We start from the raw sequence: 55815 nt of genomic DNA on the forward strand, positions 1-55815 counted from the left end.
CGTCAGGCGCAAGCAGCGCGCCGTTGCCGGTGCCCTCGATCACCCATTGCGCGCCTTCTTTGCGAATCCTGGCGCCCATCGCCTGCATCGCCCGGCCGGTATTGATCACGTCCTCACCTTCGAGCAGGCCGGTGATCCGGGTTTCGCCGGAAGCAAGCCCGCCGAACATGAAGGAACGATGCGAGATCGATTTGTCGCCCGGAATACGGACGCTGCCCGTAAGACCGGCGGATTTGCGGGCGGTGGCGGGCTTTGACGCGGAGCCGTTCAGCATGACGCAATCCTTTGCAAACGCAGTCTATTTTCGCCGCAAGACGGGCTTGGCCGGGCGCAATTCCCGTCCGCTTCTGCAGCTGTTGCGGCTCGTTAACATAAACGCACCGGGCGGTCATCTGTCGGCTTGCCAAAAACCCCGCGCTCCGATCGCAAAGTTTGGCTTTGACATGGGAAGCCACAGCGATTAAGGGGACCGGCTTATAAATTCCGATGGAACGCCGGCTTGGTCGGCATTTGCCGAATCTCGCATTCGGTCATTCACACGAGGCTTATAGTGGCGAAAGCGGAACTTGGAACCAAGCGTACCGATCCGGAAACCGGCAAGAAGTTTTATGATCTGAACCGGGATCCGATCGTCTCTCCTTATACCGGCAAGTCCTACCCTCTGTCCTTCTTCGAAGAAACCTCGGCGATCGCCGAAGTTGCCGAGGAAGACGAGGTCGCGGAAGTCGATACTGAAAACACCGAAGTCGAACTGGTTTCGCTGGAAGATGCCGATGACGCCGCCGGCGGCGACGACATCCCCGATATCGGCGATGACGATGTCGAAATCGAAGGCGATGACGACGACGATACCTTCCTCACACCCGACGAAGATGACGATGATGACGACATGAGCGATATCATCGGCGTGACCGGCGACGAAGACGAAGTCTGAGACCGCATTTCGGCCCGGCGAGGAAAAAATTCTCCGGGCCGCATTTTTTTAGGCTTGCTATCTCCGGAATCCGGAAGTAATAAGCCGCCACTCCGCAGGGCACGCCTTGAGGAACATCCCAGGACCGGCCCCGAGCCGGACCACCTTGATGGGGCTATAGCTCAGCTGGGAGAGCGCTTGCATGGCATGCAAGAGGTCAGCGGTTCGATCCCGCTTAGCTCCACCAGCCTACGCTCTTCGAGCTTCGGCTCGGCAAGCCGGCAGGCTTGACGGGACGAGGAGAGAAGGAAGCGGAGGCTGCCGCGCCGAAGTTGCGAAGCAACGTAGGCGGGCTATGATCCTTCCATGAAGTACGTCTACATTCTCCAGAGTATTGAATTTCCGGATCGCTATTATGTTGGCGTGACGAGTGACCTGAAGTTGCGCGTGGCAAAACACAACGCCGGCGAGGTGTCTCACACCTCGAAATACCTGCCATGGTCGCTCAAGACTTATCTTGCTTTCTCCGATGAAGCGCAGGCCTTTGCTTTGAGAAATATCTGAAGTCTGCTTCGGGCAGAGCATTCGCAAAGAAAAGACTCTAACCACCCCACCTCAACTCCGGCAGGCTGCCCACAGCCCGCCGGCGCCTTGCACCTCAGATCTCGACGACTTCTGCTGACCGGCGATTTCATCTCCTTCATGACAGGCAACACGACGCGGCCGCACTGGCCTTGAGTGGAATGATTGGGAGAAGTCAAAAAGAGGCGAGGACTATCAAGGCCTGCTCGGTGGATCGGACAGCGAATTGGTCAAAAACTTGGACGAGATCGGCAAGGACTATTCATCGCGCGTCGCAAAAAACAGCCGAACGCAAGGGCTGGAACCGCGATGAATGAGGGCCCGCACGAGGCATCCGCGCGCCAGCCGCTTGGCGATGGAAAGATGCATCGCTGAAAGCCTCAAGTGAGAATTCACCGGCAAGAAGAAAATATCGAAGGCGGCTGTTTCGGGCAAACAGCCAAAATTAGAATATTTTGTCTATTGATTTGATAGATTATAGCGTTCCATAGCCCTGTCGATTTCAACAATGAGATTTTCGAACGCCCGGCGGATGCGTCGTTGGGCGCATGTGACTTGCCGTCTTCTTCCAAGATCAGCCAGGAGATATCCATGAGCAATCCAGTTCTCGTCAATCAGATCATTCCCGAGTCCGATGTCGTGCCGCTGACCGGCCGCGTCGGAGCCGAAATCAGGGGTATTCGCCTCGGCGGAGACCTTTCGGACGCGACGGTCGCAGCCATCAACCAGCTTCTCCTGAAACACAAGGTCATCTTCTTCCGCGACCAGGACCATCTTGACGATCCAGAACAGGAATCCTTCGCACGCCGCCTGGGCGGCCTTGTGCCTCATCCAACCCAAGGCCCGGTGGCCGGCACGGCTTCCATCCTCAATCTCGATTCCAGCCGCGGCGGCGGCAGGGCGGACCAGTGGCACACCGATGTCACCTTCGTGGATGCCTATCCAAAATTCTCGGTCCTTCGCGGTGTCGTCATTCCGGCGGCCGGAGGTGATACGATCTGGTCCAACACCCATGCCGCATACGAAAGTCTGCCAGCATCGCTCAAACTGCTGGCAGACAATTTGTGGGCCATTCACAGCAATGCCTATGACTACGCAGCGGTGCGCCCTCGCGCCACCGCTGAAGAGAGGAAGCATTTCGAGGAAGTTTTCACGTCGACCATCTACGAGACCGAGCATCCAGTCGTGCGTGTCCATCCCGAAACCGGCGAAAGATCGCTGCTGCTCGGCAATTTCGTTCAGCGCCTTGTCGGCTTGTCGAAGAGTGACTCCGCAAAACTCTACGAGGTGTTCCAGTCCTACGTTACCGCCCCGGAAAATACCGTGCGTTGGCACTGGAGAGCCGGCGACGTCGCGATCTGGGATAATCGCGCGACCCAGCACTACGCTGTCAACGACTACGGCGACCAGCACCGGGTCGTGCGCCGCGCCACCGTTGACGGCGACGTCCCCATCAGCGTCGACGGCCGCCGCAGCGTAACCCACGTCAAGGCCGCCAAGCCGAAAGCAAAGGCCGCGTGAGCGCGGCCGGACTAGGAACAACCATAAAGCTTGATATAGCGCGGCGCTTTCCGCGCTACTCGATCGGCGAACGCGCGTCAGAGAGGGCGAACTGAGCGCGGTCACATTTCCAGGCATGCTGGTTGTGAACAGACGCCCGCGACACGGCGACAAGGGGGTGCACCGGTACGGCCCAGATGGCGAGCGCTCGGTTTGCTTGAAGCAAATTCCTGATACACCAAGGAAAAGTCCGAAGGGAGCACACCCATGGCTAGTCAACCCGTTACCACCCGCATCGTCCTTGCATCGCGCCCATCCGGAAAGCCGGTGGCTGCGAATTTCCGGCTCGAGCGGGAGACGGTTCGGGATCTCGCCGAGGGCGAGGTTCTTCTCAAGACGCTTTATCTTTCCCTTGACCCCTACATGCGGGGCCGCATGGACGACGCCAAGTCCTATGCCAAGCCGGTCGAAATCGGCGGTGTGATGGAAGGGGGCACGGTTGCGCAGGTCGCGCGCAGCCGCAACACGGCGTTCGAGGCGGGGGATATCGTCCTCTCGCATTCCGGCTGGCAGAGCTATGCGATTTCCGATGGTACGGGCTTGCAGAAGCTCGATCCGGAAACCGCACCGATCACGACAGCGCTCGGCATTCTTGGAATGCCCGGCTTCACGGCTTATGCCGGACTTCGCAATATCGGCAAACCCAAAGCCGGCGAAACACTTGTGGTCGCTGCAGCGAGCGGCGCGGTTGGCTCGGCAGTTGGGCAGATGGCAAAGATTTACGGTGCGCGTGTTGTCGGAATCGCAGGCGGGTCCAAGAAATGTGACCACTTACGCCAAGAGCTCGGCTTCGATGTCGCGATAGACCATTATGCGAGCGATTTTCCGGCACAACTCGCAGCCGCTTGTCCGAACGGAATCGATGTCTACTTCGAGAATGTTGGTGGCCAAGTCTGGAGCGCGGTGTTTCCATTGCTGAACGACTTCGCACGCATACCGGTCTGTGGTCTCATCGCGCATTACAACGAAACCTCCTCTGTCTCGAGCGGACGTGATCGGCTTCCTGCTGTGATGCGTGCCATCCTGCGGAAAAGCCTCACCATACGAGGCTTCATACAGCGCGAATTTGCCGACCAGCGTCCCGACTTCTCCCATCAGGCCGGAGCGTGGATCTCCGAAGGGCGGCTCAAGTACAAGGAAGATATCGTTGACGGACTTGAAAACGCTCCCGAGGCTTTCCTTGGCCTTCTGGAAGGGAAAAATTTCGGAAAGCTGATCGTGCGCGTCGCGCCCTGAACACAGCCTTGGCGTTATCGATTTCCCGGCGCAGTTCTTTTTGCTCACGGTCGGAGCAGAACAAAAAAGCGAATCCCGAAGAAGCGGACGCCGGAGCACGTATATTCTATGAAAAATATAGAGACGCTTTAATTTGGTCTCGTCTTATTCCGGAGGGTATGATGAAGATCACAAGGCGAGCTTTTACTGCAGTGGTGGCAGGTGCCATCGCGACACCTTTGACCCATGTTCGGCTGGCCGGCGCCGCTGACAAGGTCGTGCGTATCGGCTACCAGAAATATGGAACGCTGGTGCTTCTCAAGGGCAAAGGCACGCTGGAGAAGAAACTGGAACCCATCGGCTATACCGTTGAATGGACCGAGTTTCCGGGAGGTCCCCAGCTGCTCGAGGCCCTGAACGCCGGCGCTGTCGATTTCGGATCGACCGGCGAAACGCCGCCGATCTTCGCCCAGGCCGCAAATGCTCCGCTTGTCTATATCGCACACGAGCCGCCCGCCCCGCGCGGCGAAGCTATACTTGTCCCGAAGGACAGCCCCATAAAGTCCGTCGTGGAGCTGAAAGGCAAGAAGGTCGCCTTCAACAAGGGCTCGAACGTGCATTACCTGCTCGTCAAGGCGCTCGAAGAAGCCGGCTTGACCTATGAGGACGTCGAATCATCCTTCCTCGCTCCGGCCGACGGCCGCGCAGCCTTCGAAAAGGGCGCGGTGGATGCTTGGGTCATCTGGGATCCCTTCCAGGCCGCGGCGGAAGTCGCGGTCGAAGCGCGAGAACTCAGAAACGGCGAAGGCATCGTTCCCAATCATCAGTTCTATCTCGGCACCAAGTCGCTGGTCGACGGTCACGCCGAGGCGATCGATGTCTTGATCGACGCCATTTCCGAGATCGACGAATGGACCAAGTCCGACACCGCGGCTGCGGCTGCGGAGCTCTCACCATCGGTCGGCATCCCCGAACCTGTCCTCGTCAAGGCGCTCGAGCGCCAGTCCTATGGGGTCAAGAGCCTGGACGACACCGTCGTCGCGCAGCAGCAGAATATCGCCGACACCTTTTTCAAACTCAAGCTCATTCCCAAGGAGGTGACGATTGCCGACGTTGTCCGCAAGGGCAAGGCGTAGTGCTCCTCTCCCCACCTACGTCTGCATGCCGGGATGTCGCGACGTCCGCCTGCAGAAGGAAGCTAGCATGACGGTTCCACTGGTCAGCTTGAGCAATCTGTCGACGGAGCCGTCCCCCTCGCCTCAGGTCGCCGCGATATGGGAGGCTCTTTGCGCGGAGGCTGTCAATGCTTCGGCCAAGGATGCAGCGCTCACACGCGCCATGAATTCCGCAGTGCTTTATCATGCGAGTTTCGCCCAAGCGCTCGCTCAGCGGGTCGCGATCAAACTGGCCAATCACGACCTCGACCATGAAGAGCTACTGGCGGTGATTGCCCAGGCGTTCGTCGGTAATCGCAATATTGTCGCCGATGCCGCCGCCGACCTGACCGCGATCAAGGAACGCGATCCATCCAACACGGAAATCCTGACGCCATTCCTGTATTTCAAAGGCTTTGTGGCGTTGCAGGGACAACGGGTCGCCCACTGGCTTTGGCATCATGACCGCCTCCATTTGGCGCGCCACATCCAGAGCCGAATTTCTGAAGTTTTCGGCGTCGACATTCATCCCGCCGCAAGGATGGGCAGGAGCATCATGCTCGATCATGGAAGCGGCCTGGTCATCGGCGAGACTGCGGTCGTCGAAGACGACGTCTCCATCCTCCAGAATGTTACATTGGGAGGGACGGGCAAGGATACCGGCGACCGGCACCCTAAGGTACGGCGCGGCGCTCTTATCGGAGCGGGGGCAAAGATTCTCGGCAATATCGAAATTGGCGTCGGCGCCAAGGTGGGTGCAGGCAGCGTGGTCATCAATACTGTTGCAGCCTACACATCGGTCGCCGGCATTCCGGCGAGGCAGGTGGGCAAGCGCCACTTCAACCTCCCGGGCATCACGATGGACCAGACCTTGTCTGAACCGGAGTATACGATCTAAGGCCTGGGGTAGGCTTGTCTGGGCAAGGTTGGCGTGACGAGTGACTTGAAATCGCGTCGCCCTAAATCAACTCCGGCAGGCCGCTCTCACAGCCCACCGGTGCCGAGCACCTCACATCTCGACGATAATAGCCGTCACCCGCTTTACCACCGGCAGCATCAATAGCAGGACGGGAAAGGCGATCGCCCAGGAGAGCGCCCATGCGGAGGGCCACATGGCAAGGGCAGGGGCGGTCAGGCCCTGTGCTCTCAGAATGCTGATCGCTGAGACGACTGATGTCATCAACAGCGAGAGGATGAGCGGCATGACGATTGTATTGTAACGTTTGGGGAGTTTGCCTTTGGGCATTTTGATCTCCGTAAGGTGCCGATCAGACAATTGCGCAGCGCCGATCGGCGGGTTGCGCGTTGATTGACGTAAACGCTTACGGAGCTTCGATCTGAAGCAACGCCGTTTCTATGGCCGAAAATGTGTTGCCGTTCAAGTCCGCTCCCATCCGCTTCCGATCGCCTTTGCCAATTCCTCAATGAGAGCATGTATGTTGGTTGCCGCAACCTCAGCGATTCGGCTCCAGGACCCTCAGCCAATGACCAGAACAAGACGCCGCCGCATCATCCGGACCCGACGAACCTTAACCGGGCTCGCCCTGGTCGGCTCGATCTCGTTTCTGGCCGGTATGACTGATGCCACCGGTCTTCTGCTGACCGGCGACTTTGTCTCCTTCATGACGGGGAACACGACGCGTGCCGCACTGGCCTTGAGTGAGGGCAATCTTTATCACGCGGCGGTCCTGATCTCCGCCATCGTCGTTTTCGTGCTCGGCAATGCGGCTGGCGTCGTGATCTCCCATGTCTCCGAGCGCCGGATCTTTGTGGTGCTCGGCTGCGTCGGGCTGGTTCTGGCGCTCGCCTCGATGATGACGGTGCAGAACATGCTGTTCGCGCGGTTCTACATGATCGTTTTTTCCATGGGCATGGTGAACGCTGCCGTCGAGCATATCGAAGGCCTGCCGATCGGGCTGACCTACGTGACCGGCGCCCTGTCGCGCTTCGGCCGCGGCATCGGCCGCTGGATCATCGGCGATCGTCGTGTCGAATGGACGATCCAGATCGTGCCCTGGGGCGGCATGGTGCTCGGCGCGATCGCCGGCGCCGTCCTGACACGGCTGACAGGTGCGCACGCGCTGTGGCTGGTCTCCCTCTTCGCCATGGTGCTTGCACTTGCCGCCATGCTCATCCCGCGGCCGCTTCAGCGCCGCTTCAATCAGAAGGTCGCACCGAGCGGATCGGCCATCACGCGCGCGAAATAAAACCGTCGCATTCCTGTCACCGTCGAATCGGATAGGAAGGATCGCCGCCAATCCTCAAGGAGTGGGTCTTGTTCCTGATTTCGAAGCTTGTCTGGATTTTCGCTCAGCCGCTGTCGCTGGCATTCTTCCTCGTCTTCTTGGCCCTCATTGCCGGCCTTCTGCGCTGGCGTATCTTAAGTATCCTCGGCGCAATGGGTTCAGCCCTTATCCTCTTCGTCACGCTCTACACCACGGCCGGCAACCAGCTGATGCAAGGTCTCGAGCAGCGCTTCGCAAAGCCCGCCGCCGATCCAGATAGCCTGCAATGCATGATCGTGCTCGGCGGCGCCTTCGAAAACGAGGTGAACACGGCGCGCCACGGCATAGAATTCAATAGTGGAGCTGATCGCTTCGTCGAAGCCCTGCGGCTTGCGCAGAAATTTCCGCAGTCGCGCATTCTGGTGTCGGGCGGCGACGGCTCCATTTCGGGCATCTACGAAGGTGATGCGGCGGCGTCCGAGCGTTTCTTCCCGCTCTTCGGCGTTGGCAGGGATCGACTGATCGAGGAGAGGCAATCGCGCACGACCTTCGAAAACGCCGTCAACACCAAGGAATTCCTGGCAAGCCAGGGGCTTTCCAATTGCCTGCTGATCACATCGGGTTTTCACATGCCGCGCTCCGTCGGCATCTTCCGCAAACTCGGCATCGATATCGTGCCCTGGCCGACCGACTATCGCACCGACGGCCAGGTGAGGCTCGGGCTCGATTTCACTCAGCCGAACCTCAATGCGCAAAACCTGGCGACGGCAATCCGCGAATGGTACGGCCTGGTGGGATATTATCTCGCCGGCCGCACGTCGGAGCTTTATCCGCAATAGAGCAATTCCAGGAAAAGTGCGAAGCGGTTTTCCCAGGCAACGCGCGAAGCGCTTTTGCCGGGAATTGCGTCAAAACAAAAGGCTAGAGCGGTTCCGCGCTTCCAGGAAGGAACGGCTCTAAGATTTACTTCTTCGAGATGGTGACGAATTTCGTGCCGCGGACACGCGCCGTCACGATGCAGGGATCACCTTCGGTGCGGTCGCAGAAACGCGGATGCATCTTCATCGCCAGCACCATGTTGCCGAAGCGCTGGACGAAATCGTAGCCATAGATCTGTGCCGTCGCGATCATGAAATAACCGCCTTCGGCAACCTGCAGGTAGAAATTATAGGTACAGCCGTCGTCATTGCATTGCGGCCCCTTCTGCCCGTCGCAGGTCAGCTGGCCCTCGTTGACCACGGCGTCGATCAGGCCATCATTGTTGATGTCCTGCCGGATGATGAAGCCGTCGGCAAATTCAGCCGTCTTGCACTGCTCCTGGAAATGTTTCTTCTCGTAGATCTCAGGATCGGAGATCAGCGATTGCTGACTGAGGGCGACAGCCGGCATGGCAAGCAGCAGGACGATATTCAGAACGGCGAGCACCAGCGTTTTCACGGCTTTCCTCTTTGGATAAGGGCTCCTAATGCATGTCGCCCAAAACTGTGCAGCGGTTTTGGGACAACGACATGCATTAAATCGAAGACTTCAGCTTTATGGCCGCGCCGCCTTGCGCCGCCCTTGCCGCCGTGATTGATTCCGCAAAACTTCTGCCGGTTCCGGGGTTCGCATGTCTCTGCTCGTCTATCTCGATTATGCCGGCATTGCGCTGTTTGCCGCGACAGGCGCGCTCGCCGCCTCGCGCAAGCAGCTGGACCTGATCGGTTTTTTGTTTTTCGCCATGGTGACGGGAACGGGCGGCGGCACCGTGCGCGATATCGTGCTCGGCCGCGTGCCGGTCTTCTGGGTGCTGAACCCCGCCTATATCCTCGTCTGCTGCATCATGGGCGTCATCGTCTTCTTCACCGCCCATCTGCTGGAATCGCGCTATCGCCTGCTGATCTGGCTGGATGCGATCGGCCTTGCCGCCTATTGCGTGATCGGCGCCGCCAAGGGCCTCGCCGCCACCGGTTCGCCGACCATCGCGATCGTCACCGGCACGCTGACGGCGACCTTCGGCGGTATATTGCGCGATCTGATGGCAAACGAGCCTTCGGTGTTGTTGAGGCCGGAAATCTACGTGACCGCAGCCCTCATCGGCGCCGGCGTGTTCACGCTCGCCAATGCGCTCGGAATGCAGCTCTATCTGGCGTCTGCCTGCGGCGTCGTGGCGGCCTTTGCGGTGCGCGGTGGAGCCCTGTGGTTCGGCTGGACCTTCCCGACTTACCGGCACAAGCCCGGCCGGCATCCCGACGATGTCATGTGAAGCCTAATGCATGTCGCCCAAAAGTGCGCAGCGCGACGCGCTTTAGAAGCGTCGTCAGCCCTGCTTCGCTCGCAGGCGGATCACCACGTCGACATGGGCGATCTCCATGCCTTCAGGCGGTTCCGGCAGATTGGCGATCGTCAGGTTGCTGACGGGAATGTCGAGCACCTCGTTTTCGCCTTCGACGAAGAAATGGTGATGGTCGGAAATATTGGTGTCGAAATAGGTCTTGGCGCTCTCGACGGCGAGAACGCGGATGAGACCGGCTTCGGTGAATTGGTGCAGCGTGTTGTAGACGGTTGCCAAGGAGACTGGCACGCCGGCGGCAACCGCCTCCTCATGCAGTTCCTCGACGGTCAAATGCCGATCGCCCTTGGCAAACAGGAGGTCGCCGAGCGCGACACGCTGGCGGGTGGGGCGCAGGCCTGCACCGCGCAGCCTTACCTCTATTGCGATCGGGAGTGCACCCGTCATCAAAACCAACTCCGGTTATTCTGGCATAAAGCAATCATGTTTCTTTAAGGGGTATAACTTTTGCATCGGAGCCTTTCAATAGTTCAATGGGGACAGGAGCCTGATAAACGCGGCAAAAACGGGCTTTTGACGCAAATAGGTCTGGTCCCGGCCCTAGCCTTCCTGTATGCGACCACCAAATAATGGCGCAAGCCTGGTCCGGGGAGATGAATGAAGCTGCCTTGCTTGTGCTTCATTTTCTGAAGAACTTGGACTACACGTTCACATCCATCGGCTTGATGCGGGAGGAAAAGAAACTTTATGACGACCAGACAGTCCAGCTTCTCGTATGAAGAACTCATCGCTTGCGCACATGGCGAGCTGTTCGGCCCCGGCAATGCGCAGTTGCCCTTGCCGCCCATGCTGATGGTTCACCGCATCACGGACATTTCCGAAACGGGCGGCACCTTCGATAAGGGCTACCTCCGGGCCGAATACGACGTACGCCCCGACGACTGGTATTTCCCGTGCCATTTCGAAGGCAATCCGATCATGCCGGGCTGCCTCGGTCTCGACGGAATGTGGCAGCTGACCGGTTTCTTTCTGGGTTGGCTCGGCGAGCAAGGCCGCGGCATGGCGCTTTCAACCGGCGAAGTGAAATTCAAGGGCATGGTCCGGCCGCAGACGAAGCTGATCGAATATGGCATCGACTTCAAGCGTGTCATGCGCGGCCGTCTGGTCCTCGGCACCGCCGACGGCTGGCTAAAGGCGGACGGCGAGACCATATATCAGGCGGCCGACCTTCGCGTCGGTCTATCGAAAGACAAGGCGGCCTGAAACCGCATTTCGAGCGGCTGACGAAAACAACAAAGGTTTGATCAGATGAGACGGGTAGTTGTCACGGGCCTGGGTGTCGTGTCCTCGATCGGAAACGACGCGGCCGAAGTCACCGAATCCTTGCGGCAGGCAAAGTCGGGTATCTCCTTTTCGAGCGATTTCGCCGAACATGGGTTCAAGTGCCAGGTCTGGGGCAGTCCGAAGCTCGGTTCGGCGGAACTTGCCGAACTGGTCGACCGCCGCGCCATGCGCTTTCTGTCGCAGGGCGGCGCCTGGAACCATGTCGCCATGAAACAGGCACTAGCCGATTCCGGCCTGGAAGAGAAAGACTACGCTCAGAACGAGCGTACCGGCATCATCATGGGCTCCGGCGGTCCGTCCACCCGCACCCTGATCGAAGCTGCCGAGATCACCATAAAAAATAACAGCCCGAAGCGCATCGGCCCCTTCGCCGTGCCGAAGGCGATGTCCTCGACCGCGTCGGCCACGCTCGCCACCTGGTTCAAGATCCACGGCGTCAATTATTCGATCTCGTCGGCTTGCTCGACCTCGGCGCATTGCATCGGCAACGCCGCCGAGATGATCCAGTGGGGCAAGCAGGACGTGATGTTCGCCGGCGGCCACGAGGATCTCGACTGGACGATGTCCAACCTCTTCGACGCCATGGGCGCCATGTCCTCCAAATATAACGACACGCCGGACAGCGCCTCGCGCGCCTATGATGTCAACCGCGACGGTTTCGTCATCGCCGGCGGCGCCGGCGTGCTGGTGCTTGAGGAGCTGGAGCGCGCTAAGGCCCGCGGTGCCAAGATCTACGCAGAAATCGTCGGCTATGGCGCAACCTCGGACGGCTACGACATGGTCGCCCCCTCGGGCGAAGGCGCTATCCGCTGCATGCGCCAGGCGCTCGCCACCGTCAAAGGCGACGTCGACTACGTCAACACCCACGGCACATCGACGCCGGTCGGCGACAGCAAGGAAATCGGCGCCATCCGCGAAGTGTTCGGCTCGAAGATCCCGCATATCCAGTCGACCAAGTCGCTGACCGGCCATTCGCTTGGCGCTGCCGGGGTGCAGGAATCGATCTATTCCCTGCTGATGATGCAGCGCGGCTTCATCGGCGAAAGCGCTCATATCACCGAGCTCGATCCCGAATTCGAAGGTGTCCCGATCGTGCGCAAGCGCATCGACGACGCCAAGATCGACATTGCCCTCTCCAATTCCTTCGGCTTCGGTGGCACCAACGCCACGCTCGTCTTCCAGCGTTATAACGGATAATAATATGACGGGATTCATGCAGGGTAAGCGCGGGCTCGTTATGGGCGTCGCCAATAACCACTCGATCGCCTGGGGGATTTCAAAAGCTCTCGCCGCACAGGGTGCGGAACTCGCCTTCACCTATCAGGGCGATGCGCTCGGCAAGCGCGTCAAGCCGCTTGCTGCCGAGGTCAACTCGGATTTCGTGCTGCCCTGCGACGTCGAGGACGTCGCCTCGGTCGATGCCGTGGTCGACGCGATCAAGGAGCGCTGGGGCAAGCTCGATTTCATCGTCCATGCCATCGGCTTTTCCGACAAGAACGAGCTGAAAGGTCTCTACGCCGATACGACGCGTGAGAATTTCAGCCGCACCATGGTCATTTCCTGTTTCTCCTTCACCGAGATCGCCAAGCGCTGCGCTCCGTTGATGGAAGATGGTGGTGCGATGCTGACGCTGACCTATAATGGCTCGACGCGCGTCATCCCGAACTACAACGTCATGGGGGTTGCCAAGGCAGCGCTCGAGGCTTCGGTGCGTTATCTCGCCGCCGACTACGGCCCGCGAGGCATCCGCGTCAATGCCATTTCCGCCGGCCCGATCCGCACGCTTGCCGGCGCCGGCATCTCCGATGCGCGCGCGATCCTCTCCTGGAACCAGCGCAATGCGCCGCTGCGCAAGACCGTGACCATCGATCAGGTCGGCAACTCGGCTCTCTACCTGCTCTCCGACCTTTCCTCCGGCGTCACCGGTGAAATCCACTTCGTCGACGCCGGCTTCAACGTCACCTCCATGCCGACGTTGGAAACGCTGAGCAAAGCGGACGTCGAGTAAACGGCTACCCCATTTGAAACTCAAAGGCCGTGCGCAGATGATGCGCACGGCCTTTTTGTTGTTCGATGATAGGATCAGCGTCGAAGCCGCGTAGGCTTATTTCTTCGCCCACAGCACCTTGAACCGGGCGTTGCGGCAGGTTTCGCCGCTTTCCCTGAAATTCGCCGCCAGAACCGGCTCGTAAGGCAGGCCGCGATTGGCGACGAGCAGCAGGCGGCCGCCGCCGCGAAGGGCGGATGCGGCCGTCTTGATCATTGCCTGGCCGAGCGCCGGATCGGCCGCGTGTCCCTCATGGAAGGGCGGGTTCATGATGACGAGATCGTATTTGTCTTTGACCGGCTCACCCGCCAGATCGTGCCAGAAGAAGCGTGCAGGCGCGTTCGGGCAATTCTTAGCCAGATTATCCCTGGCAGCCTCCAAAGCCGCGTGATCGGCCTCGTAGAGGTCGAGACGCGTCAGTCCACGCGACTTCCGCCCCATCTCGACGGAGAGATAGCCCCATCCGGCACCGAAATCCGCAACGTCGCCGGTGAAATCCTCAGGCAGGCGCGAGGCCAGCAGCTCCGATCCTGCATCGATGCGGTCATGCGAGAACATGCCTGGAGTCGCTTGGAAACGACCATCGACGCGCACCGGCGCCTTTGCCAGCTTGGAGATAATCTCGTCTGCATCCGCCGGCCGGCCGAACCAGAAGGCGACGCCGTGATATTTCGGCATATAATCGACGGCAATATTGAAACCTTCCATCCGCTTGCGTAGCGGCTGGATGCCGTCTTCCTTGGCTCCGGCAACGACGATCAGGCCGCCGAGCCGCGTGCGGGTGATCGCAGCGGCGAGATTGGCCTCGTTCTCGCCCTTGTGCTTGGTGCAGAGCACCAGAGCCGCATCGTAGTCTTCGCCGTCGATCTCCGGCTTCGCTTCGATCCGCTGGGCCAGCAGCTGCCGATAGAGCGGCCGGAAGCCCTGCACGGCGATGAGCGAGGCGGCAAAGCCTTCCGGCAGCGCAAAGCCTGCCTCGGCGCCGAGGAAGAGCACGCGCTCGCCCTCGCCGGGCGCCGCGACTGTGCCGCTGGCAAAGGGATGGAACAGGGTCTTCAGCGTCTCGCTGCTCATGGTCTCGTCTCGTCTTCTCATACAAAAAGGGCGCGGAAGCATTCCCGCGCCCGATATCAAATTTGGAAGGCGGCTTATTCGGCCGCTTCTTCCTTCTTCTTCTCGTTCGGGATTTCCTGGCCGGTGGCCTGGTCGACGACCTTCATCGACAGGCGAACCTTGCCGCGTTCGTCGAAGCCGAGCAGCTTGACCCAGACCTTGTCGCCTTCCTTGACGACGTCCTGCGTCTTGGCAACACGCTCGGAAGCAAGCTGCGAGATGTGGACGAGGCCGTCGCGGGCGCCGAAGAAGTTGACGAAGGCGCCGAAGTCGGCGGTCTTGACGACAGTGCCTTCGTAGACTTGGCCGATCTCAGGCTCGGCGACGATCGAGTGGATCCACTTACGGGCCGCTTCGATCTCCTTGCCGGAGGAGGAGGCGATCTTGACGGTGCCGTCATCCTCGATGTTGATCTTCGCGCCGGTCTTTTCGACGATTTCGCGAATAACCTTGCCGCCGGAGCCGATGACTTCACGGATCTTGTCGACCGGGATGTTCATGACTTCGATGCGCGGAGCGAATTCGCCGAGTTGGCCGCGGCTTTCGGTGATGGCCTTGGACATTTCGCCGAGGATGTGGACGCGACCGCCTTGGGCTTGGCCAAGGGCGACCTTCATGATCTCTTCGGTGATACCGGTGATCTTGATGTCCATCTGCAGCGAAGTGATGCCGTCGGCGGTACCGGCGACCTTGAAGTCCATATCGCCGAGGTGGTCTTCGTCACCGAGAATATCGGAGAGGACAGCGAAGCGATCGCCTTCCAGGATCAGACCCATGGCGATACCGGCAACCGGCTTTGCCAGCGGAACGCCGGCGTCCATCAGAGCGAGTGAGGTACCGCAGACGGTCGCCATCGAGGACGAGCCATTCGACTCGGTGATCTCGGAGACGACGCGCAGCGTGTAGGGGAACTGCTCAGGCGTCGGCAGCATCGGACGGATCGCGCGCCATGCGAGCTTGCCGTGGCCGATTTCGCGGCGACCCGGGGAGCCCATGCGGCCGGTCTCGCCAACCGAGTAGGGAGGGAAGTTGTAATGGAGCAGGAAGCGCTCCTTGTACATGCCCGTCAGGCTGTCGACATACTGCTCGTCTTCGCCGGTGCCGAGGGTGGCAACGACGATTGCTTGCGTTTCGCCGCGGGTGAACAGCGCCGAACCGTGGGTGCGCGGCAGAAGACCGACTTCCGAAACGATCGGACGGACGGTTTCGAGGTTGCGGCCGTCGATGCGGCTCTTGGTGTCGAGGATGTTCCAGCGGACGATCTTTGCCTGCAGATGCTTGAAGATCGCGCCGACTTCTTCGGCCGTGTACCGGGCTTCGCCTTCCTCGGGGAGGAAGTGCGCCTTCACCTTCGCCTTGACGGCGTCGACGGCGGCGTAGCGGTCGGCCTTCTGGGTGATCTTGTAGGCTTCGCGAAGTTCACCTTCGGCAAGGCCGAGCATCTCGGTTTCGAGAGCGGAGTAGTCTGCCGGCTGGAAGTCGCGCGGCTCCTTGGCGGCCACTTCGGCGAGCTTGATGATCGCGTCGAGAACCGGCTGGAAGCCCTTGTGGCCGAACATGACGGCGCCGAGCATGACGTCTTCGTTAAGTTCCTTGGCTTCGGATTCCACCATCAGCACGGCGTCATAGGTGCCGGCGACGACCAGGTCGAGGCTCGATTCGTCCATCTCGTCGAGATGCGGGTTGAGAACGTATTCGCCGTTGATGTAGCCGACGCGCGCACCGCCGACCGGGCCCATGAAGGGAATGCCGGACAGCGTCAGCGCAGCCGAGGTGGCAACCATCGACAGCACATCGGGATCGTTTTCGAGGTCATGCTGGATAACGGTAACGACAACCTGCGTGTCGTTCTTGTAGCCCTCAGGGAAGAGCGGGCGGATCGGGCGGTCGATCAGGCGGGAAACCAGGGTTTCCTTTTCGCTCGGACGGCCTTCGCGCTTGAAATAGCCGCCGGGGATCTTGCCGGCCGCATAGGTCTTTTCCTGGTAGTTGACGGTGAGCGGAAAGAAGTCCTGGCCGGCCTTCGGCGCCTTGGCCGAAACGACGGTGGCGAGAACGACGGTTTCGCCGTAGGTGGCGAGAACGGCGCCGTCGGCCTGACGGGCGATCTTGCCGGTTTCGAGCTTCAGCGGGCGGCCGGCCCACTCGATTTCCACTGTGTGTGTATCAAACATGTCTTGTCCTTCAATGCGGGAGCACGCGCCATCGCCGGTATCAAGGCGCAGCGCACAGTCGACCGCAATCAATGTGACGTATCACGGGCAAGACAACGGGAGGCTTTTCATCCTCGGTTTCCTCAGGCGTTCCTGAGAAACCGGGCCAAAGCTCATTGACAAGCCTTGGCCGAAAGCATCCGGCAATCCTGCCCCATGACAGGTCAACGGTTGGTTTGGCAGAACCGGCCCATCCGGGTCTGCCGGTCTTTCCACCGCGTAAAAGATAGGGCGCGGCTGGAACATTTCATCGGGAACCGTGTCCCGAAACACATCCGGCGGGCGCTCGGAAAGCGCCCGCCGGACAATCTTAGCGGCGGATACCCAGGCTGGTGATCAGCTTGGAATAGCGGCCTTCATCCTTCTTCTTGAGATAATCAAGAAGCGAGCGGCGGCTCGAAACCATCGTCAGCAGGCCACGGCGGGAATGGTTATCCTTCTTGTGGTCCTTGAAGTGTTCGGTCAGGTTGTTGATGCGTTCGGTCAGGATCGCGACCTGGACTTCCGGAGAACCGGTATCGCCTTCAACGGTCGCATATTCCTTGATCAGCGCAGACTTGCGCTCAGCAGTGATCGACATCGGGTTATCCTTTCTAAGAGGAGGAGATAAAGTCGCCAAAAGCCGGGATGTCGTCCAGCTTTGGCCGTGAATGCGAGCAGGCAAACCTGACGCTGGCGCTGCCTATAAACCAAATAAGCCGCGATGGAAAGAGGGGAGCGCCCGCAGCGGTTTTCAGCGGCCCGCCATGGCGTCCCGGATCATCGCATCGTAACCCGTGGGATCCTGCAGCATGGCGAAATGGCTGGCATTTTTCAGGATGACGAGCTTTGCGCCCGGAATGTCTTTCGCCATCATCTCCGTATGATCGAGCTTCACCGCCTCATCATGGTCGCCGATGGCGAGCGTGATCGGCACCGCGATCTTTCCAAGATCCGCTGCCGTCCAGGCCGGCTGGGTCGCCCACATCTCGGAAATCTGGGTGACGAAGGCGTCGTATTCGTTCGGCGTCGGCGACAGCTTCCTGTAATAGTCGCCGGCGACGTTGATGTAGTCGTTGAAGGTCTTGTTGTTCATCACGTCAGCCTTGACGCCGTCGGTCGTGACGTTGGCTGCCTGGGCAATGACGCGCGTCAGCTTTTCCGGATGTTTCATCGCCATGTCGATGCCGATGATGCCGCCATCCGACCATCCCACAAGTGTCACCTTGTCGATCTTCAGATAGTCAAGAAGGGCGACATAGTCAGATGTCATCAGATCATAACCGAAGGGCTGCTGGCTGCGCGTCGAGCGCCCATGTCCGCGGCTATCGGCAACGATGACCAGATGATCCTTGGCAAAATCGGCGACCTGGTGACCCCAGACCTCGGCATTTCCAAGACCGCCATGAATGAACAGGATGGGGTCGCCTTTGCCGTATTCGGCGTAATACATCTTGATGTCGTTCACCTCGGCCATGCCGCTCGTCTTTGCCACCGGCATCGAAGGAAAGGCCGGAAGCTCGGCCCAGCGCTCGGCGGATTGAGCGCCGGTGACGGCAAGCAACATCGAAAAGAACGTCAGGATTCCGATAGCAGTTCCACGCATAGTCTTTCCCTCTGTCAGGCCCCCATGGCCCCTCGGGCCGCTATGGCTGCCCGACAGGGAAGATATCGCATCGCGACCGGCTGACAATCGCTGTCTTGTCGGAAAGCCAGATAGGCTCAGGCGAAAACCCGCTTCGGGCGAAACTCGCCCTGGCCGATCTCGCCGATCGCGATCAGCTTGCCGCGGGCCGTCGCATAGGCTTCGCTTTCGGCAACCGGCGCATCGCGGCCACGCACCAGGATCGGGTTGCCCATCTTCAGCCGGTGCGCCTGGTCGTCATTGATGACCAGATGGGGCAGGGAGGATAGCGCTTCGCAGGTGTTGATCAGCAGCGCGTCGAGGGCCGCCAGGCGCTCGTCCATATCCTCGATCGCCTCCAGCGCCACGAGATCCGCGAGCGGCACCATGGCCTCTTCCGCGAAAGGCGCGACGAAGGTGCGCCGCAGCCCGGACACATGGCCGTAGCAGCCGAGCTCGCGCCCGAAATCGCGCGCCAGCGCCCTGACATAAGTACCCTTGCCGCATTCCACTTCGAAATGCGCGCGATTGGCGTCCGGGCAGGCGAGCAAGGTCAGCCGGAAGATATCGACCTCACGCGAGGGGATTTCGACGGTTTCGCCTTCGCGCGCCAGATCATAGGCGCGTTCACCTGCGATCTTGATAGCGGAAAACTGCGGCGGCACCTGGCTGATGGTGCCGATATATCCAGGCAGGATGTCGCGGATCTGCTGTTCGCTCGGGCGTTTGTCCGAACTCTCCGTCACTTCGCCCTCGAGATCGTCGGTCGCCCGCTCCTCGCCCCAGCTCACCGTGAATTCATAGATCTTGCGGCCGTCCATCACGTAGGGGACGGTCTTCGTCGCGTCGCCAAGCGCGATCGGCAGCATGCCGGAGGCGAGCGGATCGAGCGTGCCGGCATGACCGGCCTTCTCAGCCTTATAGAGCCACTTGATCTTGGAGACGGCTTCCGTCGAGCCGAAATCCACCGGCTTGTCGAGGATCAGCCAGCCGGAAATCGGCCGGCCTTTGGGTTTGCGTGGTTTGGACATGCGTCTCTTCTGTTTATTGTTCGTCATTATCGCCGTCGAGGTCGCGGCTCACCTCGGGCGAACGCAGCAGCTCGTCGATCTTCTTGTAGTTGTCGAAGCTGGTATCGTCGCGGAAGCGTACCTCCGGCATGTATTTCATCTGCCGAAGCTGCGGCCCGAGCCGGCCACGGATGAACCTTGCATGACGGTTCAACGCCTGGATGACAATGCTGTGGTCTGAAACGCCGAGCGGCGTCACATAGGCGGTGGCGATCTTGAGGTCCGTCGACATGCGCACTTCCGAGATCGAGATCACGGTCGCCTCGATGATTTCGTCACGCACTTCGCCGCGCTGCAGCACCTGGGTGAGAGCGGCGCGAACCTGTTCGCCAATGCGCAGCATGCGCTGCGAAGGCGCGGAAGAAGTTGGTCTGGTCATTGTTATCTCTATTTGCCGATGCGGCTGGGAATCGAACCCGTCAAAGGAGAGCGTCCATGACTCTTTTGGTCCAAAAGGTCAAGTCAGCAGATGCCCGAAAGCCATCCGCCGGCTGGCGGATGGCTTTCGGAAAAGTTCAGGCGCAGCAGCTTAGAGCGTGCGCGTGATATGCTCGACGCGGAAGCACTCGATGACGTCGCCGGCGCGCATGTCCTCGTAGTTTTCGAAGGCCATGCCGCATTCCTGACCCATCGGCACTTCGGACACTTCGTCCTTGAAGCGCTTGAGCGTCTTGAGCTTGCCTTCGTGCACGACGACGTCGTTGCGGATGAGGCGGACGCCCGCACCACGTTCGACCTTGCCTTCGACGACACGGCAGCCTGCGACCTTGCCGACCTTGGTGATGTTGAACACCTCGAGGATCTCGGCATTGCCGATGAAGGTTTCGCGCCGCTCCGGAGACAAGAGGCCCGACATCGCTGCCTTCACATCATCCACGAGGTCGTAGATGATGTTGTAGTAGCGGATTTCGATGCCTTCGCGTTCGGCGAACTGGCGTGCCTGCGTATTTGCACGGACGTTGAAGCCGATGATGGCCGCGTTCGAGGCTTCGGCGAGCGAGATATCCGACTCGGTGATGCCGCCGGCGCCCGAATGGACGATGCGGGCGCGCACTTCGTCGGTGCCAAGCTTCTCCAGCGCACCGGCAATCGCTTCGATCGAGCCCTGCACGTCACCCTTGATGACCAGCGGGAACTCCTTGATGCCGACGCTCTGGCGCTGCATCATCATCTGTTCCAGCGAACCGCGCTGTCCCGACTGGCGGGCAGCCGCCTTGTCGCGGGCCAGACGCTGACGATATTCCGAGATTTCGCGGGCGCGGCTTTCGCTTTCGACGACGGCGAACTTGTCGCCCGCCTGCGGCGTGCCGGAAAGACCGAGAACCTCGACCGGCGTTGCCGGACCGGCTTCCTTCACATGGTCGCCCTTGTCGGTGACGAGAGCGCGCACGCGGCCCCAGACGTCGCCGGCGACGATGATCTGGCCCGGACGCAGCGTACCCTTCTGGACGAGCACGGTCGCGACCGAACCGCGGCCACGATCGAGCTGGGCTTCGATGACAGTGCCTTCCGCGGTCCGGTTCGCATTGGCCTTCAAATCGAGAATTTCCGCCTGCAGCAGGATCGCCTCAAGCAGCTTGTCGAGGTTCTTGCCGGTCTTGGCCGAAACCTCGACGTCAAGCACTTCACCGCCCATGGATTCCACGAAGACTTCGTGCTGCAGCAGCTGGTTGCGGACCTTCTGCGGATCAGCCTCGTGCTTGTCGACCTTGTTGATCGCCACGATGATCGGAACACCGGCCGCCTTGGCGTGGTTGATCGATTCGATCGTCTGCGGCATCACGCTGTCGTCGGCTGCGACGACCAGGATCGCGATGTCGGTCGCCTGCGCACCGCGGGCACGCATTGCCGTGAAGGCGGCGTGGCCGGGCGTATCGATGAAGGTGATCTTCTGACCGTTCTGCTCCACCTGATAGGCGCCGATATGCTGCGTGATGCCACCGGCTTCGCCGGAGACCACGTTGGCATCACGGATGGCGTCGAGCAGCGAGGTCTTGCCGTGGTCGACATGGCCCATGATGGTAACGACGGGCGGGCGCGAAACCAGTTCGCCATCGTCGTCGGACACGTTGAAGATGCCGAGTTCGACGTCGGATTCCGACACGCGCCTGACCGTATGGCCGAATTCGCCGGCGATGATTTCGGCAAGGTCGGCGTCGATAACGTCGCCCGGCTTCATCATCTGGCCTTCCTTCATCAGGTACTTGATGACGTCGACGGCGCGTTCGGACATGCGCTGCGACAGTTCCTGAATGGTGATGGTCTCGGGCAGAACCACTTCGCGGGAGATCTTCTCGCGGGTTTCCTGCATCTGACCGCGGCGGAACTTCTCCTGCCGGCGACGCATCGCCGAGAGCGAACGACCGCGGGCATTGTCCTCGCCGTCGACGTTGGCGGTGGTGATCGTCAACTTGCCGCGACGGCGCTCTTCATCCGTCTTCGGACGAGTCGTGACCGGTTTTGCGGGTTCCGGGCGAACGACGCGGCCACGGACCGGGCCGCCACGCGCTGCGCCACGATCGTCTTCTTCCTTTTCGTCGCGGCGACCGCGAACGGCCCCAGGGACGGCAGCGCCGGGTGCCGGACGGGCAGCAGGTGCTCCAGCCGCATCGGGCCGGCGTGCGGCCGGTGCCGACGATGCGGGCTGCTGCGGCCGTGCGGCGTCGGTGCGTGCTTCGGCCGGAGCCGGTTCTGCGGCTGCGGGTTCAGCAACAGCGGGTGCCTCAGCCTGCCGGATAGCCTCCTCAGCGGCCCGGCGGGCAGCTTCTTCCGCTTCGGCTGCCTTGCGGATAACCTCTTCGGCGGCACGGACTTTTTCTTCCTCGGCGCGGCGAATCGCATCCTGGGCGTCACGCGCCTGGGAGTCGGCAAGCGCGCGGCGGCGGGCGTCCATCTCTTCCGGCGACAGATGGTTCAGCACCACCGGGCGCGGACGATCGTTCTGGCGCGGCGGCTGGTGAGACTGCTGCGACGGACGCTGGTTCGTCTGGTTGTTGTTGCCCTGCTGAACCCGCGGTGCCGGCGTCGGCTGCTGCGGACGCGCCTGCACCGGTGCGGGCGCCGGTTCGGCTGCGCGCACGGGGGCCGCCGGAGTGACGGGCGTGATCGGCTTTTCGTCTTCTGGGCGCATCGGGCGCCGCTTACGGGTCTCGACGACGACCGCCTTGGTGCGACCTCGACCCATATCCTGGCGAACGGTACCCTGGCTCATCCCCGATGGTTTCAGGGTGAGTGTCTTTTTGCCCGCTACGCTGATTGTCTTGTCGTCGTTACTATCGGTCATTCGTTCCCGTTCCTTCGGACAGGGAGCGATGACTAGATCAGACCCTGTCGTTCAATACTGTCGATCAATGAGCATGGGACCGGCCGATGCCGGTGACCGCCTCATTGTTTTAGCCGGCCAGCGCCGCCCGCTGCCCGGGACTGACCGCCAATACGGTACTGTTCGAGCATCTTTGCGCGCTTCACTACACCTTCACCCGCCTGCCCTGCAAGCACTGCGGCATGGATAAAAGCATTCTGGCCCATCAGGCCTTCCATTTCGCTCTCCGAGAAGAGACGGAAGGAAGGTATCTCCTCCTCGGTCTCCATTCCGAGGTGCCAGGCCTTGCGGGCCTGGTCGATTTTCCGGACGCCGTCGTCCGCTGCACCAGTCGCGTGGAACACCGCAAGGGCTGCTCCGCTTCTGACCGCGGCATCCACTTTCGAGGAGCCGCTGACGAACTGGCCGGCTTTCCGCGCCATGTTCATCATCTGCATCAATTGCGCCGCGAGCAGCCGATCGACACTCGCGCCGAGATCGTCCGCCGCCTTTACATCCGTCTTCAGCGCGCGGGCGAAGAGCTTCTTCGCCACCGCCCTGTCGACCAGCGATCGGTCGACCTTCACCCAGCATCCGCGTCCCGGAAGCTCGCGCTTCAGATCGGCGACAACTGTTCCATCGGGAGCGGCGACGAAGCGGATCAGCTCTTCCGGCGATCCGCTTTCGCGCGTCACGATGCACATACGTCCGTTCACGTCATAACCTGCAAGATCGTCGTCCTCGAGAGGAGCGTCCGGTTCATGCGCGGTCATCATGCTTCTTGTTCGGCTTCGGTGACCTCTTCTTCGGTCCCCTTCGCCAGGTCCTCTTGCGTGATCCAGCCAGCCGAAAGGCGGGCCTGGACGATCATCTGTTCTGCTTCGACGCGCGAGACGTCGAACTTCGAGAACAGGCCCTCGAACTTCTTCGTTTCGCCGTTCTTGCGTTCCGACCAGCCGACGAGATCGTCGGCAGCGCAGCCGGCAAAGTCCTCGATCGACTTGATGCCGTCTTCGCCGAGCGCCACCATCATCTGGGCGGTCATGCCGTTGATTTCACGCAGTTCGTCCTGGACACCGAGAGCTTTGCGCTTCTCGTCCATCTCAGCTTCGAGACGCTCGAGGAATTCGCGGGCACGCTGCTGGATTTCCTGCGCCGTCTCCTCGTCGAAACCGTCGATCGAAGAGATTTCGTCGAGATCGACATAAGCCAGTTCTTCAACCGCGGCAAAACCTTCCGAAGCCAGAACCTGGCCGACCATCTCGTCGACATCGAGCGAATCCATGAACAGGTTGGTGCGCTCGTTGAATTCCTTCTGGCGGCGCTCCGATTCCTCGGCTTCCGTCATGATGTCGATATCCCAGCCGGTCAGCTGCGAGGCGAGGCGGACGTTCTGGCCGCGGCGGCCGATCGCAAGCGACAGCTGCTCGTCGGGAACGACGACTTCGATGCGCTCGGCATCCTCATCGAGAACGACCTTGGCGACTTCGGCCGGCTGCAGGGCGTTAACGACGAAGGTCGCCGGGTCTTGGCTCCACGGGATGATGTCGATCTTTTCGCCCTGAAGCTCGCCGACGACGGCCTGAACGCGTGAGCCGCGCATACCGACGCAGGCACCGACCGGATCGATCGAACTGTCGTTCGAGATCACCGCGATCTTGGCGCGCGAACCCGGGTCGCGGGCGACCGACTTCACCTGGATGATACCGTCGTAGATCTCCGGCACTTCCATGGTGAAAAGCTTCACCATGAATTGCGGATGCGTGCGCGACAGGAAGATCTGCGGGCCGCGCTGCTCGCGACGGACATCATAGACATAGGCACGGACGCGATCGCCATAGCGGACGTTTTCGCGCGGGATCATTTCGTCGCGGCGGATGATGCCTTCGCCACGGCCGAGATCGACGATGACGTTGCCGTATTCGACGCGCTTGACGGTACCGTTGACGATTTCGCCGACGCGATCCTTGAATTCGTCGAACTGGCGGTCGCGCTCGGCTTCACGCACCTTCTGGACGATCACCTGCTTGGCCGACTGTGCGGCGATGCGGCCGAAATCCATCGGCGGCAGCGGATCGGCGATGAAATCGCCGAGTGCGGCGTCCGGGTTGCGGTCGCGGGCCAGCTCCAGCGGGATCTGCGTCGAATAATCCTCGGCCTTCTCGACGACTTCGAGCAAGCGCTGCAGGCGGATTTCGCCGGTCTTCGGATTGATGTCGGCCCGGATGTTGGACTCGGTGCCGTAACGGGAGCGTGCCGCCTTCTGGATGGCATCGGCCATTGCGGCCAGCACGATCTCGCGGTCGATGACTTTTTCGCGCGCCACTGCATCTGCGATCTGCAGAAGTTCGAGCCGGTTCGCACTGACTGCCATTGTCTTGTTTCTCCGTCTTTACTCCAGGGTTCCCGTCCCTGGAGCGGTCTGTTGATCGGTTATTCTTCGTCGTCCGCTTCGTTCTGGTTGGCGGCCTGGGCTTTCGCCAGCTTGTCGGCGCGCAACGCATCGCGGATCAGGTCGTCGGTCAGAATGAGCTTCGCATCGCTAAGCGCCGTGAAGGGAATGGTGACCTTCTGCTCTTCCCCATAGGCGATCTGGTCACGCTCGAGCGTGAAACCATCTGTGCCTGCTTCGACGATCTTGCCGCGGAAGCGCTTGCGATTGTCGATCAAGATCGACGTCTCGCATTTCACAAGGTGGCCCTGCCAGCGGACGAAATCGGATTTCCGCACCATCGGACGGTCGATGCCGGGCGAAGACACTTCCAGATGATACTCTTTATCGACCGGATCTTCCACATCGAGGACGGGAGAAATCGCCATCGAGACTTCTTCGCAATCCTGGACCGTCATCGTGCCGTCGTTGCGTTCGGCCATGACCTGCATCGTCGCGCCGTTCTGGTTCATCATGCGGACGCGGATAAGCCGGAAGCCCAGGTCGACGAGAACGGGTTCGATGATATCAGCAAGACGCTGGTCGAGCCCGGTTTCGGTAATCAGCCGCGGCTCACGTTCGTTGTCTGCGTTTGTCAGATCCGACAAGCGGTGCGCTCCTCGCAATTTCATGCTGTTTCTGCGATCACGCTAATAAAAAAGAGCGGGTCCTTGCGGCCCACTCTTCATCAAGCGATCAAGAATTTGAGAGGCATATAGTCGGGTTTTTCCGAAATTGCAAGGTCCGCGACCGATTCGGCCAATTCGCTTGCCGCGCGTGATGAGGCCTATGGCCAGCGCCGGTCTTGCGCATATATTGCCGTTGGCGCGCAATAACAAAAGCGGGAGAAATCGTGGCCTACACTTCGTCGACATTGGCGCCTTTGCGGCACGATACCTACCGCACCATCTGGTTCGCGAGCCTATCTTCGAATTTCGGCGGCCTGATCCAGGCGGTCGGCGCCGCCTGGATGATGACGACGATCACCGCCTCGGAGGACATGGTCGCGCTGGTGCAGACCTCGACGGCGCTGCCGATCATGCTCTTTTCGCTGATATCGGGTGCGCTGGCCGACAATTATGACCGCCGGCGGGTGATGCTGACGGCGCAGTGCATGATGCTCACGGTCTCGGCGCTGTTGACGGCCTCAGCCCTTCTCGGCTGGATCACGCCCTGGCTGCTGCTCTTCTTCACCTTCCTGATCGGCTGTGGCACCGCGCTCAACAATCCCTCCTGGCAGGCCTCGGTCGGCGACATGGTGCCGCGTGCCGATCTGCCCGCAGCGGTCACGCTGAACAGCATGGGTTTCAACATCACCCGCAGCGTCGGCCCGGCGATCGGCGGCGTCATCGTCGCCGCTGCCGGCGCGGCTGCGGCCTTCGCGGTGAATACGCTGAGCTACCTCGCCCTGATCTATGCCCTGCTGCGCTGGCGGCCAGCCACGCCCGTCTCGACCTTGCCGCGCGAGGCGCTCGGCAGCGCCATTTTCGCCGGCCTGCGTTATGTCTCGATGTCGCCCAATCTCGAAAAGGTCCTTGTCAGAGGGCTACTCTTCGGCATCGGCGCCAGCTCGATCCTGGCGCTGCTGCCGGTCGTCGCCCTCGATCTCGTTGCCGGCGGGCCGCTGACCTATGGTTTCATGCTGGGCGCCTTCGGCATCGGCGCGATTGGCGGTGCGGTGCTGAATGCCAGGCTCCGCCAAGTGCTTTCCAGCGAGATAATCATCCGCCTCTCCTTTGCCGGCTTCGCATTGAGCGCGGTCATCGCAGCCGTGAGCCCGAGTGCCGTCCTCACTTCTGCCGGGCTGCTCGTTTCCGGCGCCTGCTGGGTCTCTGCACTTTCGCTCTTCAACACCATCGTCCAGCTTTCGACGCCGCGCTGGGTGGTCGGCCGGGCACTGTCGCTTTATCAGACCGTCACCTTCGGCGGCATCGCCGGCGGCAGCTGGCTGTGGGGCGTTGCCGCCGATCGCTACGGCGTCGCCGATGCGCTGCTGATGTCATCCGTCGTCATGCTGCTCGGCATCGCCATCGGCCTGCGTTTTTCGATGCCGGCCTTCGCCTCGCTCAATCTCGATCCGCTCAATCGCTTCACCGAGCCGGCCCTCAGTCTCGACATCACGCCACGCAGCGGCCCGATCGTCATCCAGGTCGATTACGAGATCGGAGATGATGATCTTGCCGAATTCATGGAATTGATGGGCGAACGCCGCCGTATCCGCATCCGCGACGGCGCCCGCAACTGGGCGCTGATGCGTGATCTCGAAAATCCCAGCCTTTGGACGGAAACCTACCATACGCCGACCTGGGTCGAATATATAAGACACAACCAGCGGCGCACGCAGGCCGATGCCGAAAACACCGACAGGCTTCGTGCGCTTCACCGCGGTGAAGGTCCGCTGCATGTCCACCGCATGATCGAACGCCAGGCCATTCCGCCTGATAACGACGTCTTCCACAAGGCGCCGATCGATCTGCATCATTGAGACCAGCTATGCAGAGATCAGGCATGTATAGATTCAGGCTCGCCCGCCGGTCCGATCTTGCCGCCATCGTCCGGCTTCTGGCCGATGACGATCTTGGCGGCACCAGGGAGATCGTTTCGGATCCCGTCGACGCGCGTTACCTCTCGGCCTTCGCGGCGATCGAGGCGGACGCCAATCAGCTTCTGGCCGTCGCAACCGATGCGGCCGATCGGGTCGTCGGCTGTCTGCAGCTGAGTTTTGTTCCCGGTCTTTCGAGGACGGGCATGTGGCGCGGCCAGATCGAAAGCGTGCGTGTGGCAAGCGATCTTCGCGGCTCTGGCCTCGGCTCGCACTTCATCGAATGGGCGATCGCCCAATGCGCCGAGCGTGGTTGCGGCCTCGTGCAGCTGACATCGGACAAGACGCGGGGGGATGCGATCCGCTTCTACGAGAAGCTCGGTTTCGTCGCCAGCCATGAAGGTTTGAAACTCAATCTCTGAGGCCGCCTACTTCAGCTTGCCCTTCATCGTCGCCTCCGGAAAGCATGTCGGCTTCATGCCGTTCTTGGCCTGCCACTGGCCGATCGAACGCCGCGTCTTGTAGCCCGGCAGGCCGTCGGAACCACCGACATCATAGCCCTGCCGTTCCAGCGCCTTCTGCATGGCGGCGACGTCCGAGCGCAGCATCTTGCCGACATCGCCCCATCTGCCCTGGAAGGCGCCGCCATTATAGGCGATCCGGTCGGCGAGATTGCCGATATAGAGCGCGTAGAGATCGGAATTATTATATTCCTTGATGATGTAGAAATTCGGGGTGACGATGAATTCCGGTCCGTCGCGGCCGGCCGGCACCAGCATCATGCCCTCAGCCTTCATCTCGCCGGAGGGAAAGCCCTTGCCGGAGATGCGGTCGATGCCGAGCGAGGCCCAGTGCGACAGCGGCTTTGCCAGATCGGGTCCCTCCTGCGCGCAGGAGACCGCCTCCGGTATCGACACCTCGAAGCCCCAGTCGCGGTCGCGCTGCCAGCCTTTCTTGACCAGGTAATTGGCGATCGAGGCGAGCGTATCGGGCACCGAGGTCCAGATATTGCGGTGACCGTCGCCATCGAAATCCACGGCATATTTTAGATAGCTGGTCGGCATGAATTGCGGCTGGCCGAGTGCGCCCGCCCACGAACCCTTGAAGTTGGCAGGAGTGACGTCGCCGCCGTCGAGAATATGGAGTGCGGCCACCAGCTCGGTGCGGAACATCTCCCTGCGCGTCGACATGAAGGCCTTGGTCGCCAGCACCTCGATCGCCGAATTCGGGATCTTCGCGGCGCCGAAGCCCGTCTCCCGGCCCCAGATGGCAAGCACGATCGAGCCCGGCACGCCATAGGTCTTTTCGATCCGCTTCAGCGTCGAGCCATATTGGGCGGCAAAGCCGCGTCCCGTTGCGGCAAGCTTTTTCAGCTGATCCTCGTTGAAATAGGGAGCGGGCGAGGAAAATTCGGCCTGCGTCTGCTTCTGCTCCTTCGGCGGCGGGAAACCGGGCGGGGCAAGATCGGGCAAGTTCCAGTTCAGCGTGATGCCGGAGAAAGCGGCTTGAAAGACCTTCTCCGAAATGCCGTTCGCCTTCGCCTCCGGCCAGAGGTCGCTCTGCACCCATTTTTCGAACTGCGCCTCGACATCGGCTTTGGAGGCGGCGAGGGCGGGCAGAGGCATCAGAGCGGTTACGAGTATAACGATAAACGATATGACCTGCCGCGGCCCACCCCCCTCTGCCCTGCCGGGCATCTCCCCCACAGGGGGGGAGATCGGAAACAGGCGATGCTTTGCCCTTAGCAACCGTCGCACGTACTGAAGCGTCGAAACGCGAGGAACGGATGAGCGTGCCTCTAGCCGATCTCCCCCCTTGTGGGGGAGATGCCCGGCAGGGCAGAGGGGGGTATCTTTCGGCATATGCAATCCCCTCATATCACCGTCCGCGCCCGAAGTGCCGCCGCAAGCGTGCCCTCGTCGAGATAGTCGAGTTCGCCGCCAACAGGCACGCCATGCGCCAGCCGCGTGATCTTCACATCGAGCCCCTGCAACTGGTCGGTGATGTAATGCGCCGTCGTCTGTCCCTCGACCGTGGCATTGACCGCGATGATCAGTTCCCGGATGCCGCCTTCGCCGACCCTGTCGATCAGCCCGCGAATATTGAGATCGTCAGGACCGACCCCGTCGAGCGGCGACAGCGTGCCGCCGAGCACGTGATAGGCGGCGTTCATCGCGCCTGCCCGCTCCAGCGCCCAGAGATCAGAGACGTCCTCGACGACGATGATGACGGATTGATCGCGTTGCGTGTCGGTGCAGACAATGCAGGGGTCGACCGTATCGACATTGCCGCAGCGCGAGCAGATCTTCACCTTGTCATACGCCTCGCCCATTGCATTCGACAGCGGGCCTAGCAGTTGATCCTTCTTCTTGATCAGATGCAGTGCCGCCCGGCGCGCCGAGCGAGGCCCAAGGCCCGGCACCTTTGCCAGAAGCTGGATGAGTTTTTCGATTTCGGGTCCGGTGACTCGTTTTGCCATGCGCCGTTCTTAACTGATATGGAACGAAAACGGAATCGCGGAAGGATCGGCCATCCCATGAAAATCCTGGCCTTGTGCACCGGCAATCCCGAAAGACTGCCGGGCAAGAGCTACAAGACCGGCATCTTCAAACATGCCGTCAATGGCGCCGTGATGATCGATGCCGAAGGTCTTGTCGGCGATGCGATCTGCAACCGCAAACACCATGGCGGCGTCGACCAGGCTGTTTATATCGAGGGATCGCTGACGCTCGACTGGTGGGCGCAGGAGCTGGGCCGACCCTACGAGGCCGGTACTTTCGGCGAGAACATGGTGATATCAGATCTGGACAATCGCGACGCCGCCGTCGGCGACCGTTTCCTCGCCGGCGATCTCATCCTCGAAGTCACATCATGTCGTATGCCCTGTGCCACCTTCGCCGCCAGGATGGCCGATCCGAAATTCGTCAAGCGTTACACCGCCGCCGCCCGTCCCGGCATCTATTGCCGCGTCATCCGGGGCGGCGTAGCCGAGCCCGGGATGCCAATGGAATATATGTCTTTTTCGGGAGATAAGATTACGATGCCCGAGCTAATGGAGACCTTCGGCCGAAGGCTTCAGGGCGCAGATCGGGCGCGATATCTCTCGGCCCCAATTCACTACAAGCTTCGGGCCATGCTGGAATCCCCAGGCGACGAAGCGCACTAGATCACTTGACACCTTGATATGAGGGCCGCCTCAGAACGGCAGCTTGAAGCCGGGCGGGATCGGCAGGCCGGCGGTCAGCGCCTTGGTCTTTTCGGCGGCCAGCGCCTCGGCCTTGTCCTTGGCGTCCTTGTGGGCGGCGACGATCAGGTCCTCGAGGATCTCGACATCGTCTTCCTTGAACAGCGACGGATCGATCTTCAGGCTCTTCAGCTCGCCCTTGCCCGATATGACGACGGCGACGAGGCCGCCACCCGCCTTGCCTTCGGCCGTAAGCTCGGCGATCTCCGCCTGCATCTGCTCCATCTTGGCCTGCATTTCCTTGACTTTGCCCATCATGCCCATGATGTCGCGCATCGTCTCGCTCCTTGTTGAAACTTTAGAATTCTATGTCGTCGCCCGGCAGGATGTCACCTTCCTCGGATTCGGCGGCGGCCGGCGGCGTCACCTCCCCTTCCTCCTCCGGTTCGGGCGCCCGTACGCGCACGTCGATGATTTTGGCACCGGGGAAATGCGCAAGGATTGCCGCCACGTCAGGGTCCTGGCGCGCGTCGATCACATGCTGTTCCCGGGTCCTGGCCTCCGCTTCGACAAGCGTCGGCTGGCCATCGTCGCGGCTGAGGCTGACGATCCAGTGGATGCCGGTCCATTCCTTCAGCTTGACGGCAAGCTCGTTGAGCAGCGTCGTCGGCGCACCGGGAGCCAGGCTGACGTCGAGCCGGCCGGCTTCGATCCGCACGGGGCGCAGGAAGGTGCGCACCATCGCCTTCAGCTTCGGATCGCGTTTCTCGGTGGCGAGGTTGACGATATCATTGACCGAATTGACCGGGACGAGCGGCTTCGGTGCTTCCGCCGGTTTTGGCTCGATCCGCCCGACAGACATGGTCTCGGGCTGGCTGCTCGGCACGGCACGCAGCATCGCCACCGGCGCGGAAGACGGTGGCTGGCTCGGCGCAGTTTCTGCGGCACGCGCCGCGACACCGTTCTGATAGGAAACCCGTGTCCCGTTGCCGCCGCCATTGCCGGACGGCGGAGCCGAGGGCCGCGGACCGGCATTGTCGCCGGAAAATTCGGCAAGTCGCCGCGCCGCATCCTCGGGCGCCGGCAGATGGGCGGCATGCGCGAGCCGGATCAGCACCATCTCGGCGGCCCCTGCCGTCCGTGACGAGCCTTCCGTTTCCGGAATGCCCTTGAGCAGCATCTGCCAGATTCGCGACAGCGTCGTCACCGCAACGCCCTTGGCGAATTCCGCCGCCTTGGTGCGCTCGACCTCGCTGAGCGAAGGATCGTTGGCCGCATCCGGCACATATTTCAGCCGCGTCACCAGATGGGTGAAATCGGCAAGGTCGGTCAGCACCACGACAGGATTGGCGCCGGCCTCGTACTGGTTCTGGAACTCGCCGAGGGCTGCGGCCACATCGCCTTTGACGATATGCTGGAAGAGATCGACGATCCGGGCGCGATCGGCAAGGCCGAGCATGCCGCGCACGGCTTCCGCCTGCACGACGCCTGCGCCATGGGCAATCGCCTGGTCGAGCAGCGACAGGCCGTCGCGCGCTGAGCCTTCGGCAGCACGCGCGATCATCGCCAGCGCGTCGGCTTCCGCCTCTATGCCTTCCTTGGCCGCGATTGTTGTGAACAACCCGACGAGATCGGAGGCGCTGATGCGGCGCAGGTCGAAGCGCTGGCAGCGCGACAGCACGGTGATCGGCACCTTGCGGATTTCGGTGGTGGCGAAGATGAACTTCACATGCTCCGGCGGCTCTTCCAGCGTCTTCAACAGGCCATTGAAGGCCTGCGTCGACAGCATATGCACTTCGTCGATGATATAGACCTTGTAGCGCGCCGAAACCGGCCGGTAGCGCACTTGCTCGATGATCTCCCGGATATCGTCGATACCGGTATGGGAGGCGGCGTCCATCTCGATCACGTCGACATGCCGGCCCTCCATGATCGCCTGGCAGTGCTCGCCGGGCGTGCGAAGGTCGATCGTCGGCTTGTCGATTTCCGATGTCTGGTAGTTCAGCGCCCGCGCCAGGATGCGCGCCGTCGTCGTCTTGCCGACGCCGCGCACACCGGTCAGCATATAGGCCTGCGCGATGCGGCCGGTTTCGAAGGCGTTGGTGAGGGTGCGGACCATCGGCTCCTGGCCGACCATCAGGTCCGTGAAATCCTTGGGGCGGTATTTGCGAGCCAGCACCCGGTATCCGGTGCCCGTCGAGGCGGCATCTTTTGATTGTCGCTCGGTGTCGCTCATCGCCCTGCTTGTCGCCCGGCTATCGGGCACTTCGTGGAGAGAAGGTGGGAGGCTGGCACGATGACCCGTGCCGGGCTCGTTAGGGCTGCTTCCTTCCGGACCTGACCCGGTTGGCGAGTGGCTCGTCCACCACCAACCTCCCGGATGCACATATCGGCAATATCGTCATCAAAAGCAAGCCAACATGCAAAAAAACTGCTAGTCGTAGGAAAAGACAGGAGGAATGCCCTTTGAAAGGTTTCTCGCTCGATCCCCGGCTGGAAAACGACAGCGTCAGCATCATGGTCACCGGTCTCTGTGATCTGAGATTGTCGAGGGACGCCCGCTGGCCCTGGCTCATTCTCGTGCCGCGACGGGCGGACATCACCGAAATCTTCGAGCTGACGCCGCTCGACCAGGTGCTGCTTGCCTTCGAGACGGAGCTGGTCGCCAAGGCGCTGAAGGAGATCACCGGCGCGACAAAAATCAATGTCGGGGCTCTTGGCAATATCGTCCGCCAGCTTCATGTTCATGTCATTGCCCGCTTCGAAGGCGATGCCAATTGGCCGGGTCCCGTCTGGGGCTTCGGGCGCGCGGAACCCTACGAAGACGGAAAGAGAGACGATTTTATAGCGAAGCTGCGGGAAGCCCTTTCATCATGAGTCATTCGCTTTTCGATTCGGATGTGCCGCATCCGGAACCCAGCAATCTCACGGCCTTTGCCGCCAACGACCTCAACCGCGATTCCGAGCATCGCGATGAACAATCCGTCGAAAAGGCGCTGGCCAAGGAAGGCACCCATATCTTTGCCTTCGCGGGGGATAAGCTGGTGCTGAAGCATGACGGCCAGGTGCTCGACCCGCTCTTTGCCCGCTATGAGCTGCAGGGATTGCAGCCGAAGTGGGATGAAACGGTGCTTCTCGGCTACCGCAAGACCGGCGAGCCACGCCTTGCCGTTCCCGTCGGCATCGATGTCGACGACCTCACCAGCCAGTACAAGCCTGCCGACGGCCGCACGCTGTTTCGCGAAATGCTGATCGACGAGGTGTTGCTCGGCGAATTCGCCCAGGCCGCGAGCCTCATCCGCTGGAACGGTGACAACCGCTTCTGCGGCCGCTGCGGCTCGGCGATGGAGATCCACATCGGCGGCTACAAGCGCATCTGCGCCGCCTGCGAGCACATGATCTTCCCCCGCACCGACCCCGTCGTCATCATGCTGACGGTTGACGAGCAGCGCGACCTCTGCCTGCTCGGCCGCAGCCCGCATTTTGCGCCCGGCATGTATTCCTGTCTTGCCGGCTTCCTCGAACCCGGCGAGACCATCGAGAACGCCGTGCGCCGCGAAACGCTGGAGGAATCGGGCATCCGCACCGGCCGTATCCGCTACCACGCCTCGCAGCCCTGGCCGATGCCGCATTCCCTGATGATCGGCTGTTACGCCGAGGCGAAATCCACCGAAATCAGCCGCGACGAGACCGAGCTGGAGGATTGCCGCTGGTTTACCCGCGAGGAAACGATCGAGATGCTGGAACGCCCGAGCGCGACAGGCAAGGCCTCGCCGCCGAAAGGGGCGATCGCCCACCGCCTGATGCGCGACTGGGTGGAGTGGAAGCGATAGCACCATGCCGGTCGCCCGCTCGGAACGGCTGCTGACGCTGCTCCAGACGCTCCGGCGTTACCGGCGACCGGTGACTGGCACGGTGCTCGCTGAGGAGACCGGCGTCAGCCTGCGCACACTCTATCGCGATATTGCCAGCCTGCAGGCCCAGGGCGCGATGATTGAGGGCGAAGCCGGTATCGGCTACGTGCTGAAGCCGGGCTTCATGCTGCCGCCGATGATGTTTTCCGAAGAAGAGCTGGAGGCATTGGTGCTTGGCTCGCGCTGGGTGGCCCGCGCCGCCGAGCCGCGCCTTGCCGGCGCCGGCGCCGATGCACTGGCCAAGATTGCCGCCGTGCTGCCGGCCGATATGCGCGAGATGATCGATTCGGCAGCGCTTTTCGTCGGCCCTAAACGCAGGGACGAGGACAAGGCTGACGTCTCGGCCATCCGTAGGGCGATCCGCCTGGAGCGTATCCTCGAACTGCATTATGGCGACGAGCAGGGACGTATCTCGCGCCGCCGCGTCTGGCCTTTCGGGCTCGGCTATTACGAGCATGTGCGCGTCCTCATGGCCTGGTGCGAACTGCGCCAGGATTTTCGCCATTTCCGCACCGACCGCATCATCGACATGGCCTTGCATGAGGGGCGCTATCCGCGCCGCCGCACGGTGCTTCTCAAGGAATGGCGCGAGACGCAGGACGTGCCGATCGAGAACTGAACGCTACTGCCATAAACTGTCAGCAGGCGGGGTTATTATCAGTACCAGTCCAACAGGAAAGGAGTACTGAGCATGGTAACGCCTCCAGCCATTCATTTCGCGAACGACCGTTTTGCTGCCGAGTCCTTTGCCGATGTCATTTCGGCCGAGACTTTTGCAGATGTCCGCCAGTCGGCACGCTCCGGCCTGCTGCACCTGGTCATGAGCGTTTTCCGCTTTCCCAGGGGAGAGGGCACCAGCCTCGACCTTGACGCGACTCCGGACTGCCTGAAGCGCGACCTCGGTTTCATGGATGGACGCGACCCGCATTGCGAGGACCATTTCCCGCTCTAGGCCGCCCCTATCCTTGTCAACATCCGCCCGACGAGAACGGGGGCGTTGCGATCGCTACGCCCCTGCACTCTGCTGCCATTCATTGGCAGCAGACGATCTCTCGCGGCGCCATTCTACAACAACGGGAGAACCGAAATGACCAGCCCCAATCTCATCATTCTTTACGTCAAGGACCCGGGTGAAAGCGCCAGCTTCTACCGCAACCTGCTCAATCGCGAACCGGCCGTGGAGGCGCCGAATTTCGTCGCTTTTCCGCTTGAGGGCGGCTTCACCCTCGGTCTCTGGCGGCGCAGCAAGGTCGAACCGCAGCCCTCCGCCATCGGCAACCGCGGCGAAGTGGCCTTCATGGTCGAGGGAGAAAATGCCGTCGCCAGACATTATGAGGACTGGCGCCAGCGCGGTTTGCCGATCGCCCAGGAACTGACCGAACTGGATTTTGGTCCGACCTTCGTCGTGCTCGATCCGGACGGGCATCGGCTGCGTGTCTGTGAGCCGGATAAATAATTCATGCAACTTGCGGGCTTGTCTTACAGCAGGCCTCGCATTGCATGCCCATTGTAAACGCCGAGGATGCGGACTTTCTCGGAAAAGAACCGCAGTTCCTCCAGCGCTCGGCGCACGTTCGGATCGTTCGGATGGCCTTCGATATCGGCGTAGAACTGCGTCGCCACGAATTTTCCGCCGAGCTGGTAGCTTTCGAGCTTCGTCATGTTGATGTTGTTGGTGGCAAAACCGCCAAGCGCCTTGTAGAGCGCGGCCGGAATGTTGCGGACGTTGAAGACGAAGGTGGTGACGACCTTTTCTTCCGCAGAATTCCGCTGCGCCCATTCTTCGTCGCGGGACAGGACGACGAAGCGGGTGACGTTGTTTTCCGTATCCTCGACATTTTCGGCGATGATCTCGAGCCCGTAGAGATCGGCGGCAAGGCGCGGTGCTAAGGCCGCCATCGAGCGGTCTCCGGTTTCCTGCACGAGCTTTGCCGCCCCTGCCGTATCGCCGGCGATCACCGGCTTCCAGCCATTGGCGCGAACGATCTTGCGGCACTGGCCGAGCGCGTGGATATGGCTGTGCACCGTGCGGATCTCGTCCTTGGTGACACCGGGCAGCACCATCAGCTGGAAGCGGATAGGCATGAAATATTCGCCGATGATGTGCAGCCGCGACTCCGGCAGCAGATGGTGGATATCGGCGACGCGCCCGGCAATCGTGTTCTCGATCGGGATCATCCCGATATCGGCATCGCCGTTATCGACCGCCGTGAACGCATCCTCGAAAGTCTGGCAGGGCAGCGGCTCCATGGTCGGAAACATGTCGCGGCTCGCCATGTCGGAATTGGCGCCGAATTCGCCCTGGAAGGCGATCCTGTTGGTCTTGATGTTCATGATGGTTCCGTCAGTTCGACTTTGCGGAGAGGATGCGCCGCGCTTTTTCGAGGTCGGCGGGAGTATCGACACCGAGCGGAACCGTGTCAACGATCTCGGCGTCGATGCGCATGCCGGCTTCCAGCGCCCGCAGCTGCTCCAGCGATTCACGCTTTTCGAGTGTCGAGGGACCGAGCGAGACGAACCGTTCGAGCGCCGTACGCCGATAGGCATAAAGGCCGATATGATGGTAGAGCGGCCCCTGGCCGTAAGGCGCGGTTGCGCGCGTGAAGTAGAGCGCATGCAGCCGGTTGCGGGAAATCGGCGAGCCGACAATCTTGACGATGTGCGGCGCGGTCTTGTCCTCGTCATTGTCGATTTCGGTTGTCAGCGTGCCGATATCGACCGCCTCGTTCTCGAGCGGGCGCAAAGCCGCGCGCACTGTTTCCGGATCGATCGTCGGCAGATCGCCCTGGACGTTGACGATGATTTTCGCCTTGCCCTCCGGATCGACTTTCGTCAGCGCCTCAAAGATCCGATCAGAACCGGACTGGTGATCCGTGCTGGTCATGACGACTTCGAAGCCGGCGGCGGCCACCGCATCGAATACCTGGCTGTCGTCGACGGCGACGACGACGCGGCCGATGGCCGCCTCCCTGGCGCGCAGCGCCACCTGGACGATCATCGGCAGACCACAAATATCGGCCAGCGGCTTGCCCGGAAGCCTGGTGGAGGCCATGCGCGCCGGGATCAATACGAGCACGCCGTCTAAATTTGAATCACTCATTGTTCGGGCCTTCTATTCCGGGCTGAAAAGTGTCAAAAAGTCTCACGCACAAGACCATTTAGACAGTTGCAACGATCAACCAAAAGACATAGGTTCCGCGCGATTTCAAGATGGTCCGGTTTATGGTCTGCCGGCTGCAAGGGGAGCATTGCAGATGAATTCATACGTCAATACGGCCGTGGGGGCGCTGCTCGGAACGATTTTCGTTCTGATGTCGGTCTCCATCGCGTCCGAAGGGATCTTCCATTCCGAAGCACCGGAAAAGGAAGGTTTCTCGATCGTTGCCGAAGAGGCGCCCGCCGCTGGCGGTGAGGCTGCGCCTGCCGTTGCTGTTCCGATCGCACAATTGCTCGCTTCTGCAGATGCCAAGGCCGGTGAAACGGTCTTCAAGAAGTGTCAGGCCTGTCATGACGGCACCAAAGGGGGACCGAACAAGGTCGGTCCCAACCTCTTTGGTGTCGTAGATCGCCCGATCGCCTCGCATGAAGGCTTCGCCTATTCCGCTGCCATGAAGGATTTCTCCAAGGGCAGCAGCGAGAAGTGGACCTTCGAATTTCTCAACAAGTTCCTGCTGGCGCCGAAAAAGGACGTTCCAGGCACCGCGATGGGCTTCGCCGGTCTGGCGAAGGATCAGGACCGCGCCAACGTCATCCTCTACCTGCACACGCTCGCCGATTCGCCGGTGCCGCTGCCGGATCCGAAGGCTGCGACGCAGTGACGCGGCAGACAATCGCATGACATCGAAGCCCGGCCCGCAAGCCGGGCTTTTTGCTGTGCAGAGAACCGATTAAAGCATGTCGCGCAAAACTGTGCAGCGGTTTTAGACTACGACGCGCTTCAGGCGCCGAGGAAATAGGCCCAGAGCGAGACCGTGATGGCGCCGAGCGCCGTCGTCACCGTGATCGTCGAGGCGGCGAGGCTGTGACCGACGCCGAAGCGATTGGCGATCAGCCAGGCATTGACGCCTGTCGGAACGGAGGAGGTCAGCACGATCGCTGCCGTCCATTCGGGGCTCAGGCCGAGGAGGTGGCTCGCCGCCCACACGCAACCGGGCAGCAGCAGCAGCTTCAGGCTCGAAGTGACGCTGGCAATGCCGAGATTGCCGGAGACGCCATATCTCTCCAGCGCCATGCCGAGCGATATCAGCGCCGCCGGACCGGCAATGCCGGCGATCTGCCCGACAACGGTTGCCACCGTCGTCGGCATGGTGAGACCGGAAAGGTGCATGGCCATGCCGGCCGCAAGCCCGATCACCAGCGGGTTGCGCACGAGGTTGACCGCGATCTGGCGGAGCACGAGCACCATGCTGCGATCGCATTTGCCGGCGATCTTGCGCTCGGCATGCTCCATCAGGACCGTGCCGGCGACCATCATGACGGGCAGATGCACGGCAAGCAGGATCGACAGCGCCACCAGCCCTTCGTCGCCGACGGTCCGCTCGACGAGCGGCAGACCGATGAAAATATTGTTGGCGAAGGCCGAGGAAACGCCGGCCAGCACGCCGATTCGTTCGTCGCGGCCGAAGAGGCGTGTGGCGGCGATATGGCCGGCCGTCCAGGTGATGGCAACGCCGGAAAAATAGACGATCCAGAGGCGAAAGGGCGAGGCGCCATGAAAATCCGCTTCGGCGATGGTGCGGAAGAGCAGAAGCGGCACGGCGATCTTGAAGACGAATTCGCTGAGCGCTTCGCCGACATTCGAGGCCATCAACCCGCTGCGGACGATCACCCAGCCGATGAGAATCAGGATGAAGATGGGAAGGACGTCGAGAATGATGGCTGACATAGGGCAGGCTGCTCTGCGCGGGGGAGTATTCGACATCTATAGCGCAGCGCGTCTTTCAGACGCGCAAAGGACGCTGTAGCGCTTTGAATTGCTGCATAATTTATCCTTAAATCGATTCCGATTTAAGGAATTATCCAGTAGCAGCAAACTGCTGGGATTGAAAAGGCAATCGCCGTCGTCCAATCAGGCACATCGGCAAAACAAAAAAAGCGGGCATAGCCCGCTTTTCCGCTCCGGCCTTGCCGGATACCCGAATCACGAAGCTGCCAGTTCATCCGTGGTCAGCAACGCGCCGGTAAGATCGAAGGGATCATCCCTCGTGCGCCCGGCTGCAACTGAAAGCTGCTCATACCGGTCTTCTTGCGAGTATTTCTAGATTTCGAAAGTGACAGGGACATGACGAATAGGCGGCACTTTTACGAAGAAATAGATAGGCCATCCACCATTTATCCTTCCAAACCGCGGAAATTTCGCTAAGACCGAACCCCGGCTATCACAAACTCCGGGACCCTCCATTTCATGACAAGATTCGATGTTCTGACAGTCGGCAACGCAATCGTGGATATCATTGCCCGTTGCGACGACCAGTTCCTCATTGACAACCAGATCACCAAGGCGGCGATGAACCTCATCGATGCCGAACGCGCCGAACTCTTGTATTCGCGCATGGGACCGGCGCTCGAAGCCTCCGGCGGCAGCGCCGGCAACACGGCGGCGGGCGTGGCCAGCCTCGGCGGCAAGGCTGCCTATTTCGGCAATGTTGCCCAAGATCAGCTCGGTGACATCTTCGCGCACGACATCCGCGCCCAGGGCGTCCACTACCAGACCCGGCCCAAGGGCACCTTCCCGCCGACGGCACGTTCGATGATCTTCGTCACCGAAGACGGCGAGCGTTCGATGAACACCTATCTCGGCGCCTGCGTCGAGCTCGGCCCTGAGGATGTCGAGACCGATGTCGTGGCCGATGCCAAGGTCACCTATTTCGAAGGTTATCTCTGGGATCCGCCGCGCGCCAAGGAAGCGATCCTCGATTGTGCCCGCATCGCCCATGAAAACGGCCGCGAAATGTCGATGACGCTGTCCGACAGCTTCTGCGTCGACCGCTATCGCGGCGAATTTCTCGATCTGATGCGCTCCGGCAAGGTCGATATCGTCTTCGCCAATCGCCAGGAAGCGCTGTCGCTCTACGAGACCGACGATTTCGAGGAGGCGCTGAACAGGATCGCCGCCGATTGCAAGATCGCCGCGGTGACGATGAGCGAGGATGGCGCTGTCATCCTGAAGGGCCGCGAGCGTTTTTACGTCGATGCGATCCGGATCAGGGAAGTGGTCGATACGACCGGTGCCGGCGATTTGTTCGCCTCCGGCTTCCTCTATGGCTACACGCAGGGACGCTCTCTCGAGGATTGCGGCAAGCTCGGATGCCTGGCTGCCGGCATCGTCATCCAGCAGATCGGCCCGCGCCCGATGACCTCGCTTTCCGAGGCCGCCAAACGGGCAGGGCTTATTTGAAGGCTTCACCGGGATAGGCGCCCCAGATCTCTGACTGCGCCACCCAACCCGAGGCGCCGTCGGATTCGGCGCGGCACCAGTCGCCGTTGCATTCGCCGATCGTCAGCATCACGCCGGGTTCCAGCTTGGCGACGATCGAGGCGGAGGGCTGCGCCTCGCGGCGCAGATTGACATAGATGCCCTTGCCCTTGGTCTTCATCCATGGGGCGGCGATCGCCGCGCGCTGGCCTGACAGCAGCGACTGGTTGACCCAGCCTTCGGTGCCGTCGGCATCGCGGATACGGCGCCAATTGTCGTATTCCTGGATGATCTCCACGGGCAGGCCGGATTTCAGGTACATCCACGACACGGCGTAATCCGTTCCCGGACCGATGCGCAGGTTGACGCGCTTGGATTTCAGCGTGACGAAACGCGGCAATGGCAGTCCGCTTGGCCCCTTGGCCGCCTGCGCATGGGCGAACTCGACGCTTCCTATGGATGCAGCCAGAGCGATGGCAAGGGCGAGGCAGGACGTCAGGACTTTGCTGCGCATGGAAGTTTCCGTTTGCTCGAATTCGCGGGCAGGCCCGGCCTGTTCGCGGTCCGGGCTCTGACATTCCCCGGCTGCACCACGAGTTTTGTTTGTCTTCGCGTGCGGGTCTGGTAGAAAATGCCCGGATGGGAAAATTATCACCCCTCTTGGTTAAAGACCTCTGAACAAGGCACCACAGGCAGCCATGACAGCGAAGAAAAAACCGAAGGTCTACATCACCCGCAAGCTGCCGGATGCCGTCGAAACCCGGATGCGCGAACTCTTCGACGCCGAGCTGAACATCGACGACGCGCCGCGCTCCGTTGCCGAGCTGATCGCCGCGGTCAAGACCGCCGACGTGCTGGTGCCGACTGTCACCGATCGTATCGACGCGGCGCTGATCGAAGAGGCGGGACCGCAGATGAAGCTGATTGCGAGCTTCTCCAACGGCACCGATCACATCGACGTCGAGGCGGCGGCGCGCAAGGGCATCACCGTCACCAACACGCCGAACGTCCTGACAGAGGACACCGCCGATATGACCATGGCGCTGATTCTCGCTGTTCCGAGAAGGCTCGGCGAAGGTGCGCGCGTGCTGACCGATAAGCCGGGCGAATGGGCAGGCTGGTCTCCCACCTGGATGCTCGGCCGGCGCATTCACGGCAAGCGCATCGGCATTGTCGGCATGGGCCGCATCGGCACGGCGGTGGCCCGCCGCGCCAAGGCTTTCGGCCTGTCGATCCACTACCACAACCGCAAGCGCGTCAATCCGGCCGTCGAGGACGAGCTGGAGGCGACCTATTGGGAAAGCCTCGACCAGATGCTTGCCCGCGTCGACATCGTTTCGGTGAATTGCCCGTCGACGCCGGCCACCTTCCACCTGATCTCCGCCCGCCGTCTGGCGCTGTTGCAGCCGACAGCCTATCTCGTCAACACTGCGCGCGGCGACGTGGTCGATGAAGCTGCGCTGATCAAGTGCCTGAGGGAGGGCCGGATCGCCGGCGCGGGCCTCGACGTCTTCGAGAACGAGCCTGCCGTCAACCCGAGGCTCATCAAGCTCGCCAATGAGGGCAAGGTCGTGCTGCTGCCGCATATGAGTTCGGCGACGATCGAAGGCCGCATCGACATGGGCGACAAGGTCATCATCAATATCCGCACCTTCATCGACGGCCATAGGCCGCCGAATCGGGTACTGCCGGGTCGTTGAAGAATGCTGTAAGTCAGGCGACGCAGATTGGAGGCGCAAGAACCTTGCGCATTTCGACGAACGTCGTCCTGGCAAAACCGGGATGCGCCTTTTCGGCGGTTCTGGAAAATCCCCAGGCTGCAAAGACGGCGTGATTGTCGGTGAGTTCGATCCGCGTTTCCAGCCGCAAGGCGGGAAGGCCGAGCGCCGCTGCCGTCTCCTCGGCAATCGTCAGCAGCCGTTTGCCGAGGCCCTTGCCTTGTACCTCAGGCAGGACGGCGAGCTTGCCGACATAGAGACAATCGGCCTCCGGCCGCAGGAAGAGGCAGCCGATCAGTTTTTCGCCGTCGATGGCGACATGGCCGATCTCGGTCCTGGCCTTTTCGGCCAGTGATGCCGTCGTCAGCTTGAGCGCCGAAGATGGCGGGTCGATCCTGCCGTTCATGGAGGCGAAGGAGGCGAGGATGAGTGCCAGCAATTCGTCCCAGCGCGTGAAGGTCTGATCAAGAGAAATAATCGTCATCCGGCCTGTCTCTGTGTCGTACGGCGTCGTTTGTAGCGGATGGTGTCGAACCGGGCCGAGAGCGCGTCGTAGAGCAGCAACCGTCCGACCAACGGTTCGCCGGTGCCGGTGACGAGCTTGATCGCCTCCATCGCCATCATCGTGCCGATGACGCCGGTCAGCGCGCCGATGATGCCGGCCTCGGCGCAGGCAGGGATCAGTCCGGCCGGCGGCGCTTCCGGAAACAGGTCACGATATCCAGGGTTGGGCGTTCCGTCCTCAGCCGTTTCATACGGCTTGAGAACCGTCAGCGAGCCGTCGAACCGCCCGACGGCGCCGGTGACGAGCGGAATGCGCGCTTCATCAGCCGCATCGGCGGCGGCATAACGGGTGTCGAAATTGTCGGAGCCGTCGATCAGCAGATCGAAACCGGAGAGCTGACGGCGGGCCGCCTCCGGGGAAAAGCGTTCCTCGAAGCGGATCAGTCGGACATGCGGATTGAGCCTGGCGATGGCGAAGGCGGCACTCTCCGTCTTCAATTCGCCGATCGTGCCGGAATCATGGATCACCTGGCGCTGCAGGTTCGACAGCGACACCCGGTCGTCGTCAACGATCCCAAGCGTGCCGACGCCGGCTGCGGCCAGATATTGCAGGACCGGCGCACCGAGGCCACCGGCGCCGATCACCAGCACGCGGGCGGCTTTCAGTTTCTGCTGGCCGGCGCCGCCGATCTCGGGGAGCAGGATATGGCGGTGATAGCGCGCGATTTCTTCCGGGCTGAGCGGTTCCATGGCGCCGATGTTATCATGACGCCCGACGCCGGGAAAAGCCGCCTCCGTCATTCGAACACCCTTCCGTCGGCCACCGTGAAAAATTGCGCCCTGTCACCGAGTGCTGAAAACATCGCGCGATCCGTTCCGGTCATGAAGGCCTGGCCGCCGAGCCCGTCGATAAGGTCGAATAACGCGGCGCGGCGACCCTCGTCGAGATGCGCCGCGATCTCGTCGAGCAGCAGGATCGGCGCATGGCCGGTGAGATTGCCGACGAGCCGGGCATGCGCAAGCACGAGGCCGACCAGCAGCGCTTTCTGCTCGCCGGTGGAGCAACGCTCCGCCTCCATCGCCTTTTCGCGGTGATGCACGATGAGATCGGCCCGATGCGGCCCCTCGAGCGTGCGCCCTGCGCCAGCATCGCGGTAGCGGCTCTCCCCCAGCATCGCCGCATAGTCGTCCTCAAGGTCGACCGAGGGACGCGAGAACTGACCGTCCATGAAGCCCGAGAGCTGCAGCGATGCCGAAGGGAAGGGCGACGTTTCTCGGGTTTCCTCGATCAGCCGGGTCAGCAGGCCGAGCATCTCCTGTCGGGCGAGCGCCATGGCGATGCCGAGGCTTGCCATCTGCTCCTCGATGCCGGCAAGCCAGGAGGGGTCGAAGCGGCCTTCATCCAGCAATTTGTTGCGGCTGCGCATAGCGCGCTCGAAATCGCTGGCACGGCGGCCATGGGCGGGATCGAGCGACAGCACCAACCGGTCGAGAAAACGGCGCCGGTCGGAAGAGGCGCCGGTGAAGAGACCGTCCATCGCCGGTGTCAGCCAGAGAAGGCGCAGATGGTCGGTCAGTTCGTCGGCAGTCTTTGCCGTCGTGCCATTGATGCGCAGCCTGCGGGCGGTGATCTCCTCGCTCGTTTCGATGCCGGTGCCGATCTCGACGTCGCCTTCCATGCCGTCGAGTGCGGCGAAGATCGAAAAACCGCCGGCGGCGCCGACACGGGTAATGTCGCCATAGGCCGCGCGGCGCAGACCGCGGCCAGGCGAAAGCAGAGAAACCGCCTCCATGAGATTGGTCTTGCCGGCGCCGTTGTCTCCCGTCAGCACGGCATGCTGACCATCAAGGGTAAGGGCCGCCGCCGCATAGTTGCGGAAGTCTGTCAGCTTCAGGCGGGAAAGAGAAACCTTGTGCGGCATCGAATGTCCGGAATCGTAAAGCGTGACAGCTAAGCCGAAGCGGCGCTGATGGCAAGGCTGGCAGCTTTTTGGCCGTGGATCGCGCACCGTCGGTGCTGCCGGAAATCAAGCCTTTGATGGTATGTAGGGACGCGGCGGCTGGCGCCACACAGGACATATATTCCAGATGATCCGTGACCGAAGTCCTTGTGTCCGACATCCTCGCGATGGAATGGCATGACACTTTCGAAATTCTGCTAAAAATACAACCATCCGAGATGGCCTGACATCGCCAAACCGATCCCGCAGACAGTCATTGCCAATGTCTTCCAACGCCGGATATTCAAGGTTTACCGCCATCCTCTAAGGCTATTGACGTAACGTAAAGCCCAAAAAAAGTTGGTTGAATTTTGCAACTGCAGGGTTGAGTTATCCGGCGCAAACGATATGGTAAACGGACCATTTATGTATAAGAGAGTGATGAAGTGCCAGATCCGGTTGATATTATCGTCGGTCGCAACGTCAGACAGTTTCGCGCCCTTCGCCGTGTTTCCCAGCTTGAGCTTGGCGAAGCACTCGGACTGACTTTCCAGCAGATCCAGAAATACGAAAAGGGGGCGAACCGCGTTTCCGCCAGCAAGCTGCATCAGATCGCGGTTTTTCTCGACGTCGAGATCTCTGCTCTCTTCGAGGGTGCCGGCATGTCGCCATTTGGCAGCCGTGTCGAACTCAGCCCCGACGCCTACGCGCTTGCGCTGAGCTACGACAAGCTGAACTCACCGGCAGGCAAGGAAGCGGTCAAGACCATCGTCACCCTCATGACGGGCGAAGCGGCCGAAACCGCCGCCTGATTCCACTGCAGCAATCACGGTTCGCACGGAAAGGCACGACCTATTCAAGGTCTGGATGATTTCCGGACACCTGCGAGTGTGCAGCGGTATTGGGGGATGAAGTGCATCAGGACAAAGACCGATAGCAGACCGCCTGATTGAGGTTGGCTGCCGCGCGCTTCAGTGTATCTCGCATTCGTGCAGCGCCATCAGCAGATCGTCCTGCGTCTGGTGGCCGGCATGATAGAGGTCGATCGCGATGCTGGCGATGGAAAGGCCTTGCTGGCTGCGAAGCTTGATGTTGCGCTCGGCGCACCATGTGTAGATGGCGCCGGCGAGAACGTCGACGTCTTCGGACTGAGATGAAAAGGCTGGCGCCATGGTCGATACCCTTGGTTTGTTTGTTGCCGCTAGCGCTAAGGACGCTCTATCACTTTGATTTGGTGCATGACCCCAAAATCGATTCCGATTCCCGGGGTCATGCACTGACGGCAGAGACTGAATTCATTTGGAAAACTTGCAAGCGGCATCATCTGGCTGCGTTAATGCAAGTCGTCGTCCCGTCCGCCACCGTATCGATCCGGGACAGATTCGCCGGCGTGGATGGGAAGCGTCGCAAATCGGGATTCCTGGAAAAAAAACCGGAGACGTTTCCGTCCCCGGCTTTCGAAATAGGCGTGTCGATCGTGGCTCAGCCTTCGAAGAATTCCTTCATGCGGGCAAAGAAGCCCGTCGATTCGGGATTGTTCTCCTTGGAGGAAAGCTGCTCGAATTCCTGAAGCAGTTCGCGCTGGCGCTTGGTAAGCTTCTGCGGCGTCTCGATCTGGATCTGGATGTAGAGGTCGCCCGTCTGCACCGAACGCAGCACCGGCATGCCCTTGCCCTTGAGGCGGAACTGTTTGCCGACCTGCGTGCCCTCGGGCACCGTCACGCGCGACTTGGTGCCGTCGAGCGTCGCCACGTCGAAGGTTCCGCCGAGCGCGGCCGTCGTCATTGAGATCGGAACGGCGCAATAGAGATCGGCTCCGTCGCGCTGATAGAATTCATGCGGTTTGACGGACAGGAAGATATAGAGGTCGCCTGCCGGTCCGCCGCGGGCGCCGGCTTCGCCTTCGCCCTGCAGGCGGATGCGCGTGCCGTCCTCGATGCCGGCAGGAATATTGACTGAGAGCGAACGCTCCTCCGTCACCCGGCCCTGGCCGTGGCACTTCGGGCACGGATCGGGAATGATCTGACCGCGGCCGTGGCAGGTCGGGCAGGTCCGTTCGATCGAGAAGAAGCCCTGTGCCGCGCGCACGCGCCCCGTTCCCTGGCAGGTGCCGCAGTTCTTCGGCTGCGTGCCGGGCTTGGCGCCTGAACCCGAACAGACGTCACAGGTGATCGAAGTCGGAACGCGGATCTGCGCCGTCTTGCCGGAGAAAGACTCTTCCAGCGTTATTTCCATGTTGTAGCGAAGATCGGCGCCGCGCTCGCGGCCGCCCGACGAGCGCTGGCGCGCGCGCCCACCACCCATCATTTCGCCGAAGATATCTTCGAAGATGTCGGAGAAACCGCCGCCGGCAAATCCGCCGCCGCCGCCGCCGCCCATACCGCCATGTTCGAATGCCGCATGGCCATAACGATCATAGGCCGCCCGCTTCTGCGGGTCCTTGAGCATCTCGTAGGCTTCGTTGATTTCCTTGAACTTCCGCTCGGCGTCCTTGTCATCCGGGTTCTTGTCCGGATGGAATTTCATCGCCAATTTGCGAAAGGCGCTTTTCAGCTCTTTTTCGTCCGCCGTCTTGGCTACACCCAGAGTTTCGTAAAAGTCCGCTTTTGCCATTAAGGATTAAACCCCGGAAATGGATTTTCCGGCTGCCATGGTGAGCAGCCGGATCAGATGTTGAAGCATAACCACGCCGTCGCGGATTACGCGGACTTCTTGCGGTCGTCGTCCTTGATTTCCTCGTAGTCGGCATCGACGACATTGTCGCCGCCTTCCGCGGAGGCATCGCCAGCAGCGCCGCCTTCGGCCTGTTGTGCTTCATAGATCGCCTGGCCGAGCTTCATCGACACTTCCATCAGCGTCTGAGTCTTGGCCTTGATGTCGTCGGCATCGGGCTCGGACGCTTCCGACGCCGTCTTCAGCGCGGCGATCGCATCCGAGATCGCGGTGCGGTCGGCCTCGGAAACCTTGTCGCCATAATCCTTCAGCGACTTTTCCGAGGAATGGATCAGGCTTTCAGCCTGGTTCCGGGCTTCGACGGCCTCGCGGCGCTTCTTGTCTTCGGTGGCATGGGCTTCGGCGTCCTTTACCATCTTCTCGATGTCGGCGTCGGAAAGACCGCCGGAAGCCTGGATGCGGATCTGCTGTTCCTTGCCGGTGCCCTTGTCCTTGGCCGAAACCTGCACGATGCCATTGGCGTCGATGTCGAAGGTGACTTCGATCTGCGGCATGCCGCGCGGCGACGGCGGCAGGCCGACGAGGTCGAACTGGCCGAGCAGCTTGTTGTCGGCAGCCATTTCACGCTCGCCCTGCGAAACGCGGATGGTCACGGCCTGCTGGTTGTCTTCGGCGGTCGAAAACGTCTGGCTCTTCTTCGTCGGGATCGTCGTGTTGCGTTCGATCAGGCGGGTAAAGACACCGCCGAGCGTCTCGATGCCGAGCGACAGCGGCGTCACGTCGAGGAGCAGGACGTCCTTGACGTCGCCCTGCAGAACGCCGGCCTGGATGGCGGCGCCAAGCGCCACGACTTCATCCGGGTTGACGCCCTTGTGCGGCTCTTTGCCGAACAGCTGCTTGACGACTTCCTGTACCTTCGGCATGCGGCTCATGCCGCCGACGAGAACCACTTCGTCGATTTCAGCGGCTGTGACGCCGGCATCCTTGAGTGCTGCCTTGCACGGCGCGATCGTGCGCTGGACGAGATCGTCGACCAAGCTCTCGAGCTTGGCGCGGGTCAGCTTCAGCGTCAGATGCTTCGGGCCGGAGGCGTCGGCGGTGATGAACGGCAGGTTGATTTCGGTCTGCTGCGAGGACGAAAGCTCGATCTTTGCCTTTTCCGCAGCTTCCTTGAGGCGCTGCAGGGCAAGCTTGTCGTTCTTCAGGTCGATGCCGTTGTCCCTCTTGAACTCACCAACGAGATATTCGACGAGACGCATGTCGAAGTCTTCACCGCCGAGGAAGGTATCGCCGTTGGTGGACTTCACTTCGAAGACGCCGTCGCCGATCTCGAGGATCGAAATATCGAAGGTGCCGCCGCCAAGGTCGTAGACGGCAATTGTCTTGCCTTCTTTCTTGTCGAGGCCGTAGGCGAGCGCTGCTGCAGTCGGCTCGTTGATGATGCGCAGGACCTCAAGACCAGCGATGCGGCCGGCATCCTTGGTGGCCTGGCGCTGAGCGTCGTTGAAGTAGGCGGGAACGGTGATGACGGCCTTCTCGACCTTTTCGCCGAGATAGGATTCGGCGGTTTCCTTCATCTTCTGAAGGATCATCGCGGAAATCTGAGCGGGCGAGTAGCCCTTGCCATTGGCTTCGACCCAGGCGTCGCCATTGTCGCCCTTGACGATGGTGAAGGGAACGAGGTGCTTGTCCTTCTCGACGGTCGGATCTTCGTATCGGCGGCCGATCAGGCGCTTGACTGCAAAGAGCGTGTTCGTCGGGTTGGTGACTGCTTGGCGCTTGGCCGGCTGGCCGACGAGGCGTTCGCCATCTTCGGAAAATGCCACCATGGAAGGGGTCGTGCGTGCACCTTCCGCATTCTCGATAACCTTCGCGTCCTTGCCGTCCATGACTGCGACGCAGGAATTCGTCGTTCCAAGGTCGATACCAATTACTTTTGCCATGTCATTCTCTCCTTGAAGCAAGCTGTCGGAACCCCGAGAAGGCATTTCCCTGACAGCCCCTTACGGGATGGGTCTACTTGAGATTACGCAATCGTGATTGCGGTGATGCGGCGTATATAAGGAGCGGTTTTCTGGACTGCAAGGCGAGAAATGCCCCGGAATCCAGCAAAACGAATGTGTTGCCTTCAATTTTTACGGTAGCCGGGAAAGAGGTCGCCCCATGTCCGGAAAGCGGCCATATTTTACGGCATGTCGCGCAAAACTGTGCGGCGATTTTGCGACCACGACATGCGTAAAACAAAGACCTGAAGCGCGAGGCGCGAATCTGAAAGATCGCGACGCGCTTAAGGGCATCGGGCTTGTGCGGGGCATACAGCAAAGATCTCACTGGCCCATGATCAGATCGAGCAGCGTCGTGCGCCGCGGCTGGACGGAAGAGGTGGTCTGCGCCCCCCCGACATCGCCGGGTGGAACCATGCCCTCATAGTTCGAACCCCCGCCTTCGGCAATGTCTGCGGGCGGAACCGGGCCATTGCCGGAGCTTGCCCCCTGCTGTCGGGCAGGCGCTTGCGGATAGCGGTTTGCATTGTCGTCGCCGCCGAAGACGCCGGAAATAATGCCGCCGATCGTCGAAGGCGGCGCTTCGGCCGTCATCGGTTGCCCGCTGCCAAACTGCCCATTGCCCGGTGCCTCAGCCATCGGCTGACCATTGTTCGGATCGACGATCAACTGGCCGTTGCCGAAGAGCGGTGCCGGCGAAAGACCCTTGTGGGCGGCGATCATGAATTCCTTCCAGGCCTTGGCGGGCAAGCCGCCGCCGGTCACCTTCTTCATCGGCTTGCCGTCGTCATTGCCGAACCAGACGCCGGTGGTCAGGTTGCTGGTGAAGCCGACGAAGAGCGCGTCGCGCGAATTCTGTGTCGTGCCGGTCTTTCCCGCCGCCTGCCAGCCGGGGATCTTGGCGCTCTTGCCGGTGCCGTTGTCGATGACGCCCATCATCATCGCATCCATCTGGGCGACGATCTGCTCGGACAGCACGCGCGGCGGGCTGTCATAGGTATTTTCGTAGAGAACCTTGCCCTCGGCCGTCGTCACCCGGCGGATGACGTGCGGCGTCGCCTTGTAGCCGCCATTCATGAATGCGGCATAGGAGGCGGTGAGTTCCATCAGCGATACCTCGGACGTGCCGAGCGCGATCGAGGCGTTCGGTTGCAGCTCGCTTTCGATGCCGAGCCGGTGGGCAAGCTTGATCACCTGATCCGGCCCGTCATACATCACCAGCTGGGCGGCCACCGTATTCAGCGACTTAGCAAGCGCGGTCGCCAGCGTCACTTCGCCATTGTATTTTTTCTCGTAATTTTCGGGCGTCCAGTCGCCGATCCGGATCGGCGCGTCGTTGAACACCGAATAGGGCGTCAGCCCCTTCTCGAGTGCTGCGGCATAGACGAAGGGCTTGAACGAGGAACCCGGCTGGCGTTTGGCCTTGACGGCGCGGTTGAACTGGCTCGTCGCATAATCCCTGCCGCCGACGAGTGCCCGGATCGCGCCGGTGCCGTCGATCGAGACGAGGGCTGCCTGCGAGGCGTCGAGCTTGCCGCCCTCCTTGTCGAGTACGTCGACCAGCGATTGCTCGGCTTTCTTTTCCAGCGACTTGTCGATGGTCGTATCGACGATAACGTCTTCCTTGACGTCGCCGATCAGACCCGGCAGCTCGTCCATCACCATGTCGGCGACATAGTGCCCGGCGCCGGACCAGTAACTCTTGGCCGATGCCGGGGTCTGCGACATTGCCGTCTTGACCTCGGAATCGGTGATGAAACCTTGTTCGCGCATCGCCGCGAGCACGAGCTGGGCGCGTGCATTCGCCGCGTCCGCATCGCGGGCCGGCGAAAGCCGCGACGGCGCCTTGAGCAGGCCGGCCAGCACCGCGGCCTCGCCGAGGTTTACGTCACGTGCCGATTTGTTGAAGTAGCGGCGCGAGGCTGCTTCGACGCCATAGGCGTTCGATCCGAAGAACACCCGGTTGAGATACATGGCAAGGATCTGGTCCTTGGTGTATTTCTGCTCTAGCCAGAGCGACAGCAGCACTTCCTGCACCTTGCGTTCCAGCGTTCTCTCGGGCGAGAGAAAGAGGTTCTTGGCAAGCTGCTGCGTCAGCGTCGAGCCACCCTGGACCATGTGGCCAGCCGTGAGATTGGTCACGATCGCCCGGCCGAGCCCGAGCGGGTCGACGCCGAAATGCGAATAGAAACGCCGATCCTCGATAGCGATGACGGCCTCTGGAATATAGGGCGACATGTTTTCGAGCGACAGTGCCTCGCCGCCGGTGGCGCCGCGATTGGCGATGACGCTGCCGTCGACAGCGATGATCTTGACGTTCGGTGGCCGCTCCGGGATTGCCCATGTGCTGGCGCTCGGCATGCGCGAGCCATAATAGACCACAAGCCCAGCAACGCCGATGCCGGCCCAGATGAAAAGCACGACGCACCAGTAGATCACGCGGCGCAGGAAGCCGAAAAGCCCCCCGCCTTCACGCTCCCGCGGCTCGCGCCGCCGCCGGGGGGCGGCGCGTTGCGGCGGAGGTTTGGAGCCGCCGCGGCGCTGGGATCGGCCTCCGGCGATGCGATCATCGGCATCGAGCGAGAATTCGTCATCGTCGCGCGCCGGGCGGCCGCTGAAGGACGGTTCTATTCTGTCGCCTGATCTGCCTCTGCCTGCCATCGCGGACCGGTCACACCCCATGTTCGATCGCGAAGCCAACTTCGCATAACGGCGCTCTTCTCCAGCGCCGCGCATTTTTTTCAGATGCGCAAAGGACGCTGGAGCACTTTGAGTGCCGCCGTGATCATCCGACTGAACTGTAAATGCGGCGATTTAACGGGGTGTTAATAATGGAAAGCAAAGCAGATCGCGCCGGGCGATAGCATTGGCCTTCAGAACTGCCGGGCCTCGTATTCGTCGAGCGTTTCCGGGTCCTGCTTGTATTCCCACTCGCCCTGATGAAAGCGGCGCCAGATCTGGCCGGAAGGGTTGAGGTTCGCCCCATCGGAAAGGCGTACAGGAAGGAGTGGGTTGTGTTTATGCCAAACGGTAACATCTATGGCGGCTGCCCGAGGGGCGAAAAGCCCGAAGAAAGCCAGGTAGTCTTGCGTCATCAGGGTCCAGCCTCGAACGGATTAAAATCAATCCGCATCTTCACAAAACTGCATTAAAGAATCCCGCAAAACAAGAGCCTCGCAATGGCTTCACATGAAATTGTCGGTGACCGTATCCGAGGATCGATGCTTCCCCCGCGTTTCTGTCTTGCGCTCGCCGGCGAAGCGACGCGCGTCGTGAAAACAAAGGCCCGAAAGGCGTGGCGTGAGTTACCTGCGATACGACGTAGATTACCGCGCCGCGCGTCTTTTCGAGAGGCGCAAGAGACACCGTAGCATTTTGAATTGCTAAATAATGTTGCCCTTAATTTCGATTCCGATTTACGAATTAGGCTAGAGGCGGAACCAATAGGCTTCGTGATTGTTTATGAAGAAGCGGGACAACCCCTCACGTCCCGCGAATGATCGGCCGTCTCCCCTCAACGCGTGCCGATCGACATCAGGCCCGGTGTATCCCTCCCAAGGGAGCGCCGGGCTTTTTCTTGGGTGTTTGCCCTTGGCAAATCTCGGAAGAGGACGGCGTTGCCGTCCCCTTCCAGTTTCATTCGTCGCAGGAGGGATCGCCGGGGCGGCAATCAAAGTCCCTGCGGCCCGGCCTGCGATCATCGCCTCTTCGGTCGTCCCTCTGCCGTTCACCTCTTTGCCGATCGTCCCTTTGCCGATCGTCCCGTTGATTGTCGTCACGCCAGTCACGATCGCGGTTGCGCCCATCTCGGTCGCCATCCCGCTCGCGCCAGTTCCGGTCGCGATCTCGGTTATCCCGATCGCGATCCCGATTGTCGCGGTCGCGATAATAATAGTCCGGGCCGCGGCTCCAGCGGTCACGGTCGCGATAGAAATCGCGGTTGCGGTAGTAGCGGTCCCAATAATTGTCGACGCTGAAGCGAATCATCGGAATGCCGAGCGGACGGTAATATTGCGGGCCGACATAGACGCGGCGCTGCTGGTAGAGGGCCTGGACGTACTGGCCGGAAACCCAGCCGCGGCCGCCGTAGAACTCGACGTCGCACCAGTTGACGTCGGAAAGGCATCCGCGGATCTCGACGGAAGAACCGGCCGGGATGACCGCGACGGCAGGATAACGGGTGCTCGGACCGGCACGCATGTTGACGTTCGCAGTCGAGTAGCCCTCGGCAGCCTGCGCTATGGCGGGAGCCAGCATAAGCATGCCGGCGGCTGCGATTTTAACAAAGAGATTTTTCACGCTTCTCAGTCCTTGTTGGCACGTTTTTCAGGCAGCGCTTGGCCGCGTTTCCTTGGCATATGCCATTGAAACAAAAGACAGAGCGATCGCCCGCAGGTGTAAGGGGCTATCATTCACCTTATCTTTCAATGACTTATATGTCGCTCGCGATGAACGCAGCTTGAACGGCGAAATGTCTGTCAGCGCCTTGGAGCCGTGCGTGCCGCTTCCGGCTTTGTTAACGGTTCGTTAACCTTTCGGCGGCAATCTCATTGCAATACCCGCTTGCTCTTTGACCACGGATGAACTGGCACTGAGTTAAACGGATGACGAAAGGCCGGGTCGAACCGGCCTTTTTGTTTCTTGCGACCTTGATTGGCGCTTCTTGATGGAAGCTGCGCCTTTTCCTTCAGGTGGCGAGCGACTGAAGAATCCGCACCCAGGAGCGGATGCCCTTGTGGTAGGAGACGAGCTCGTATTTCTCGTTCGGCGAGTGAATGCGATCGTCGCTGAGGCCGAAGCCGACGAGCAGCGATTCCATACCGAGCATCTTCTGGAAATCTCCGACGATCGGGATCGATCCACCCATGCCGATGACGATGGCGGGTTTCGGCCACTCGTCGGAAAGCGCGTTCTTCGCCTTGGTCAGAACAGGCGAATCATAGGAGAGATGGATTGCCGGCGAACCGCCATGCGGATGGAACTCGACCGAGCAATCGGCGGGAATCTTCGCGCTGATATAGCTGCGGAAAGCCTCGCGGATGGCTGCCGGATCCTGCGTGCCGACAAGCCGGAACGAAACCTTGGCCGAAGCCTTGGCGGCGATCACCGTCTTGAAGCCTTCGCCGGTATAGCCGCCCCAGATGCCGTTGATTTCGGCAGTCGGCCGCGCCCAGGTGAGTTCCAGTACCGAACGGCCCTTCTCGCCGGATGGAATGGAAAGGCCGACTTCGCCGAGGAAGCTCTCCGCGGTCTTGCCGAGCGTCTCCCATGACGCCTTGATGTTCTCAGGCGTCTCCTCGACACCGTCATAGAAGCCGTCAAGCGTGATGCGGCCCGTCTCGTCATGCAGGCCGGCAAGAGCCTCGACGAGAATATGGATCGGATTGGCCGCCGCGCCGCCGAAGAGACCGGAATGCAGGTCGCGGTCGGCGGCCGTTACGATCACTTCCTCGCCGACGAGGCCGCGCAGCGCTGCGGCGATCGCCGGCGTGTCGCGATCCCACATGCCGGTATCGCAGACGAGCGCATAGTCGGCCTTGAGCTCGGCGGCATTGGCTTCGAGGAAGGGCTTCAGGGATGGCGAGCCGGACTCCTCCTCGCCCTCGAAGAGAATGGTGATGCGGCAGGGAAGCATGCCGTTGATCTCCTTATAGGCGCGGCAAGCCTCGACGAAGGTCATCAACTGGCCCTTGTCGTCGGAGGTGCCACGGCCGGTCAGGATCTTGCGGCCCTCGCCGACATCCTTGATCGATGGCTCGAACGGGTCGTTTTCCCAGAGTTCGATCGGGTCGACCGGCTGAACGTCGTAATGGCCGTAGAAAAGAACATGCGGCGCATTGGCGCACGCGCCGGCATGATGGGCGACTACCATCGGATGG

General features: G+C 61.1%; 55 protein-coding genes, 1 tRNA gene, 1 other RNA gene and 1 pseudogene (2 of these 58 running past the window's edge). 25 read left to right on the top strand and 33 right to left on the bottom strand.

What is annotated here, in order from left to right; translation table 11 throughout:
• On the bottom strand, positions 1–274 hold the 5' end (the start) of the coding sequence (gene aroA, locus RLCC275e_RS22260; protein ID WP_033181070.1) for a 3-phosphoshikimate 1-carboxyvinyltransferase. 1085 nt of this gene lie to the left of the window's left edge; 274 of the gene's 1359 nt are visible here — the first part of the coding sequence; its start codon is at positions 272–274; its stop codon lies beyond the left edge, outside the window.
• A gap of 276 nt (positions 275–550) precedes the next feature.
• Here aroA and RLCC275e_RS22265 point away from each other — a divergent pair, with 276 nt between their 5' ends.
• From RLCC275e_RS22265 to cysE, 7 genes and pseudogenes are all read left to right on the top strand, one after another.
• The gene (locus RLCC275e_RS22265) at positions 551–934 is read left to right on the top strand and encodes a TIGR02300 family protein (protein ID WP_017966434.1); all 384 of its coding nucleotides are present in this window, start codon (positions 551–553) and stop codon (positions 932–934) included.
• 150 nt (positions 935–1084) lie between these two features.
• Positions 1085–1160: transfer RNA gene (locus RLCC275e_RS22270), tRNA-Ala, on the top strand.
• Positions 1161–1279: 119 nt separating this feature from the next.
• A pseudogene (locus RLCC275e_RS22275) lies at positions 1280–1518 on the top strand (GIY-YIG nuclease family protein).
• A 568-nt stretch (positions 1519–2086) separates the two neighbouring features.
• A complete protein-coding gene (locus RLCC275e_RS22280; protein WP_033181072.1) occupies positions 2087–3016 on the top strand; it encodes a TauD/TfdA dioxygenase family protein in 930 nt (309 codons plus the stop codon).
• A gap of 246 nt (positions 3017–3262) precedes the next feature.
• The gene (gene curA, locus RLCC275e_RS22285) at positions 3263–4291 is read left to right on the top strand and encodes an NADPH-dependent curcumin/dihydrocurcumin reductase (RefSeq protein ID WP_033181073.1); all 1029 of its coding nucleotides are present in this window, start codon (positions 3263–3265) and stop codon (positions 4289–4291) included.
• Positions 4292–4452: 161 nt separating this feature from the next.
• A complete protein-coding gene (locus RLCC275e_RS22290; protein ID WP_082229747.1) occupies positions 4453–5406 on the top strand; it encodes a sulfonate ABC transporter substrate-binding protein in 954 nt (317 codons plus the stop codon).
• A gap of 67 nt (positions 5407–5473) precedes the next feature.
• Positions 5474–6322: a serine O-acetyltransferase gene (gene cysE / locus RLCC275e_RS22295; protein ID WP_033181075.1), complete on the top strand. Its 849-nt coding sequence runs from the start codon at positions 5474–5476 to the stop codon at positions 6320–6322.
• A 111-nt stretch (positions 6323–6433) separates the two neighbouring features.
• Here cysE and RLCC275e_RS22300 read toward each other — a convergent pair whose 3' ends face one another.
• Positions 6434–6670: a DUF2798 domain-containing protein gene (locus tag RLCC275e_RS22300; RefSeq protein ID WP_033181076.1), complete on the bottom strand. Its 237-nt coding sequence runs from the start codon at positions 6668–6670 to the stop codon at positions 6434–6436.
• Between the two features lie 238 nt (positions 6671–6908).
• Here RLCC275e_RS22300 and RLCC275e_RS22305 point away from each other — a divergent pair, with 238 nt between their 5' ends.
• Together RLCC275e_RS22305 and RLCC275e_RS22310 are read left to right on the top strand one after the other, a co-directional pair.
• Positions 6909–7631 carry a YoaK family protein gene (locus tag RLCC275e_RS22305; protein ID WP_033181746.1) on the top strand — a complete coding sequence of 241 codons (723 nt, stop codon included), beginning with the start codon at positions 6909–6911 and terminating at the stop codon, positions 7629–7631.
• A gap of 68 nt (positions 7632–7699) precedes the next feature.
• Positions 7700–8488 (top strand): YdcF family protein, encoded by a 789-nt coding sequence (locus RLCC275e_RS22310; RefSeq protein WP_033181077.1) that lies wholly within the window; start codon positions 7700–7702, stop codon positions 8486–8488.
• Positions 8489–8612: 124 nt separating this feature from the next.
• On the opposite strand, the gene RLCC275e_RS22315 is transcribed toward RLCC275e_RS22310, so the two are convergent.
• Positions 8613–9086, bottom strand: coding sequence for a hypothetical protein (locus RLCC275e_RS22315; RefSeq protein ID WP_003544300.1), 474 nt, complete (start codon positions 9084–9086; stop codon positions 8613–8615).
• A gap of 172 nt (positions 9087–9258) precedes the next feature.
• Between RLCC275e_RS22315 and RLCC275e_RS22320 the strand changes: the two genes are divergently transcribed.
• Positions 9259–9894, top strand: a complete 636-nt coding sequence (locus RLCC275e_RS22320; RefSeq protein ID WP_017995652.1) for a trimeric intracellular cation channel family protein — start codon at positions 9259–9261, stop codon at positions 9892–9894.
• Positions 9895–9948: 54 nt separating this feature from the next.
• On the opposite strand, the gene irrA is transcribed toward RLCC275e_RS22320, so the two are convergent.
• Positions 9949–10368: an iron response transcriptional regulator IrrA gene (gene irrA, locus RLCC275e_RS22325; protein ID WP_012759643.1), complete on the bottom strand. Its 420-nt coding sequence runs from the start codon at positions 10366–10368 to the stop codon at positions 9949–9951.
• Between the two features lie 300 nt (positions 10369–10668).
• Between irrA and fabA the strand changes: the two genes are divergently transcribed.
• From fabA to fabI, 3 genes are read left to right on the top strand one after another with little or no spacing between them, the layout of a single operon-like run.
• Positions 10669–11184 (top strand): 3-hydroxyacyl-[acyl-carrier-protein] dehydratase FabA, encoded by a 516-nt coding sequence (fabA, locus tag RLCC275e_RS22330; RefSeq protein ID WP_012759645.1) that lies wholly within the window; start codon positions 10669–10671, stop codon positions 11182–11184.
• Between the two features lie 45 nt (positions 11185–11229).
• Positions 11230–12462 (top strand): beta-ketoacyl-ACP synthase I, encoded by a 1233-nt coding sequence (fabB, locus tag RLCC275e_RS22335; RefSeq protein WP_033181078.1) that lies wholly within the window; start codon positions 11230–11232, stop codon positions 12460–12462.
• A 4-nt stretch (positions 12463–12466) separates the two neighbouring features.
• On the top strand, positions 12467–13273 hold the full coding sequence (gene fabI / locus RLCC275e_RS22340) for an enoyl-ACP reductase FabI (RefSeq protein ID WP_003555777.1): 807 nt from the start codon (positions 12467–12469) through the stop codon (positions 13271–13273).
• 96 nt (positions 13274–13369) lie between these two features.
• Here the strand turns inward: fabI and RLCC275e_RS22345 are convergent, their stop codons facing one another.
• From RLCC275e_RS22345 to rimP, 10 genes are all read right to left on the bottom strand, one after another.
• A complete protein-coding gene (locus tag RLCC275e_RS22345) occupies positions 13370–14386 on the bottom strand; it encodes a class I SAM-dependent methyltransferase (RefSeq protein ID WP_033181079.1) in 1017 nt (338 codons plus the stop codon).
• Positions 14387–14460: 74 nt separating this feature from the next.
• Complete coding sequence (gene pnp / locus RLCC275e_RS22350) at positions 14461–16599, bottom strand: polyribonucleotide nucleotidyltransferase (RefSeq protein ID WP_003555779.1); 2139 nt, start codon at positions 16597–16599, stop codon at positions 14461–14463.
• 349 nt (positions 16600–16948) lie between these two features.
• Positions 16949–17218 (bottom strand): 30S ribosomal protein S15, encoded by a 270-nt coding sequence (gene rpsO / locus RLCC275e_RS22355; protein WP_003544317.1) that lies wholly within the window; start codon positions 17216–17218, stop codon positions 16949–16951.
• A gap of 153 nt (positions 17219–17371) precedes the next feature.
• Entirely contained in the window at positions 17372–18223 is an 852-nt protein-coding gene (locus RLCC275e_RS22360) for an alpha/beta fold hydrolase (protein ID WP_033181080.1), read from the bottom strand.
• A 116-nt stretch (positions 18224–18339) separates the two neighbouring features.
• The gene (gene truB, locus RLCC275e_RS22365) at positions 18340–19272 is read right to left on the bottom strand and encodes a tRNA pseudouridine(55) synthase TruB (protein WP_033181081.1); all 933 of its coding nucleotides are present in this window, start codon (positions 19270–19272) and stop codon (positions 18340–18342) included.
• A gap of 13 nt (positions 19273–19285) precedes the next feature.
• A complete protein-coding gene (gene rbfA, locus RLCC275e_RS22370) occupies positions 19286–19690 on the bottom strand; it encodes a 30S ribosome-binding factor RbfA (protein ID WP_033181082.1) in 405 nt (134 codons plus the stop codon).
• Positions 19691–19840: 150 nt separating this feature from the next.
• Positions 19841–22594 (bottom strand): translation initiation factor IF-2, encoded by a 2754-nt coding sequence (gene infB, locus RLCC275e_RS22375; protein WP_033181083.1) that lies wholly within the window; start codon positions 22592–22594, stop codon positions 19841–19843.
• Between the two features lie 101 nt (positions 22595–22695).
• Complete coding sequence (locus RLCC275e_RS22380; protein WP_003555784.1) at positions 22696–23388, bottom strand: RNA-binding protein; 693 nt, start codon at positions 23386–23388, stop codon at positions 22696–22698.
• A complete protein-coding gene (gene nusA / locus RLCC275e_RS22385; RefSeq protein ID WP_011649948.1) occupies positions 23385–24986 on the bottom strand; it encodes a transcription termination factor NusA in 1602 nt (533 codons plus the stop codon). The genes RLCC275e_RS22380 and nusA overlap by 4 nt, the downstream gene beginning before the upstream one ends.
• A 59-nt stretch (positions 24987–25045) precedes the next feature.
• The gene (rimP, locus tag RLCC275e_RS22390) at positions 25046–25651 is read right to left on the bottom strand and encodes a ribosome maturation factor RimP (RefSeq protein ID WP_003544329.1); all 606 of its coding nucleotides are present in this window, start codon (positions 25649–25651) and stop codon (positions 25046–25048) included.
• A gap of 197 nt (positions 25652–25848) precedes the next feature.
• Here rimP and RLCC275e_RS22395 point away from each other — a divergent pair, with 197 nt between their 5' ends.
• Both RLCC275e_RS22395 and RLCC275e_RS22400 read left to right on the top strand, forming a co-directional pair.
• Positions 25849–27528 carry an MFS transporter gene (locus RLCC275e_RS22395; RefSeq protein WP_171816918.1) on the top strand — a complete coding sequence of 560 codons (1680 nt, stop codon included), beginning with the start codon at positions 25849–25851 and terminating at the stop codon, positions 27526–27528.
• 23 nt (positions 27529–27551) lie between these two features.
• The gene (locus RLCC275e_RS22400; protein ID WP_033181085.1) at positions 27552–28007 is read left to right on the top strand and encodes a GNAT family N-acetyltransferase; all 456 of its coding nucleotides are present in this window, start codon (positions 27552–27554) and stop codon (positions 28005–28007) included.
• Between the two features lie 6 nt (positions 28008–28013).
• Here the strand turns inward: RLCC275e_RS22400 and RLCC275e_RS22405 are convergent, their stop codons facing one another.
• Positions 28014–29282 carry a lytic murein transglycosylase gene (locus tag RLCC275e_RS22405; RefSeq protein WP_033181748.1) on the bottom strand — a complete coding sequence of 423 codons (1269 nt, stop codon included), beginning with the start codon at positions 29280–29282 and terminating at the stop codon, positions 28014–28016.
• Between the two features lie 176 nt (positions 29283–29458).
• Positions 29459–30064 (bottom strand): recombination mediator RecR, encoded by a 606-nt coding sequence (gene recR / locus RLCC275e_RS22410; protein WP_003555792.1) that lies wholly within the window; start codon positions 30062–30064, stop codon positions 29459–29461.
• Positions 30065–30121: 57 nt separating this feature from the next.
• Between recR and RLCC275e_RS22415 the strand changes: the two genes are divergently transcribed.
• Complete coding sequence (locus RLCC275e_RS22415; protein ID WP_033181086.1) at positions 30122–30751, top strand: MOSC domain-containing protein; 630 nt, start codon at positions 30122–30124, stop codon at positions 30749–30751.
• A 30-nt stretch (positions 30752–30781) separates the two neighbouring features.
• On the opposite strand, the gene RLCC275e_RS22420 is transcribed toward RLCC275e_RS22415, so the two are convergent.
• From RLCC275e_RS22420 to ffs, 3 genes are all read right to left on the bottom strand, one after another.
• The gene (locus RLCC275e_RS22420) at positions 30782–31105 is read right to left on the bottom strand and encodes a YbaB/EbfC family nucleoid-associated protein (RefSeq protein WP_003555794.1); all 324 of its coding nucleotides are present in this window, start codon (positions 31103–31105) and stop codon (positions 30782–30784) included.
• Between the two features lie 22 nt (positions 31106–31127).
• On the bottom strand, positions 31128–33005 hold the full coding sequence (locus RLCC275e_RS22425) for a DNA polymerase III subunit gamma/tau (RefSeq protein WP_033181087.1): 1878 nt from the start codon (positions 33003–33005) through the stop codon (positions 31128–31130).
• Between the two features lie 44 nt (positions 33006–33049).
• Positions 33050–33146: signal recognition particle sRNA small type (gene ffs / locus RLCC275e_RS22430), an RNA gene on the bottom strand.
• An 89-nt stretch (positions 33147–33235) separates the two neighbouring features.
• Between ffs and RLCC275e_RS22435 the strand changes: the two genes are divergently transcribed.
• The 5 genes from RLCC275e_RS22435 (at position 33236) to RLCC275e_RS22455 (ending at position 36139) form a co-directional block, all read left to right on the top strand.
• On the top strand, positions 33236–33646 hold the full coding sequence (locus RLCC275e_RS22435; protein WP_033181088.1) for an HIT domain-containing protein: 411 nt from the start codon (positions 33236–33238) through the stop codon (positions 33644–33646).
• Positions 33643–34602, top strand: a complete 960-nt coding sequence (gene nudC / locus RLCC275e_RS22440; RefSeq protein WP_033181089.1) for an NAD(+) diphosphatase — start codon at positions 33643–33645, stop codon at positions 34600–34602. Before RLCC275e_RS22435 ends, nudC begins: the two co-directional genes overlap by 4 nt.
• A gap of 4 nt (positions 34603–34606) precedes the next feature.
• A complete protein-coding gene (locus tag RLCC275e_RS22445; protein WP_003555798.1) occupies positions 34607–35302 on the top strand; it encodes a helix-turn-helix transcriptional regulator in 696 nt (231 codons plus the stop codon).
• 72 nt (positions 35303–35374) lie between these two features.
• Positions 35375–35635 carry a hypothetical protein gene (locus RLCC275e_RS22450; RefSeq protein ID WP_033181090.1) on the top strand — a complete coding sequence of 87 codons (261 nt, stop codon included), beginning with the start codon at positions 35375–35377 and terminating at the stop codon, positions 35633–35635.
• A 135-nt stretch (positions 35636–35770) separates the two neighbouring features.
• Complete coding sequence (locus RLCC275e_RS22455) at positions 35771–36139, top strand: VOC family protein (protein ID WP_003555800.1); 369 nt, start codon at positions 35771–35773, stop codon at positions 36137–36139.
• A 23-nt stretch (positions 36140–36162) separates the two neighbouring features.
• On the opposite strand, the gene RLCC275e_RS22460 is transcribed toward RLCC275e_RS22455, so the two are convergent.
• Both RLCC275e_RS22460 and RLCC275e_RS22465 read right to left on the bottom strand, forming a co-directional pair.
• Positions 36163–37017 (bottom strand): prephenate dehydratase, encoded by an 855-nt coding sequence (locus RLCC275e_RS22460; RefSeq protein ID WP_033181091.1) that lies wholly within the window; start codon positions 37015–37017, stop codon positions 36163–36165.
• A gap of 10 nt (positions 37018–37027) precedes the next feature.
• The gene (locus RLCC275e_RS22465) at positions 37028–37783 is read right to left on the bottom strand and encodes a 3-deoxy-manno-octulosonate cytidylyltransferase (protein ID WP_033181092.1); all 756 of its coding nucleotides are present in this window, start codon (positions 37781–37783) and stop codon (positions 37028–37030) included.
• Between the two features lie 154 nt (positions 37784–37937).
• Between RLCC275e_RS22465 and RLCC275e_RS22470 the strand changes: the two genes are divergently transcribed.
• Positions 37938–38501 (top strand): c-type cytochrome, encoded by a 564-nt coding sequence (locus tag RLCC275e_RS22470; protein WP_033181093.1) that lies wholly within the window; start codon positions 37938–37940, stop codon positions 38499–38501.
• A gap of 119 nt (positions 38502–38620) precedes the next feature.
• Here the strand turns inward: RLCC275e_RS22470 and RLCC275e_RS22475 are convergent, their stop codons facing one another.
• Positions 38621–39568: an AEC family transporter gene (locus RLCC275e_RS22475; protein WP_033181094.1), complete on the bottom strand. Its 948-nt coding sequence runs from the start codon at positions 39566–39568 to the stop codon at positions 38621–38623.
• Between the two features lie 519 nt (positions 39569–40087).
• On the opposite strand from RLCC275e_RS22475, the gene RLCC275e_RS22480 reads away from it, so the two are divergent.
• A complete protein-coding gene (locus RLCC275e_RS22480; RefSeq protein WP_003544362.1) occupies positions 40088–41080 on the top strand; it encodes an adenosine kinase in 993 nt (330 codons plus the stop codon).
• On the opposite strand, the gene RLCC275e_RS22485 is transcribed toward RLCC275e_RS22480, so the two are convergent.
• Positions 41073–41612, bottom strand: a complete 540-nt coding sequence (locus RLCC275e_RS22485) for an SH3 domain-containing protein (RefSeq protein WP_033181095.1) — start codon at positions 41610–41612, stop codon at positions 41073–41075. The two genes, RLCC275e_RS22480 and RLCC275e_RS22485, sit on opposite strands and share 8 nt — an antisense overlap.
• 184 nt (positions 41613–41796) lie before the next feature.
• On the opposite strand from RLCC275e_RS22485, the gene RLCC275e_RS22490 reads away from it, so the two are divergent.
• The gene (locus tag RLCC275e_RS22490) at positions 41797–42798 is read left to right on the top strand and encodes a 2-hydroxyacid dehydrogenase (protein WP_003555807.1); all 1002 of its coding nucleotides are present in this window, start codon (positions 41797–41799) and stop codon (positions 42796–42798) included.
• Between the two features lie 13 nt (positions 42799–42811).
• Here RLCC275e_RS22490 and RLCC275e_RS22495 read toward each other — a convergent pair whose 3' ends face one another.
• The 3 genes from RLCC275e_RS22495 to recF are packed head-to-tail and all read right to left on the bottom strand — an operon-like array spanning position 42812 to position 45242.
• A complete protein-coding gene (locus RLCC275e_RS22495; protein WP_033181096.1) occupies positions 42812–43300 on the bottom strand; it encodes a GNAT family N-acetyltransferase in 489 nt (162 codons plus the stop codon).
• A complete protein-coding gene (locus RLCC275e_RS22500) occupies positions 43297–44121 on the bottom strand; it encodes a molybdopterin-synthase adenylyltransferase MoeB (RefSeq protein ID WP_029873746.1) in 825 nt (274 codons plus the stop codon). Before RLCC275e_RS22500 ends, RLCC275e_RS22495 begins: the two co-directional genes overlap by 4 nt.
• Entirely contained in the window at positions 44118–45242 is a 1125-nt protein-coding gene (recF, locus tag RLCC275e_RS22505) for a DNA replication/repair protein RecF (RefSeq protein WP_033181097.1), read from the bottom strand. The genes RLCC275e_RS22500 and recF overlap by 4 nt, the downstream gene beginning before the upstream one ends.
• A 464-nt stretch (positions 45243–45706) precedes the next feature.
• Here recF and RLCC275e_RS22510 point away from each other — a divergent pair, with 464 nt between their 5' ends.
• Positions 45707–46072 (top strand): helix-turn-helix domain-containing protein, encoded by a 366-nt coding sequence (locus RLCC275e_RS22510; RefSeq protein ID WP_003544369.1) that lies wholly within the window; start codon positions 45707–45709, stop codon positions 46070–46072.
• 159 nt (positions 46073–46231) lie between these two features.
• Here RLCC275e_RS22510 and RLCC275e_RS22515 read toward each other — a convergent pair whose 3' ends face one another.
• From RLCC275e_RS22515 to RLCC275e_RS22545, 7 genes are all read right to left on the bottom strand, one after another.
• On the bottom strand, positions 46232–46432 hold the full coding sequence (locus RLCC275e_RS22515; RefSeq protein ID WP_003544370.1) for a hypothetical protein: 201 nt from the start codon (positions 46430–46432) through the stop codon (positions 46232–46234).
• A gap of 310 nt (positions 46433–46742) precedes the next feature.
• A complete protein-coding gene (dnaJ, locus tag RLCC275e_RS22520) occupies positions 46743–47873 on the bottom strand; it encodes a molecular chaperone DnaJ (protein WP_003555812.1) in 1131 nt (376 codons plus the stop codon).
• A gap of 86 nt (positions 47874–47959) precedes the next feature.
• The gene (gene dnaK, locus RLCC275e_RS22525; protein WP_003555813.1) at positions 47960–49876 is read right to left on the bottom strand and encodes a molecular chaperone DnaK; all 1917 of its coding nucleotides are present in this window, start codon (positions 49874–49876) and stop codon (positions 47960–47962) included.
• Positions 49877–50260: 384 nt separating this feature from the next.
• Complete coding sequence (locus RLCC275e_RS22530; protein ID WP_033181098.1) at positions 50261–52597, bottom strand: transglycosylase domain-containing protein; 2337 nt, start codon at positions 52595–52597, stop codon at positions 50261–50263.
• 212 nt (positions 52598–52809) lie between these two features.
• Positions 52810–53031: a hypothetical protein gene (locus RLCC275e_RS22535; RefSeq protein ID WP_033181099.1), complete on the bottom strand. Its 222-nt coding sequence runs from the start codon at positions 53029–53031 to the stop codon at positions 52810–52812.
• Positions 53032–53572: 541 nt separating this feature from the next.
• Positions 53573–54235, bottom strand: a complete 663-nt coding sequence (locus tag RLCC275e_RS22540; RefSeq protein WP_033181100.1) for an SH3 domain-containing protein — start codon at positions 54233–54235, stop codon at positions 53573–53575.
• Between the two features lie 388 nt (positions 54236–54623).
• On the bottom strand, positions 54624–55815 hold the 3' portion of the coding sequence (locus RLCC275e_RS22545) for a dipeptidase (RefSeq protein WP_033181749.1). The gene runs 197 nt beyond the window's last position; 1192 of the gene's 1389 nt are visible here — the last part of the coding sequence; its start codon lies beyond the right edge, outside the window; it ends in the stop codon at positions 54624–54626.

The sequence above is a fragment of the Rhizobium brockwellii genome (genome assembly GCF_000769405.2).
GTDB lineage: Bacteria > Pseudomonadota > Alphaproteobacteria > Rhizobiales > Rhizobiaceae > Rhizobium > Rhizobium brockwellii.

Bases quoted from the DNA above. Each gene is read 5' to 3' on its own strand.
- RLCC275e_RS22280 (WP_033181072.1), top strand. From the start codon at position 2,087: ATGAGCAATCCAGTTCTCGTCAATCAGATCATTCCCGAGTCCGATGTC.
- curA (WP_033181073.1), top strand. From the start codon at position 3,263: ATGGCTAGTCAACCCGTTACCACCCGCATCGTCCTTGCATCGCGCCCA.
- RLCC275e_RS22290 (WP_082229747.1), top strand. From the start codon at position 4,453: ATGAAGATCACAAGGCGAGCTTTTACTGCAGTGGTGGCAGGTGCCATC.
- cysE (WP_033181075.1), top strand. From the start codon at position 5,474: ATGACGGTTCCACTGGTCAGCTTGAGCAATCTGTCGACGGAGCCGTCC.
- RLCC275e_RS22300 (WP_033181076.1), bottom strand. From the start codon at position 6,670: ATGCCCAAAGGCAAACTCCCCAAACGTTACAATACAATCGTCATGCCG.
- RLCC275e_RS22305 (WP_033181746.1), top strand. From the start codon at position 6,909: ATGACCAGAACAAGACGCCGCCGCATCATCCGGACCCGACGAACCTTA.
- RLCC275e_RS22320 (WP_017995652.1), top strand. From the start codon at position 9,259: ATGTCTCTGCTCGTCTATCTCGATTATGCCGGCATTGCGCTGTTTGCC.
- irrA (WP_012759643.1), bottom strand. From the start codon at position 10,368: ATGACGGGTGCACTCCCGATCGCAATAGAGGTAAGGCTGCGCGGTGCA.
- fabA (WP_012759645.1), top strand. From the start codon at position 10,669: ATGACGACCAGACAGTCCAGCTTCTCGTATGAAGAACTCATCGCTTGC.
- fabB (WP_033181078.1), top strand. From the start codon at position 11,230: ATGAGACGGGTAGTTGTCACGGGCCTGGGTGTCGTGTCCTCGATCGGA.
- fabI (WP_003555777.1), top strand. From the start codon at position 12,467: ATGACGGGATTCATGCAGGGTAAGCGCGGGCTCGTTATGGGCGTCGCC.
- RLCC275e_RS22345 (WP_033181079.1), bottom strand. From the start codon at position 14,386: ATGAGCAGCGAGACGCTGAAGACCCTGTTCCATCCCTTTGCCAGCGGC.
- pnp (WP_003555779.1), bottom strand. From the start codon at position 16,599: ATGTTTGATACACACACAGTGGAAATCGAGTGGGCCGGCCGCCCGCTG.
- rpsO (WP_003544317.1), bottom strand. From the start codon at position 17,218: ATGTCGATCACTGCTGAGCGCAAGTCTGCGCTGATCAAGGAATATGCG.
- RLCC275e_RS22360 (WP_033181080.1), bottom strand. From the start codon at position 18,223: ATGCGTGGAACTGCTATCGGAATCCTGACGTTCTTTTCGATGTTGCTT.
- truB (WP_033181081.1), bottom strand. From the start codon at position 19,272: ATGTCCAAACCACGCAAACCCAAAGGCCGGCCGATTTCCGGCTGGCTG.
- rbfA (WP_033181082.1), bottom strand. From the start codon at position 19,690: ATGACCAGACCAACTTCTTCCGCGCCTTCGCAGCGCATGCTGCGCATT.
- infB (WP_033181083.1), bottom strand. From the start codon at position 22,594: ATGACCGATAGTAACGACGACAAGACAATCAGCGTAGCGGGCAAAAAG.
- RLCC275e_RS22380 (WP_003555784.1), bottom strand. From the start codon at position 23,388: ATGATGACCGCGCATGAACCGGACGCTCCTCTCGAGGACGACGATCTT.
- nusA (WP_011649948.1), bottom strand. From the start codon at position 24,986: ATGGCAGTCAGTGCGAACCGGCTCGAACTTCTGCAGATCGCAGATGCA.
- RLCC275e_RS22400 (WP_033181085.1), top strand. From the start codon at position 27,552: ATGTATAGATTCAGGCTCGCCCGCCGGTCCGATCTTGCCGCCATCGTC.
- RLCC275e_RS22405 (WP_033181748.1), bottom strand. From the start codon at position 29,282: ATGCCCGGCAGGGCAGAGGGGGGTGGGCCGCGGCAGGTCATATCGTTT.
- recR (WP_003555792.1), bottom strand. From the start codon at position 30,064: ATGGCAAAACGAGTCACCGGACCCGAAATCGAAAAACTCATCCAGCTT.
- RLCC275e_RS22415 (WP_033181086.1), top strand. From the start codon at position 30,122: ATGAAAATCCTGGCCTTGTGCACCGGCAATCCCGAAAGACTGCCGGGC.
- RLCC275e_RS22420 (WP_003555794.1), bottom strand. From the start codon at position 31,105: ATGCGCGACATCATGGGCATGATGGGCAAAGTCAAGGAAATGCAGGCC.
- RLCC275e_RS22425 (WP_033181087.1), bottom strand. From the start codon at position 33,005: ATGAGCGACACCGAGCGACAATCAAAAGATGCCGCCTCGACGGGCACC.
- nudC (WP_033181089.1), top strand. From the start codon at position 33,643: ATGAGTCATTCGCTTTTCGATTCGGATGTGCCGCATCCGGAACCCAGC.
- RLCC275e_RS22445 (WP_003555798.1), top strand. From the start codon at position 34,607: ATGCCGGTCGCCCGCTCGGAACGGCTGCTGACGCTGCTCCAGACGCTC.
- RLCC275e_RS22450 (WP_033181090.1), top strand. From the start codon at position 35,375: ATGGTAACGCCTCCAGCCATTCATTTCGCGAACGACCGTTTTGCTGCC.
- RLCC275e_RS22455 (WP_003555800.1), top strand. From the start codon at position 35,771: ATGACCAGCCCCAATCTCATCATTCTTTACGTCAAGGACCCGGGTGAA.
- RLCC275e_RS22460 (WP_033181091.1), bottom strand. From the start codon at position 37,017: ATGAACATCAAGACCAACAGGATCGCCTTCCAGGGCGAATTCGGCGCC.
- RLCC275e_RS22465 (WP_033181092.1), bottom strand. From the start codon at position 37,783: ATGAGTGATTCAAATTTAGACGGCGTGCTCGTATTGATCCCGGCGCGC.
- RLCC275e_RS22470 (WP_033181093.1), top strand. From the start codon at position 37,938: ATGAATTCATACGTCAATACGGCCGTGGGGGCGCTGCTCGGAACGATT.
- RLCC275e_RS22475 (WP_033181094.1), bottom strand. From the start codon at position 39,568: ATGTCAGCCATCATTCTCGACGTCCTTCCCATCTTCATCCTGATTCTC.
- RLCC275e_RS22480 (WP_003544362.1), top strand. From the start codon at position 40,088: ATGACAAGATTCGATGTTCTGACAGTCGGCAACGCAATCGTGGATATC.
- RLCC275e_RS22485 (WP_033181095.1), bottom strand. From the start codon at position 41,612: ATGCGCAGCAAAGTCCTGACGTCCTGCCTCGCCCTTGCCATCGCTCTG.
- RLCC275e_RS22490 (WP_003555807.1), top strand. From the start codon at position 41,797: ATGACAGCGAAGAAAAAACCGAAGGTCTACATCACCCGCAAGCTGCCG.
- RLCC275e_RS22495 (WP_033181096.1), bottom strand. From the start codon at position 43,300: ATGACGATTATTTCTCTTGATCAGACCTTCACGCGCTGGGACGAATTG.
- RLCC275e_RS22500 (WP_029873746.1), bottom strand. From the start codon at position 44,121: ATGACGGAGGCGGCTTTTCCCGGCGTCGGGCGTCATGATAACATCGGC.
- recF (WP_033181097.1), bottom strand. From the start codon at position 45,242: ATGCCGCACAAGGTTTCTCTTTCCCGCCTGAAGCTGACAGACTTCCGC.
- RLCC275e_RS22515 (WP_003544370.1), bottom strand. From the start codon at position 46,432: ATGGCGCCAGCCTTTTCATCTCAGTCCGAAGACGTCGACGTTCTCGCC.
- dnaJ (WP_003555812.1), bottom strand. From the start codon at position 47,873: ATGGCAAAAGCGGACTTTTACGAAACTCTGGGTGTAGCCAAGACGGCG.
- dnaK (WP_003555813.1), bottom strand. From the start codon at position 49,876: ATGGCAAAAGTAATTGGTATCGACCTTGGAACGACGAATTCCTGCGTC.
- RLCC275e_RS22530 (WP_033181098.1), bottom strand. From the start codon at position 52,597: ATGGCAGGCAGAGGCAGATCAGGCGACAGAATAGAACCGTCCTTCAGC.
- RLCC275e_RS22535 (WP_033181099.1), bottom strand. From the start codon at position 53,031: ATGACGCAAGACTACCTGGCTTTCTTCGGGCTTTTCGCCCCTCGGGCA.